At 66.4% G+C, this 54,123-nt stretch carries 51 protein-coding genes, 1 tRNA gene and 7 pseudogenes (1 of these 59 cut by a window edge); 12 read left to right on the top strand and 47 right to left on the bottom strand.

The features are described 5' to 3' along the window. Positions 1 to 7: 7 nt before the first annotated feature. The 23 genes and pseudogenes from AAG689_RS04350 to surE all read right to left on the bottom strand — a co-directional run bounded on the left by AAG689_RS04350 (position 8) and on the right by surE (position 22,313). Positions 8 to 532, bottom strand: coding sequence for a phosphoribosyltransferase (locus AAG689_RS04350; protein ID WP_406624894.1), 525 nt, complete (start codon positions 530 to 532; stop codon positions 8 to 10). A 62-nt stretch (positions 533 to 594) separates the two neighbouring features. After that, positions 595 to 1,971: an adenylosuccinate synthase gene (locus AAG689_RS04345; RefSeq protein WP_406624893.1), complete on the bottom strand. Its 1,377-nt coding sequence runs from the start codon at positions 1,969 to 1,971 to the stop codon at positions 595 to 597. A 30-nt stretch (positions 1,972 to 2,001) separates the two neighbouring features. Next, positions 2,002 to 3,152 (bottom strand): annotated as a pseudogene (locus tag AAG689_RS04340) (ATP phosphoribosyltransferase regulatory subunit). A 71-nt stretch (positions 3,153 to 3,223) separates the two neighbouring features. Then, positions 3,224 to 3,412: a DUF2065 domain-containing protein gene (locus tag AAG689_RS04335; protein ID WP_406624892.1), complete on the bottom strand. Its 189-nt coding sequence runs from the start codon at positions 3,410 to 3,412 to the stop codon at positions 3,224 to 3,226. A gap of 29 nt (positions 3,413 to 3,441) precedes the next feature. Continuing rightward, the gene (gene hflC, locus AAG689_RS04330; protein WP_406624891.1) at positions 3,442 to 4,341 is read right to left on the bottom strand and encodes a protease modulator HflC; all 900 of its coding nucleotides are present in this window, start codon (positions 4,339 to 4,341) and stop codon (positions 3,442 to 3,444) included. Positions 4,342 to 4,350: 9 nt separating this feature from the next. After that, positions 4,351 to 5,717, bottom strand: a pseudogene (gene hflK, locus AAG689_RS04325) (FtsH protease activity modulator HflK). A gap of 53 nt (positions 5,718 to 5,770) precedes the next feature. After that, positions 5,771 to 6,949 carry a GTPase HflX gene (gene hflX, locus AAG689_RS04320; RefSeq protein WP_406624890.1) on the bottom strand — a complete coding sequence of 393 codons (1,179 nt, stop codon included), beginning with the start codon at positions 6,947 to 6,949 and terminating at the stop codon, positions 5,771 to 5,773. A 68-nt stretch (positions 6,950 to 7,017) separates the two neighbouring features. Continuing rightward, the gene (gene hfq, locus AAG689_RS04315) at positions 7,018 to 7,266 is read right to left on the bottom strand and encodes an RNA chaperone Hfq (protein WP_024001903.1); all 249 of its coding nucleotides are present in this window, start codon (positions 7,264 to 7,266) and stop codon (positions 7,018 to 7,020) included. A 98-nt stretch (positions 7,267 to 7,364) separates the two neighbouring features. Continuing rightward, positions 7,365 to 8,705: a ribosome biogenesis GTPase Der gene (gene der, locus AAG689_RS04310; RefSeq protein ID WP_406624889.1), complete on the bottom strand. Its 1,341-nt coding sequence runs from the start codon at positions 8,703 to 8,705 to the stop codon at positions 7,365 to 7,367. Positions 8,706 to 8,716: 11 nt separating this feature from the next. Continuing rightward, a complete protein-coding gene (bamB, locus tag AAG689_RS04305) occupies positions 8,717 to 9,829 on the bottom strand; it encodes an outer membrane protein assembly factor BamB (RefSeq protein WP_406626288.1) in 1,113 nt (370 codons plus the stop codon). A gap of 32 nt (positions 9,830 to 9,861) precedes the next feature. Then, positions 9,862 to 10,539, bottom strand: a complete 678-nt coding sequence (locus tag AAG689_RS04300) for a YfgM family protein (RefSeq protein WP_406624888.1) — start codon at positions 10,537 to 10,539, stop codon at positions 9,862 to 9,864. Between the two features lie 13 nt (positions 10,540 to 10,552). Continuing rightward, positions 10,553 to 11,842, bottom strand: coding sequence for a histidine--tRNA ligase (hisS, locus tag AAG689_RS04295; protein WP_406624887.1), 1,290 nt, complete (start codon positions 11,840 to 11,842; stop codon positions 10,553 to 10,555). Positions 11,843 to 11,914: 72 nt separating this feature from the next. Continuing rightward, positions 11,915 to 13,207 (bottom strand): flavodoxin-dependent (E)-4-hydroxy-3-methylbut-2-enyl-diphosphate synthase, encoded by a 1,293-nt coding sequence (gene ispG / locus AAG689_RS04290; protein ID WP_406624886.1) that lies wholly within the window; start codon positions 13,205 to 13,207, stop codon positions 11,915 to 11,917. Next, positions 13,208 to 14,095, bottom strand: coding sequence for a helix-turn-helix domain-containing protein (locus AAG689_RS04285; protein WP_406624885.1), 888 nt, complete (start codon positions 14,093 to 14,095; stop codon positions 13,208 to 13,210). It abuts the gene before it with no gap. Next, positions 14,088 to 14,899 (bottom strand): annotated as a pseudogene (pilW, locus tag AAG689_RS04280) (type IV pilus biogenesis/stability protein PilW). The gene AAG689_RS04285 and the pseudogene pilW overlap by 8 nt, the downstream one beginning before the upstream one ends. A gap of 46 nt (positions 14,900 to 14,945) precedes the next feature. After that, a complete protein-coding gene (gene rlmN / locus AAG689_RS04275) occupies positions 14,946 to 16,067 on the bottom strand; it encodes a 23S rRNA (adenine(2503)-C(2))-methyltransferase RlmN (protein ID WP_406624884.1) in 1,122 nt (373 codons plus the stop codon). Between the two features lie 75 nt (positions 16,068 to 16,142). Then, a complete protein-coding gene (gene ndk, locus AAG689_RS04270; protein ID WP_020229735.1) occupies positions 16,143 to 16,568 on the bottom strand; it encodes a nucleoside-diphosphate kinase in 426 nt (141 codons plus the stop codon). Between the two features lie 92 nt (positions 16,569 to 16,660). After that, positions 16,661 to 17,986, bottom strand: coding sequence for a pseudouridine synthase (locus tag AAG689_RS04265; RefSeq protein WP_406624883.1), 1,326 nt, complete (start codon positions 17,984 to 17,986; stop codon positions 16,661 to 16,663). Next, on the bottom strand, positions 17,983 to 18,678 hold the full coding sequence (scpB, locus tag AAG689_RS04260; protein ID WP_406624882.1) for an SMC-Scp complex subunit ScpB: 696 nt from the start codon (positions 18,676 to 18,678) through the stop codon (positions 17,983 to 17,985). The genes AAG689_RS04265 and scpB overlap by 4 nt, the downstream gene beginning before the upstream one ends. Positions 18,679 to 18,831: 153 nt before the next feature. Beyond that, positions 18,832 to 19,829 (bottom strand): annotated as a pseudogene (locus tag AAG689_RS04255) (RluA family pseudouridine synthase). A gap of 9 nt (positions 19,830 to 19,838) precedes the next feature. After that, the gene (locus tag AAG689_RS04250) at positions 19,839 to 20,744 is read right to left on the bottom strand and encodes a peptidoglycan DD-metalloendopeptidase family protein (RefSeq protein ID WP_406624881.1); all 906 of its coding nucleotides are present in this window, start codon (positions 20,742 to 20,744) and stop codon (positions 19,839 to 19,841) included. A gap of 11 nt (positions 20,745 to 20,755) precedes the next feature. Then, positions 20,756 to 21,537, bottom strand: a pseudogene (locus AAG689_RS04245) (protein-L-isoaspartate(D-aspartate) O-methyltransferase). Then, positions 21,537 to 22,313 carry a 5'/3'-nucleotidase SurE gene (surE, locus tag AAG689_RS04240; RefSeq protein ID WP_406624880.1) on the bottom strand — a complete coding sequence of 259 codons (777 nt, stop codon included), beginning with the start codon at positions 22,311 to 22,313 and terminating at the stop codon, positions 21,537 to 21,539. Before surE ends, AAG689_RS04245 begins: the two are co-directional and overlap by 1 nt. A 138-nt stretch (positions 22,314 to 22,451) precedes the next feature. Here surE and AAG689_RS04235 point away from each other — a divergent pair, with 138 nt between their 5' ends. Together AAG689_RS04235 and AAG689_RS04230 are read left to right on the top strand one after the other, a co-directional pair. After that, a complete protein-coding gene (locus AAG689_RS04235) occupies positions 22,452 to 23,426 on the top strand; it encodes an NADPH:quinone oxidoreductase family protein (protein WP_406624879.1) in 975 nt (324 codons plus the stop codon). Between the two features lie 104 nt (positions 23,427 to 23,530). Beyond that, positions 23,531 to 25,051 carry a diguanylate cyclase gene (locus tag AAG689_RS04230; protein WP_406626287.1) on the top strand — a complete coding sequence of 507 codons (1,521 nt, stop codon included), beginning with the start codon at positions 23,531 to 23,533 and terminating at the stop codon, positions 25,049 to 25,051. Between the two features lie 82 nt (positions 25,052 to 25,133). Here AAG689_RS04230 and AAG689_RS04225 read toward each other — a convergent pair whose 3' ends face one another. After that, positions 25,134 to 25,616: an RrF2 family transcriptional regulator gene (locus AAG689_RS04225; RefSeq protein WP_406624878.1), complete on the bottom strand. Its 483-nt coding sequence runs from the start codon at positions 25,614 to 25,616 to the stop codon at positions 25,134 to 25,136. 92 nt (positions 25,617 to 25,708) lie between these two features. Here AAG689_RS04225 and ytfE point away from each other — a divergent pair, with 92 nt between their 5' ends. Continuing rightward, positions 25,709 to 26,437, top strand: a complete 729-nt coding sequence (ytfE, locus tag AAG689_RS04220) for an iron-sulfur cluster repair protein YtfE (protein WP_406624877.1) — start codon at positions 25,709 to 25,711, stop codon at positions 26,435 to 26,437. Here the strand turns inward: ytfE and AAG689_RS04215 are convergent, their stop codons facing one another. The 9 genes and pseudogenes from AAG689_RS04215 to AAG689_RS04175 all read right to left on the bottom strand — a co-directional run bounded on the left by AAG689_RS04215 (position 26,438) and on the right by AAG689_RS04175 (position 33,447). Continuing rightward, positions 26,438 to 26,896, bottom strand: coding sequence for a DUF2721 domain-containing protein (locus AAG689_RS04215; protein ID WP_020229746.1), 459 nt, complete (start codon positions 26,894 to 26,896; stop codon positions 26,438 to 26,440). It lies immediately after the preceding gene. Positions 26,897 to 26,940: 44 nt separating this feature from the next. Further along, on the bottom strand, positions 26,941 to 27,387 hold the full coding sequence (locus AAG689_RS04210) for a CopD family protein (RefSeq protein WP_406624876.1): 447 nt from the start codon (positions 27,385 to 27,387) through the stop codon (positions 26,941 to 26,943). Next, the gene (locus AAG689_RS04205; protein ID WP_406624875.1) at positions 27,387 to 28,385 is read right to left on the bottom strand and encodes an aldo/keto reductase; all 999 of its coding nucleotides are present in this window, start codon (positions 28,383 to 28,385) and stop codon (positions 27,387 to 27,389) included. The genes AAG689_RS04210 and AAG689_RS04205 overlap by 1 nt, the downstream gene beginning before the upstream one ends. A gap of 64 nt (positions 28,386 to 28,449) precedes the next feature. Continuing rightward, positions 28,450 to 28,713: a DUF1653 domain-containing protein gene (locus tag AAG689_RS04200; RefSeq protein WP_406624874.1), complete on the bottom strand. Its 264-nt coding sequence runs from the start codon at positions 28,711 to 28,713 to the stop codon at positions 28,450 to 28,452. Positions 28,714 to 28,716: 3 nt separating this feature from the next. After that, positions 28,717 to 28,938, bottom strand: coding sequence for a SlyX family protein (locus AAG689_RS04195; protein ID WP_020229750.1), 222 nt, complete (start codon positions 28,936 to 28,938; stop codon positions 28,717 to 28,719). A 5-nt stretch (positions 28,939 to 28,943) separates the two neighbouring features. After that, on the bottom strand, positions 28,944 to 29,711 hold the full coding sequence (locus AAG689_RS04190; RefSeq protein WP_406624873.1) for a lysozyme inhibitor LprI family protein: 768 nt from the start codon (positions 29,709 to 29,711) through the stop codon (positions 28,944 to 28,946). Positions 29,712 to 29,727: 16 nt separating this feature from the next. Then, positions 29,728 to 30,914 (bottom strand): annotated as a pseudogene (locus tag AAG689_RS04185) (PLP-dependent aminotransferase family protein). Positions 30,915 to 30,972: 58 nt separating this feature from the next. Next, positions 30,973 to 31,956: a Bug family tripartite tricarboxylate transporter substrate binding protein gene (locus tag AAG689_RS04180; RefSeq protein ID WP_406624872.1), complete on the bottom strand. Its 984-nt coding sequence runs from the start codon at positions 31,954 to 31,956 to the stop codon at positions 30,973 to 30,975. Between the two features lie 36 nt (positions 31,957 to 31,992). Further along, positions 31,993 to 33,447: an amidase gene (locus AAG689_RS04175; protein WP_406626286.1), complete on the bottom strand. Its 1,455-nt coding sequence runs from the start codon at positions 33,445 to 33,447 to the stop codon at positions 31,993 to 31,995. A gap of 126 nt (positions 33,448 to 33,573) precedes the next feature. On the opposite strand from AAG689_RS04175, the gene AAG689_RS04170 reads away from it, so the two are divergent. Both AAG689_RS04170 and nth read left to right on the top strand, forming a co-directional pair. Further along, a complete protein-coding gene (locus tag AAG689_RS04170) occupies positions 33,574 to 34,509 on the top strand; it encodes a LysR family transcriptional regulator (protein WP_406624871.1) in 936 nt (311 codons plus the stop codon). Then, positions 34,506 to 35,162, top strand: coding sequence for an endonuclease III (nth, locus tag AAG689_RS04165; protein WP_406624870.1), 657 nt, complete (start codon positions 34,506 to 34,508; stop codon positions 35,160 to 35,162). The genes AAG689_RS04170 and nth overlap by 4 nt, the downstream gene beginning before the upstream one ends. A gap of 35 nt (positions 35,163 to 35,197) precedes the next feature. On the opposite strand, the gene AAG689_RS04160 is transcribed toward nth, so the two are convergent. After that, positions 35,198 to 36,214 carry an isopenicillin N synthase family oxygenase gene (locus tag AAG689_RS04160; RefSeq protein ID WP_020229756.1) on the bottom strand — a complete coding sequence of 339 codons (1,017 nt, stop codon included), beginning with the start codon at positions 36,212 to 36,214 and terminating at the stop codon, positions 35,198 to 35,200. 255 nt (positions 36,215 to 36,469) lie between these two features. Between AAG689_RS04160 and AAG689_RS04155 the strand changes: the two genes are divergently transcribed. Both AAG689_RS04155 and AAG689_RS04150 read left to right on the top strand, forming a co-directional pair. Continuing rightward, a complete protein-coding gene (locus AAG689_RS04155; protein WP_406624869.1) occupies positions 36,470 to 37,474 on the top strand; it encodes an ABC transporter substrate-binding protein in 1,005 nt (334 codons plus the stop codon). Next, on the top strand, positions 37,471 to 37,986 hold the full coding sequence (locus AAG689_RS04150; protein WP_406624868.1) for a nucleoside deaminase: 516 nt from the start codon (positions 37,471 to 37,473) through the stop codon (positions 37,984 to 37,986). The genes AAG689_RS04155 and AAG689_RS04150 overlap by 4 nt, the downstream gene beginning before the upstream one ends. Before the next feature lie 69 nt (positions 37,987 to 38,055). Here AAG689_RS04150 and AAG689_RS04145 read toward each other — a convergent pair. Beyond that, positions 38,056 to 39,263 (bottom strand): annotated as a pseudogene (locus tag AAG689_RS04145) (MFS transporter). A 126-nt stretch (positions 39,264 to 39,389) separates the two neighbouring features. Between AAG689_RS04145 and AAG689_RS04140 the strand changes: the two are divergent. Beyond that, positions 39,390 to 40,115 carry a haloacid dehalogenase type II gene (locus AAG689_RS04140; RefSeq protein ID WP_406624867.1) on the top strand — a complete coding sequence of 242 codons (726 nt, stop codon included), beginning with the start codon at positions 39,390 to 39,392 and terminating at the stop codon, positions 40,113 to 40,115. Here the strand turns inward: AAG689_RS04140 and AAG689_RS04135 are convergent. The 4 genes from AAG689_RS04135 to AAG689_RS04120 form a co-directional block, all read right to left on the bottom strand. Then, positions 40,101 to 41,042: a DMT family transporter gene (locus tag AAG689_RS04135; protein WP_406624866.1), complete on the bottom strand. Its 942-nt coding sequence runs from the start codon at positions 41,040 to 41,042 to the stop codon at positions 40,101 to 40,103. The two genes, AAG689_RS04140 and AAG689_RS04135, sit on opposite strands and share 15 nt — an antisense overlap. A gap of 67 nt (positions 41,043 to 41,109) precedes the next feature. Beyond that, positions 41,110 to 41,688: a YceI family protein gene (locus tag AAG689_RS04130; protein ID WP_020229762.1), complete on the bottom strand. Its 579-nt coding sequence runs from the start codon at positions 41,686 to 41,688 to the stop codon at positions 41,110 to 41,112. A gap of 40 nt (positions 41,689 to 41,728) precedes the next feature. After that, entirely contained in the window at positions 41,729 to 42,304 is a 576-nt protein-coding gene (locus AAG689_RS04125) for a YceI family protein (RefSeq protein WP_020229763.1), read from the bottom strand. Between the two features lie 32 nt (positions 42,305 to 42,336). Further along, positions 42,337 to 42,891, bottom strand: coding sequence for a cytochrome b (locus AAG689_RS04120; protein WP_020229764.1), 555 nt, complete (start codon positions 42,889 to 42,891; stop codon positions 42,337 to 42,339). A 203-nt stretch (positions 42,892 to 43,094) separates the two neighbouring features. On the opposite strand from AAG689_RS04120, the gene AAG689_RS04115 reads away from it, so the two are divergent. The 3 genes from AAG689_RS04115 to AAG689_RS04105 all read left to right on the top strand — a co-directional run bounded on the left by AAG689_RS04115 (position 43,095) and on the right by AAG689_RS04105 (position 44,421). Next, positions 43,095 to 43,778 carry a DUF3334 family protein gene (locus tag AAG689_RS04115; protein ID WP_406624865.1) on the top strand — a complete coding sequence of 228 codons (684 nt, stop codon included), beginning with the start codon at positions 43,095 to 43,097 and terminating at the stop codon, positions 43,776 to 43,778. A gap of 175 nt (positions 43,779 to 43,953) precedes the next feature. Further along, entirely contained in the window at positions 43,954 to 44,280 is a 327-nt protein-coding gene (locus AAG689_RS04110) for a plasmid stabilization protein (protein ID WP_406624864.1), read from the top strand. 53 nt (positions 44,281 to 44,333) lie between these two features. Continuing rightward, positions 44,334 to 44,421 (top strand) — tRNA-Ser (locus tag AAG689_RS04105). A gap of 52 nt (positions 44,422 to 44,473) precedes the next feature. On the opposite strand, the gene AAG689_RS04100 is transcribed toward AAG689_RS04105, so the two are convergent. From AAG689_RS04100 to AAG689_RS04065, 8 genes are all read right to left on the bottom strand, one after another. Further along, the gene (locus AAG689_RS04100) at positions 44,474 to 44,767 is read right to left on the bottom strand and encodes a hypothetical protein (protein WP_406624863.1); all 294 of its coding nucleotides are present in this window, start codon (positions 44,765 to 44,767) and stop codon (positions 44,474 to 44,476) included. Between the two features lie 269 nt (positions 44,768 to 45,036). Continuing rightward, positions 45,037 to 45,504 carry a type IV pilin protein gene (locus tag AAG689_RS04095; protein WP_406624862.1) on the bottom strand — a complete coding sequence of 156 codons (468 nt, stop codon included), beginning with the start codon at positions 45,502 to 45,504 and terminating at the stop codon, positions 45,037 to 45,039. A gap of 12 nt (positions 45,505 to 45,516) precedes the next feature. Then, positions 45,517 to 49,839, bottom strand: coding sequence for a pilus assembly protein (locus tag AAG689_RS04090; protein WP_406626285.1), 4,323 nt, complete (start codon positions 49,837 to 49,839; stop codon positions 45,517 to 45,519). 2 nt (positions 49,840 to 49,841) lie between these two features. Beyond that, complete coding sequence (locus tag AAG689_RS04085; RefSeq protein ID WP_406624861.1) at positions 49,842 to 50,387, bottom strand: hypothetical protein; 546 nt, start codon at positions 50,385 to 50,387, stop codon at positions 49,842 to 49,844. A gap of 34 nt (positions 50,388 to 50,421) precedes the next feature. Then, positions 50,422 to 51,144, bottom strand: a complete 723-nt coding sequence (locus AAG689_RS04080; protein ID WP_406624860.1) for a PilX N-terminal domain-containing pilus assembly protein — start codon at positions 51,142 to 51,144, stop codon at positions 50,422 to 50,424. An 11-nt stretch (positions 51,145 to 51,155) separates the two neighbouring features. Then, entirely contained in the window at positions 51,156 to 52,247 is a 1,092-nt protein-coding gene (locus tag AAG689_RS04075) for a PilW family protein (protein ID WP_406624859.1), read from the bottom strand. Positions 52,248 to 52,252: 5 nt separating this feature from the next. Continuing rightward, complete coding sequence (gene pilV / locus AAG689_RS04070; protein WP_406626284.1) at positions 52,253 to 52,915, bottom strand: type IV pilus modification protein PilV; 663 nt, start codon at positions 52,913 to 52,915, stop codon at positions 52,253 to 52,255. Continuing rightward, on the bottom strand, positions 52,915 to 53,733 hold the full coding sequence (locus tag AAG689_RS04065) for a GspH/FimT family pseudopilin (protein ID WP_406624858.1): 819 nt from the start codon (positions 53,731 to 53,733) through the stop codon (positions 52,915 to 52,917). Before AAG689_RS04065 ends, pilV begins: the two co-directional genes overlap by 1 nt. On the opposite strand from AAG689_RS04065, the gene ribD reads away from it, so the two are divergent. Then, positions 53,629 to 54,123 carry the 5' portion of a bifunctional diaminohydroxyphosphoribosylaminopyrimidine deaminase/5-amino-6-(5-phosphoribosylamino)uracil reductase RibD gene (gene ribD / locus AAG689_RS04060; protein ID WP_406626283.1) on the top strand. The gene runs 600 nt beyond the window's last position, so 495 of the gene's 1,095 nt are visible here — the first part of the coding sequence; the start codon lies at positions 53,629 to 53,631; its stop codon lies off the right edge, out of view. The genes AAG689_RS04065 and ribD overlap by 105 nt on opposite strands.

Raw genomic sequence — 54,123 nt, 5'->3', positions numbered from 1 at the left:
CACCCGATCAAAGACGCCACTTTTCGAGCAATTTGTCAGGCGTCAGGCTGTCGTAGCCTTCGAAAGGCTGGTGGATCCAGGGGTTTGTGGGCAGGAATTCGACCGAGTAGTCTGGAGTGAAGGTGGACAAGCCCTTGGTCCAGATCACGGCGCTGCGCAGCTCCGTGATGGGCTGGTAGTTGGTCTTGAGCATCGCGATCACGGCATTCAGAGTGTGTCCAGAGTCCGCCAAGTCATCCACGAGCAGCACCCGCCCCGCGATTTCCCCATTCGGCGTGGTGATGAAGCGCGCAATGTCCAGATGGCCCTGCACCGTGCCCGCCTCGGCCCGGTAGGAACTGGTGGACATGATGGCCAGAGGCTTGTCGAAGATGCGGCTCAGGATGTCGCCCGGTCGCAGCCCCCCACGTGCCAGGCACAGGATCGTGTCGAACTCCCAGCCGGACTGGTGCACCTTCAGTGCCAGTTTCTCGATAAGGTTGTGGTACTCGTCGTAGCTTACGTAGAGGTGCTTGCCATCTTCTGTCAGCATTGGATACTCCTATTTTTATAGCTTCCAGCGCTTGACACACAAGCGCTCAATGCCAAAATCGTTCAATTTCCGGCGTAAGGGTGCCGCATCAGGATGGTGTGATCGCGATCCGGACTGGTGGAGATCATGGCGATGGGCACGCCCGTCACTTCCTCGATGCGCTCCAAGTACTTGCGGGCGTTCGCCGGCAAGGCGTCATACTGCGTCACCCCCACTGTGGACTGGGTCCAACCCGGCAGTTTTTCATAGACGGGCTTGCAGCGGGCGATTTCTTCCGCCCCCATGGGCAGCAAATCGATGCGCTCGCCATCCAGTTCGTAGGCGGTGCACAGCGACAACTCTTCCAGCCCATCCAGGACATCCAGCTTGGTGATACACAGGCCCGACAAGCCGTTGACCTGGGCGCTGCGCTTGAGGAGCGCCGCATCGAACCAGCCGCAACGGCGGCTCCGCCCGGTCGTCACACCCTTCTCAGCCCCGACGGTGCTCATGTGATAGCCCGGCGTTCCGGGCTTCTCCCATTCCAGTTCCGTCGGGAAAGGGCCACCGCCGACACGCGTGCAATACGCCTTGGTGATACCCAGGATGTAGTGCAGCATGCCCGGCCCCACGCCAGAACCTGCCGCCGCATTGCCGGCAACGCAGTTGCTGGAGGTCACATAGGGATAGGTGCCGTGGTCCACATCCAGCAGCGTGCCCTGGGCCCCTTCGAAGAGCAGGTTAGCACCTGCCCCATGCGCCTCATTCAGCTCACGCGACACGTCGGCCATCATGGGCCTGAGCATCTCGGCATGGCGCATGGCTTCTTCGAACACCGCCTCGAACTGCACCAGGCCATCCTGGATATAGGGCTTGAGGGCATCGCCGAATTGAAAACCGGCCGAACCCAGGAAGGTGGTCAGCACATGGTTGTGCAGCGCCAGCAGTTCGCGCAGCTTGGCAGCGAAACGCTCCGGATTCTTGAGGTCCTGCACGCGCAAAGCGCGGCGGGCGATCTTGTCCTCGTATGCGGGGCCAATACCGCGGCCGGTGGTGCCGATCTTCTCGGTGCCACCTTGCTCGCGTGCCGCTTCGCGCGCAACATCCAAAGCCGCGTGGAATGGCAGGATCAGGGGACAGGCCTCGCTGATGCGCAGGCGCGAGCGGACTTCTACGCCAGCTTTTTCCAGCCCCTCGATTTCTTCGAACAATTTGCCAGCCGACAGAACGACGCCATTGCCGATGTAGCACTTCACGCCGGGACGCATGATGCCGCTGGGGATCAGGTGCAGCGCCGTCTTGACGCCATTGATGACCAGCGTATGCCCCGCGTTGTGGCCACCCTGGAAGCGCACGACACCTTGCGCGCTCTCGGTCAGCCAGTCCACCAGCTTGCCCTTGCCCTCGTCACCCCATTGGGTACCGACCACGACGACGTTACGCCCCTTGCTTGCTTTCATGTCAAACCCGATTCAAATGCTGAAGAAATCTCAAATGGCCCGGACGACCCAGCGGCCGCCCATGTGAACCAGTTCACGGTCGCAGTGGAACTCATCCACCTCGCTGCCATGTCCCGGCAGCATGCACACCACGGTCTCGCCTTGCTGACGCAGGGCGGCGATTGCGGCGTGGACATCATCGGTCTCCCCCAGGGAGCACGGATAGCGGCCCTCAAGGGACGCGGAGACACCACGCTCACCAGTTGCTTGACGTCCAGCAGGCTGAAGCCGACGGCGGGACGGTTGCGCCCGAACACGGCACCGACTTCGTCATAGCGCCCCCCACGCACCAGTGCATCGCTGGCCCCTTGAGCGTAGACGGCGAAACGTGCACCGCTGTAGTAGGAATACCCGCGCAGGTCGGCCAGGTCGAAAGTGACCCTGGCACCCTGGATACGTGCCGCGATGGTTCTCAAATCCGATAGCGCCTGCCGCATGCCTGCATTGGGCTGGAGTCGCTTTTCGGCCTCATCCAACACCGCGGCATCGCCATACAGCTGGAGCAGCGCCATCAGGCCGTCGCGCGATGCAGCCGGGAAATCCTTGGTCAGGCACGCCAATTCGCTCGCGTCTTTGGCAGCCAGTGCCGCATGCACGCGGCTGAGCGCCTGCAGTCCCACCGGCAGCCCTGCGAGCAGGCTGCTAACGATACGCACATCGGCCAAGTCCACGCTGATGTCCTGCACATTCGCGCTGCGCAGGCATTCCAGGGAGAGCTGCACCGCCTCGATGTCGGCCTCGATGCCGGCATGGCCATAGATCTCCGCACCGAATTGCAGCGGTTCGCGCGTGGCATGGGGGCGGTCGGGCCGGGTGTGCATGACGGGGCCGCAATAGCACAGCCGCGTCACACCACGGCGGTTCAGCAGGTGCGCATCGATGCGCGCTACCTGCTGCGTGGTATCGGCCCGCAGGCCCAGGGAACGCCCGGAGAGCTGGTCGACCAGCTTGAAGGTCTGCAAGTCCAGGGCTTCTCCCGTGCCGGTCAGCAGCGAGTCGAGATGCTCCAGGAGCGGCGGCATGACCAACTCGTATCCATAGCTGCGCGCCGTATCGAGCAGCCCTCGGCGAAGTTCTTCGATGTGCCGGGCCTCGGAGGGCAAGACATCGGCAATGTGATCCGGCAGGACCCAGGCAGACATGGGAGGGGTAGGCTGTTAAAAACGTGATTCTACCGGCAGGGGTGTCCATGCATTCCAGGAGCACCCAGACGCTAGAGCATCGCCAGGGCAATGGCTCCGATCGCTATGCTCAGCAGGCCGCAGAAACGGATCTGCCCATCGCGCAGTTGCAGCATCTGCATGAACATGCGCCGCCAGCCGGCCGGTGATACGAAGGGCAATGCCCCTTCGATCACCAGCACCAGGGCCAACGCGGGCCAGAGGCTATCCATCCACTCCATGGCTAGGCGCCAGCGGCCGACCGGACAGGCTATTGGCGTGCGCCCGCACCCGGGGCCGCGCCCCGAAAGGCCTTGAAGAAATCGGACGAGGACGGGTCCACGACCATCACGTCGCTCCTGCGGTTGAAGCTCGACTTGTAAGCCTCGAGACTGCGGTAGAACTGGGCGAACTGGGGATCGCGCCCAAAGGCTTCCGCATAGACTCGCGCCGCTTCCGCATCGCCGTCACCCTTGAGCTTCTGGGCATCGCGGTAGGCGTTGGCGATGGTGATCTCGCGCTGGCGGTCCGCGTCAGCACGGATCTTTTCACCTTCTGCCGCGCCCGTGGAGCGCAATTCGTTCGCCACGCGCTTGCGCTCGGCTTCCATGCGCCGGTAGACCGACTCCGTGATCGCCTCCACATAGTCGACACGGGTGATGCGCACATCCACGACGTCCACGCCCCAGGGCTTGGCACCGCGCACGGCCTCCAGCACTTCGCGCTTCACATCCGACATGAGCGCATCGCGCTTGAGCGACAGCAATTCCTTGACCGTGCGGCGGTTGACCTCCTCCTGGAACGCATTGCGCACCACGCGGTTCAACTGCAGCGCGCCTGCGCTCTCGTCGAGGCCCACGTTCCGGATGTACTCGGACGGATCGCTGATACGCCAGCGCACGTACCAGTCGATGACCACGCGCTGCTTTTCCGCCGTCAGCATCGACTCCGTATCGGAGCTGTCGAGGGTCAGCAGGCGCTTGTCGATGTAGCGGACGTTCTGGAACGGCGGCGGCAGCTTGAAATTCAACCCCGGCTCCGTGATCACTTCCTTGATCTGACCCAGCGCGTACACCACGCCGAATTGCCTTTGGTCCACCACGAACACCATGGAGCTCAGCAGCGCCAAAACCACCAGAAGGGTCGATGCAATAAATCCGATTCTGTTCACATCGCTCTCCTATCGAGACTCGCGGTCACGCGTGCGGCTGGTATCGCGGGCACGCGAATCCCCTGGAAAAGTCGAGGCAGCAGGCGGCAGGCTCGAACTGGTGGCCGGCGGCGATTCAAGCGCTGCTCCAGGCACCGGTGTCTGCGAAACGCTTTGCATGATCTTGTCCAGAGGCAGGTAGAGCAGGTTCGACCCCTGACGCGACTCCACCAATACCTTGGTGACGTTGCTGTAGATCTGCTGCATGGACTCCAGGTACATGCGGTCGCGCGTGACCTGAGGTGCCTTCTGGTATTCCGCCAGGACCGCGCTGAATCGCTGCGTGTCACCTTGCGCCTGCGCCACGATCCGCGCCTTGTAGGCGGCTGCTTCCTCAATGAGGCGAGACGCCGAACCCACGGCGCGCGGAACGACGTCGTTGGCATAGGCCTGCGCCTCGTTCTTCGTGCGCTCGCGCTCCTGGCCGGCTTTCAGCACATCGTCGAATGCAGCCTGCACCTGTTCCGGAGGTCGCACGCCGCCTTGCTGCAGGTTGATGCCCACCACTTCGACTCCGACCTTGTAGCGGTCCAGGATGGTCTGCATGAGGGTGCGCACGCGCGGAGCGATCTGGTCGCGCTCCTCGGCCAGCGCTGTATCCATCCGCATCTTGCCAACGACTTCCCGTACCGACGTTTCTGCGGCCTGGACCACGGCATCGGCCGGGTTGCGGCTTTCGAACAGCCAGGCACGGGCATCGTTCAGCCGGTATTGCACGGCGAACTTGATCTCGACGATGTTCTCGTCCTCGGTCAGCATCGCGGATTCGCGCAGCCCCGTACTCTTGATGATGCTGTCGCGGCCCACATCCGCCGAGCGGATCTGGGTGACGAACACGAGCTCATGGCGCTGGATGGGATACGGAAGCCGCCAGTTGAAGCCGGCGTTCACCGTGCTCTTGTACTTGCCGAATTGCGTGATGACGGCCTGCTGGCCTTCCTGGACGATGAAGAAGCCCGTGCCCAGCCATATGAGCACCGCCACCGCAGCGATGAGTCCGACGCCGACGCCCGCATTCTTCATGTCGGGCTGAAAGCCGCCACCACCGCCGCCCGAGGCGCCCCCCAGCCGCCGCTACCGCGGCCACCGAACAGGCTGCCGAGCTTGCGGTTGAGGTCTCGCCACAGTTCGTCCAGGTCCGGCGGCTGCCCGCCAGGCCCCGGATCCCGGTTCCTTCCTCCTTGCGGAGGCTCCGTGGGCGGGCGCTCAGGGTCCGGCTTCTGGCCACTCTCCCCCTTGCTGTCGCCCCGCCCCCAGCGCGGATCGTTGAGATTGAACATCCCCCGGATGCGCGCAGGCAGCAGGGCCCAGCGGGAGGTACGATGGTGAAGATTCATGCGCAAGGTCTTTGCTATTCTGAAGACGTAGGAACAGCTGGCATTGTGCCCAATCAGTCGGAAGGGGCCGGTAATTCAGCAGTCCCATTTGGGGTCATCACATCTTGCGATGCAGCCTGGACCATGGACGCCAGTTGCTCCCGCAAGGCGGCCAAGCCATCACCTTGTCGCGCACTGACGAAAATGCGGGGCACTTGCCGCCCATCCAATTCATACACATCCTGCACAGCGACAGGCCGCACATCTGCAGGCATGGCATCCAGCTTGTTGAACACCAGGATCTGCGGAATGTCCGAAGCGCCGATCTCTGCCAGCACATGCTGCACCTGCGCTATCTGCTCGGGATACCCGGGATTCGCCGCATCCACCACATGCAAAAGCAGGTCCGCGTCCACGGCCTCCTGCAACGTGGCCTGGAAGGCATCCACCAGACCGTGCGGGAGGTCGCGGATGAAGCCCACGGTGTCGGACAGAGACACGGAGCCGGCCAGTTCTCCCAGGTAGAGCTGGCGCGTCGTCGTATCCAGGGTGGCGAACAGCTGGTCGGCGGCATAGGCGCGCGCCTTCACCAGAGCGTTGAACAAGGTGGATTTGCCCGCGTTGGTGTAACCCACCAGGGAGATGTTGAAGATATCGCGCCGCTCACGCTGCTTGCGCTGGGTGGCGCGCTGCCGCTTCACCTTCACGAGCCGCTCCCTCGTGCGCTTGATGGCTTCGCCGATCATGCGCCGGTCCAGTTCGATCTGGGTTTCACCGGGGCCTCCCCGTGTGCCGATGCCCCCGCGCTGGCGCTCCAGGTGGGACCAGCGCCGGACGAGGCGGGTGCTGAGATACTGCAGGCGCGCAAGCTCCACCTGCAGCTTGCCTTCGTGGCTGCGGGCGCGCTGCGCGAAGATTTCGAGGATCAGCAATGTCCTGTCGTTGACAGGCAGTTGCAGATACCGCTCCAGGTTGCGCTGCTGCGCCGGGCTCAGCGCCTGGTCGAAAAGCACCTCCTTCGCGCCATGCATCTGCGCCAGGGTGCGGATCTCGTCCGCCTTGCCACTTCCGACGAAAAGAGCGGCATCGGGCGCCTTGCGTTTGCAAGTCAAGCGCGCAACAGGCGCCAAGCCGGCGGTTTGCGCCAACAAACCCAGCTCTTCCAGTTCGGCATCGAAGTGAGGAGCACCAAAATCCACGCCGACCAGCAAGACCGGCGCGGATGGTGTGTCAGGGGTGTCGTGGAAACCCAAGGCTGCATGTCCTTGAATACGAAGCGCGCAGGCGCTCCCGGCGCAGCCTCAGGCAAAAAGGCAAGGGCTTACTGGCCGTCGCCGTCACTCGGTTCGGCGGTGGAGAAATTGACGGCCCTGCCCGGCACGATGGTGGAGATGGCGTGCTTGTAGACCATCTGCGTCACGGTATTGCGCAGCAGCACGACATACTGGTCGAAAGATTCGATCTGGCCTTGGAGCTTGATGCCGTTCACCAGGTAGATGGACACCGGGACATGCTCGCGGCGCAGCGCGTTCAGGAACGGATCTTGAAGAAGTTGGCCTTTATTGCTCACGATATTCTCCGTGTTCAAGAATGTTGTTGTAAACCAGCACCTTACCACAGCCCAAGTGCCCTGCGCCGTTCAGGGACTAGAAACCGCCCTGCTGAGGATCAGGAATCGTTCTTGTCCGCGTAAGGGTTCTTCGACGTCTTCATTTCGATGCGCAACGGCGTTCCCACCAGATCGAATTCCTTGCGGAAACGCCCTTCCAGGAAGCGCTTGTAGGCATCGGTGACGTGCTCCAGCGAGTTGCCATGGATCACGATGACCGGCGGGTTCATGCCGCCCTGGTGGGCATAGCGCAGCTTGGGGCGGAACATGCCCGAGCGCTGGGGGCTCTGGAACTGGACCGACTCCAGCAGCAGCCGCGTCAGCACTGGCGTGGGCATCTTGCAGATAGCGGCCTTGTAGGCCTGCACGATGGACGCCCACAGCGGCCCGATGCCCTGGCGCTTCTTGGCCGAGATGAAATGCAGGGAAGCGAACTTGAGGAACGACAGCCGCGACTCGATCGAGCGCTCCAACTGCTGGCGCCCATATTCGTCCACGGCATCCCACTTGTTGACGGCGATCACCACGGCGCGGCCGCTCTCCAGGATGTAGCCCGCGATGTGGGCGTCCTGGTCCGTCACACCTTGCGTGGCATCCAGCAGCAGCAGCACCACGTTGGCGGATTCGATCGCCTGCAGGGTCTTGACGACGGAGAACTTCTCGATCGCCTCGAACACCTTGCCTTTGCGGCGCAAGCCGGCCGTGTCGATCAGCTCGAACTTCTGCCCGTGCCGCTCGAAGGGCACCGAGATCGCATCGCGCGTGGTGCCCGGCATGTCGAACGCGACCAGACGCTCCTCGCCCAGCCAGGTGTTGATCAGCGTGGATTTGCCCACGTTGGGCCGCCCCGCCACGGCCAGGCGGATCACATTCTTCTCGGCCTCGTCCGCTGCGTCCTCTTCCGGAAGCGCCAGTGGTTCCAGCGCCATTTCCACGAGGCTGCGGATGCCCTGCCCGTGCGCCGCAGAGACAGGATGCACCTCTCCCAGCCCCAGTTCATAGAACTCGGCCAGCAACGCACTGTCCTGCATGCCCTCCGCCTTGTTGCCCACCAGCACGCAGGGCTTGCCCAGGCGGCGCAGGTAGTTGGCGATGTCGTGGTCCTGCGCGGAAACGCCCGCGCGTACGTCCACCACGAAGACCACCACGTCCGCCTCGGCCACGGCCTGCTGCGTCTGCTTGGCCATCTCGCGGTAGATGCCGCTGGAGGCATCGGGCTCGAAGCCTCCGGTGTCGATGACGATGTATTCGTGCTTGCCCAGCCTGCCGTTGCCGTAGTGGCGATCACGGGTGAGGCCGGCGAAGTCGGCCACGATGGCATCGCGCGACTTGGTCAGGCGGTTGAACAGGGTGGATTTGCCCACATTGGGCCGCCCCACCAGAGCGATGACTGGCTTCATTCCCGTTCCAATCAGTCAGGACGGAAGCCGTAGACGCCGCCATTGCGCGTCACGACCACGAGGGTATCCCCCGCCACCACGGGCGTGGCCGCGATGGCAGAGCCATCCGTCGTCAGGCGGTTCAAGGGCGCTGCATCCTCGCGGGACAGCAGGTGGACCAGCCCGGTGCTGTCGCCGATCACGACAGAACGCCCCAGCAGCAAGGGTGCGGTCAGATCACGGTACTGCAGCCGCTCCGACGACCAGGCGCGCGAGCCATCGGCCCGGCGCCACGCGATGACGGTGCCGTTGCTTTCCGTGCCGAACAGCAGGGTGTCGTCGCCATGGATGCCCTCGCTGCCGTTGGCCGGCTGCGTCCAGGCCACCGCGCCGCGCGCCGCGTTGACGCAGCCCACCGTGGCCTGGAAGGCCCGCGCACAGATGCTGTCGCCGACACGGCTGGTCGGGCCCACGATTTCCACGAGCCGCTCGACATCGTTGGTGCCCCGCGGACTGGCCAGCGGTGCTTCCCACCGCACGACACCGTTGTCCGGATTGAAGCCCACCAGGCGGCCCGACAGCCCGGCGACCAGCGTGTCGCCCACCGCCATCAGGACGCCGCCCTGGCGCAGGATCAGGGGCTCGCCGGGGCGCTGCTGGGTCCAGAGCCGGTACCCCGTGGCCGCATCGAAGGCGGAAAGCGACCGGTCGGCCGCCAGCACGAACACGCGGTTGCCGGCCACCAGGGGAGCAGTGTAGGCCTGCGCAGGCAGCGGCTTGCGCCAGATTTCCCGCCCGCCGTCGAGCACGACGACCTGGCCGCTTTGGGTCGTCACCGCAGTCCACCGGCCATCGCTGCCCACGCCCGATGCCAGGGGAGTGTTCAGGCGCGCCCGCCAGATGTCGCCACCGGTGCGGGCATCCAGCGCCGCCACCTCGCCGCCGGCGGATGCCAGGGTGATGGTGCTGCCCAGGACGTGCACGTCCACCTGCACACCCGACAGCGAGCCGACTTTGGCCGTCCAGGCCTGCCGCACAGGCAGCACGGGCACGTTGGGGCCCAGTTCCTTGGGCTTGGGCTTGGAAGAGCCGCCCCACAGCGAGCAGCCACCGATGCCCACCAGCGCCGTCAATGCGACGGCCATGGCCAGCGGCCGCGCGGTTTGAAAAACGTGTCTCACGCAGCGCTCCCAGGCTGTGCCGCGGCCGCGGCATCCACGCGCGCGCCCAGGGCGTTCAATTTGGCTTCCACCAGGAGGCGGTACTCCGCCCGCTCATCCAGCGCCTGGTAGGCGCGGCGGTATTCCACGACGGCTTCCGGCTTCTTGTCCTGAAGGGCGAACACATCGCCCTTGCGGTCCGCCACCATGGCGGCGAACTCGACCGGGAAGCTGCCCGACAGCTGGGCCAGCGCATCGTCATAGGCCTTTTCCTCTACCAGGACTCCGGCCAGGCGCAGCTTGCCCAGCGCCCTGTAGCCCTCGTCGGCGGCCTTCTCGGCCACCCAGGCCAGCACGGGCTTCGCGGCATCCCACTTGCCTGCGTCGGCCAGGGCCTTCGCGGCCACCAGACCCGCCTGCCCCGCCTGGGCCGTGCCGGCATAGCCCGACTTCAGGTCGCCGAAGGCCTGCTCCACACGCACCAGGTCACCAGACTGGGCCGCCGCTTCCACGGCTTCCGCTAGCGCCGCGGCCTGCTGCGCCTGGCGTCCCTGCCAGAACTGGTAACCGTTCCAGGCGGCCAAGCCGCCCATGATGACGATCAGCACCCAAGTGATGAGCGTGCCCCAGGTGTTCCAGAAATGCTTGATCTGGTCGAGTTGTTCTTGTTCCTGGAGGTCGAAGTGATTTGCCATGTTGCGGTTCCGTTCAGCGCAGGGATTGTAGGGTGCCCGCCCAGGCGGGAATATCGGCCAGCAGGCGTTCCAACTGCTCGCCCTCCTGGCGTAGCGGCTTGACGGTCACGCTGCCGCGCGCCAGTTCGTCGGGACCGAAGATCAGCGCATGCCGGCTGCCGCTGGCATCGGCTTTCTTGAACTGCGACTTCATGCTGCCCATGCCTTCAGTGCCTGCCGCCGGACTGTGCATCTGCACGGACACGCCCTGGGCGCGCAGGCGCTGCAGCGCGGCCATCACCGCCGGCAGGGATGCAGCGTCGGGAACGATGGCATAGGCGTCGGGCGCCACCGCGGGCGAAGGCACTTCCTGCTCCTTGAGCAGCTCCAGCACCCGCTCCACGCCCAGCGCCCAGCCCACCGCCGGCGCCGGTTTGCCGCCCACCTGCTCGATCAGGTAGTCGTAGCGACCGCCGCCGCAGATCGTGCCCTGCGAGCCCAGCTGGTCCGTCACGAACTCGAAGACCGTGAGGTTGTAGTAGTCCATGCCGCGCACCAGCCTGGGGTTGAGGCTCCAGGCCACGCCGTTGGCATCCAGGATGGCCTTGACGGTGTCGAAGTGCCGCAGCGACTCGGCGCCGAGGAAGTCGATCAGCTTGGGCGCCGCCTCGACGATGTCCTGCATCGCCGGGTTCTTGGTGTCCAGGATGCGCAGGGGGTTGCTGTGCAGACGCCTGCGCGCGTCCTCGTCCAGCGCGTCCTGGTGGCGCTCGAAATGCGCGATCAGCGCGGCGCGGTGCGCCTTGCGCTCGTCGGGCTGGCCCAGGCTGTTGAGCTCCAGGCGCACGTTCTGCAAGCCGAGTTCGGCCCACAGCGCCTGCGCCAGCAGGATGATTTCCGCATCCGCCTCGGCACCGGGAAAGCCCAGGGCCTCCGCGCCGATCTGGTGGAACTGCCGGTAGCGCCCGCGCTGCGGCCGCTCGTGGCGGAACATGGGGCCCATGTAGTAGAGGCGCTTGCCGCCGTCGTAGAGCATGGAATGCTCGACCACGGCCCGCACGACACCCGCCGTGGCCTCGGGGCGCAGCGTCAGCTGCTCGCCGTTGAGGCGGTCCTCGAAGGAATACATCTCCTTCTCGACGATGTCGGTCACCTCGCCCAGCCCGCGCACGAACAGGGGCGTGGGCTCCACGATGGGGGTACGGATGTTGCGGTACGCATAGCGCGCCATGAGCGAGCGCACCGTGCCCTCCAGCCACTCCCAGCGCGCGGAGTCCGGCGGGAGGATGTCGTTCATGCCCTTGATGGCAACCAGCTTCTGCATCTTATCCTGTGGAACTTGGAAAATATGAGTCGAATTGGCTTCTAGCGCTTATCCAGCAAGCGCGAGCAGCTATTATTTTTGAATCGCATCGGCCACGGGCGCCGCGCCGCCGAAGCGCCGGGCGATGTAGCCGTCGACGATGTCCTGGAACTCCCGGGCGATGTTGTCGCCGCGCAGGGTCAGGGCCTTCTCGCCGTCGATGAACACGGGGGCCGCGGGCGCCTCGCCCGTGCCCGGCAGGCTGATGCCGATGTCGGCATGCTTGCTCTCGCCCGGGCCGTTGACGATGCAGCCCATGACGGCCACCTTGATCTTCTCGACACCCGGATAGCGCACGCGCCACACGGGCATCTGCGCGCGCAGGTAGTCGTCGATCTGCTTGGCGAGTTCCTGGAACGTGGTGCTGGTGGTGCGCCCGCAGCCGGGGCAGGCCGTCACGCTGGGCACGAACACGCGCAGGCCCAGGGCCTGCAGGATCTCGGAGGCGACCACCACCTCCTGCGTGCGCGCCTCCCCGGGCTGGGGCGTGAGCGATACGCGGATGGTGTCGCCGATGCCCTCCTGCAGCAGGATGGACAGGGCCGTCGTGGAGGCCACGACCCCCTTGGTGCCCATGCCCGCCTCCGTCAGCCCCAGGTGCAGCGCGTAGTCGCAACGGCGCGCGAGTTCGCGGTAGACCGCGATGAGGTCCTGCACGCCGCTCACCTTGCACGACAAGATGATCTGGTCGCCCTTGAGCCCCATCTGCTCCGCGCGCCGCGCGGATTCGATGGCGGAGGTGATGAGCGCCTCGTACATGACCTGGCGCGCATCCCAGGGCTGGGCGCGCTTGCTGTTGGCGTCCATCAGCCCGGCGAGCAGTTCCTGGTCCAGGCTGCCCCAGTTGACGCCGATGCGCACGGCCTTGTCCCAGCGCATGGCAGCATCGATCATCTGGCCGAACTGCTTGTCGCGCTTGTCGCCTTTGCCGACGTTGCCGGGGTTGATGCGGTACTTGGACAGCGCCTGCGCGCAGTCGGGGAATTCCGTCAGCAGGCGGTGGCCGTTGTAGTGGAAGTCACCCACCAGGGGCACCGTCTCGCCCATGCGGTCGAGTTGCTCGCGGATGTAGGGCACGGCCGCGGCCGCCTCGGGCGTGTTCACCGTGATGCGCACCAGCTCGGAGCCGGCCTGCGCCAGCTCCTTGATCTGGATGGCCGTGCCGATGGCATCCACCGTATCCGTGTTGGTCATGGACTGCACGCGCACCGGCGCGTCGCCGCCCACGGTAACGACGCGCTCGCCCCAGGCGATCTTCGCCTGCCGGGAGCGGCGCGGCAGCGGAGCCGCCATGGCGATGGGCATGGCCGTACTGGAGCCAGTCATTTACTTCACCTCGAAACGCGCCACGTTCTCACGCGCGACGGTACTGAGATCCATGGGCTTGCCACGCACGATCACGTCCGTGGCATCCGCCCTGCCGATCACCACCGACCAGGGGGGCGTCCCCGTCGCGGCAATACTCTCCCCTGCCTCCAGCGTCTTCTGGGCCAGCACGGCCCCGGAAGCGCTGCGGATCTGTATCCACGAGGACTCGCGGGCACGGATGACCAGCGCCCCGTCGGTCTGCGGCGCAGCCGCGCTGGCAGCCGCAGCGGGAGCTGCCGCCGGCTCCGATGCTGCCACCTGCGGCTCTGCGGCGGGAGCGCCGACCTGCGGCGCAGCCGGAGGCTCCATGGGTTGAACGGCAGCAGAGGCAGCCAATGCCAGGGGCTGCGCCTCGGCGACGGCAGGCTCTGCCTGCGCCTGCTGCGGCGCGGCGCTCGCCGCCGGGGCATCGTCTGCGCCCCGCGGCAGGAGCGCGATGGCCATGGCCGCCGCCAGCAGCAGCACCACGGCAATGCTCATCAAGCGCGGCTTGGGCGCTTCCATGCTGCCGCGCCCGAGCCGCACGCCTTCGTCCTTGAAGGATGCGTTGATTCCCTTGTCCGCCTTCAGCCGCGTGGGCTCGCTCTGCGGCAACAGCGCCAGCACGGGCGCCGCATCGACCTTCAGCGTGCGGCACACGCTGGATGCAAGGGCCCGCATGAAGACCGCGTCGGAAAACACGTCATGGCGGTCCGCCTCCAAGGCTTCCAGCTTGCTCACCGGCACCTTCAGCGTGACCGCCAAGGCAGCGATATGGACGCCTGCCGCCTCCCGCATCTGTGTCAGCAATTGGCCCGCAGACAGGTGTGCGGCGGCCTCTGCCTGCGCCCCGACCGGCTCATTCATCGAATGCCCCTCTCTCGAATGCAAGAGCCTCTTTGGACTGCGGGAAGCGCTTGCGCAGTTGGTCACCCAGCTGGCGCATCGCTACGAACTCCCGCAATGCCCGCTCCACTTTGATGCCGAGCCACAAGGACCCGGCATTGGAAAACTCGCCGTTGTTGACGCGGCGGATGTAGAACTGCGCGCGCTTGGCGTCGCCGCGCGCGAAGATGACCGAAGCGAGGTGGTAGCCTGCCACGGGGTTGCCCGGATCGATCTCGTAGGCATGGAGCAGCGCCTGCTCCGCCTCGGCGGCCCGTCCGAGCGCTGGTAGCACAGCCCCTGCGACAGGTAGGTCTTGCCGCGGGCCGCGTAGCCCGGCGTGGCCAGGGCGCGCTCGAACCACTGGTTGGCCTGCTCGTACTGCTGTTTCTGGCACTGCAGCCAGCCATAGTTGTGCAGGATGTCCGGATCGGCCGGCTTCATGGCGTGGGCGCGCTTCAGATTGTCCTCGGCCTGGGAGAGGTCGCCCATTCCCAGGTACGCCAGGCCGCGCAGATGGTAGGCATCGCCATACGAAGGATCGGCGGTCAGGGCCTGGCGGATTTCTTCCAGAGCCACGCTGGTCTGCCCCATCTGCAGGTAGTTGGCCGCCAGTTCCAGCCGGATCCGCGCACGCCTGCGCGCGTCGGTCTCGTCCGAAGCGCCCGTGCTGCTTGCCGACGATGCGCCTGCATCGAGGCCACCGGCCTGGTGGGCGCAGCCCAGCAGCAGCATGCCGGCCATGAACGCACTCGCGGCCCACAGGCATCGGCCGCCCCGTCTCATTCCCCACGCCGTCATGAATAGTCTCCCCTCGATGAAAAGCACACCGTCAGGTGATGGGCTTGAGCTCGATGGTCCGGAGCTTGGCCATGCGCTCCGACACCTTCGTCCGGTCCTTCACGTCCCCGGCCAACTGGCCGCACGCCGCATCGATGTCGTCGCCGCGCGTCTTGCGCACCGTAGTCACGATACCCGCGTCGCTCAGTATCTTGGCGAAAGCCGACACGCGCGCCACGGAAGAGCGGCGCAGGCCCGACGCGGGAAACGGGTTGAAGGGAATCAGGTTGAACTTGCAGGAAACCCCGTGCGCCGTCTTCGGGTCCACGAGGGCGATCAACTGGGCCGCATGCTCGGGCTGGTCGTTGACTCCGTCCAGCATGCAGTATTCGAACGTGATGAAGTCGCGCGGCGCATGGTCGAGGTAGCGCCGGCACGCCGCCAGCAGTTCCTCCAGGGGATATTTGCGGTTCAGCGGCACCAGCGAATCACGCAGGGCGTCGTTGGACGCATGCAGGGAGACAGCCAGCGCCACGGGGCAATCCTGCGCCAGGCGGTCCATCATGGGCACCACGCCGGAGGTGGACACCGTCACGCGGCGCCGCGAAAGGCCATAGCCATGGTCGTCGAGCATGATGCGCAACGCAGGCACCAGGGCCGAGTAGTTCTGCAGCGGCTCGCCCATGCCCATCATCACGACATTGGAGATCACGCGCTCGCCATGGCCCTGGCGCTGGCGCAGCGCGTGCTCGGCATACCAGAGCTGGGCGATGATTTCGCCGGTGGTGAGATTGCGGCTGAAGCCCTGGTGCCCCGTCGAGCAGAAGCGACATCCCACGGCGCACCCTGCCTGCGAAGAAATGCACAGGGTACCCCGGTCGTCCTCGGGGATGAAGACGGTCTCCACCGCGTTGCCGCCTCCCACGTCGAACAGCCACTTGATGGTGCCGTCGGCAGACACATGCTCGCTGATCACGGGCAGGCCCGTCACATGGGCGCAGCCCTTGAGCTTCTCGCGCAAGGACTTGGCCAGGTCGCTCATCTGGTCGAAGCTGCTCGCTCCGCGCTGATGGACCCAGCGGAACAACTGGGTGGCCCGAAAGCGCTTTTCCCCCAGCCGCTCGCAAAAAGCGGCCATCCCATCCAGGTCGAAGTCCAGAAGGTTCGTGGTCATGGCGCTATCGGTCATTCACCCCCATCCGTGCGTTCCAGGTGCCGGGCCGCCGGCCTTGCGCCTGGAACCACTGCATCAGCGTGCGTAGACGTTCAGGGCGGGGAAGAAGAAGGCCACTTCGACCTGTGCGGTCTCTGCGGCGTCGGAGCCGTGCACGGCGTTGGCATCGATGCTGTCCGCGAAGTCGGCGCGGATGGTACCGGGAGCGGCCTTCTTGGGGTCGGTAGCGCCCATGAGTTCGCGGTTCTTCAGGATGGCGTTCTCGCCTTCCAGCACCTGGATCATCACCGGGCCGGAGATCATGAAGTCCACCAGGTCCTTGAAGAAGGGACGCTCCTTGTGCACGGCGTAGAACTGCTCGGCTTCGGCGCGCGAGAGATGGGCCATGCGGGCGGCGGCGATCTTCAGGCCGGCGGCCTCGAAACGGGCGTAGATCTGGCCGATCACGTTCTTGGCGACGGCGTCGGGCTTGATGATGGAAAGGGTGCGTTCGATAGCCATGTTGATTTTCCTCTGTAGGTATTGCGGTGTTTTTTCACCCGGCAGGCAGGCCCGGCAGGCAAAACATGGGATTTTAGCTTTTCGCCAATCCCCTACCGGCCGCCGCGGCGTGGTCCGCCATTGCGCTGGCGCTGCTGCGTGCGCTGCCGGGAAAAGCTGTCTGCGCCGATATAGCCGACCGAGGTCCTCATGGGGTCCGGCTGCGACGGCCCCGACGAACGGCCCCCGCGCTGGGCGGCGGGCTTGCCGCGGCCGCCCCCGGCCGCAGGGCCCGTATCCATGCGGTTGCGGGCGCCGCCGCCCCGGCGGTCATTCTTCGGCCCGGGACCACGGCCTGGCGCCCCGCCCTTGCCAGGGCCGGCGGGTGCGATGCCCACGGCCTGCATCAAGGCGCGGATGTCGCGCTCGTCCAGTTCCAGCCAGGCCCCGCGCTTGAGGCCGCGCGGCAGCATCATGGCGCCGTAGCGGATGCGGATCAGGCGGCTCACGGCATGCCCCACCGATTCGAACATGCGCCGCACCTCACGGTTGCGCCCCTCGGAAATCGTAACCCGGTACCAGCAGTTGACGCCTTCGCCACCGCCCTCCTCGATGGAGCCAAAGGAGGCTACGCCATCCTCCAGCGCCACGCCGTCGAGCAGCCGCTGTTTCTCTTCACTGCTCAGGGCGCCCAGCACCCGCACGGCATATTCGCGTTCCAGGCCGAAGCGCGGATGCATCAGCTTGTTGGCCAGCTCGCCGGAGCTGGTGAACAGCAACAGCCCTTCGGTGTTCAGGTCCAGACGCCCCACGGACTGCCATTTGCCCTGCGTCAGCCGCGGCAGCTTGCGGAACACCGTGGGACGGTTCTGCGGATCGTCGTGCGTGACGACTTCGCCCACCGGCTTGTGGTAGGCCAGCACCCGCACCGGAGGCGGCGCGATACGGAAGCGGATGGGCTTGCCGTTGACCTTGATCTGGTCGCCATACTGCACGCGCTGTCCGATATGGGCCGGCTCGTTGTTCACGGAGATGCGCCCCTCCAGGATGAGCTGCTCCATCTCCAGGCGCGAGCCCATGCCGGCCTGCGCCAGCACCTTGTGCAGCTTGGGTGTTTCGACCTGCGGCTGCAGCACGCGCTTGGGCGGCGCCAGCTTGGCGTCGGCGTCGTCTTCATCCAGCCGGCCGGACACCACGTCGTCGAAACGGTAGCCATCGTCGCGCGAAGCGTCTCCCGTACGCTGGGCTGGCTTGGCCTCGGCTTCCAGGGCATGGCCCTCCTGGGACGCAGGCTCTCCCATGGGAGCACCCTCAGCGGCAGTGTCCACAGCCTGCGGTGCCGCGTCCTGTGTCTTGGCGGGCTTGCGCGTGCGCGGCCTGCGCGCCTTCGGCGCATCGCTCCCCGGCCCGGCGGCCGGAACGTCGTTGGAATCGTTCATGGTTCATTTCCTGCGGCACCCACCTGGGTGCCGTCGTCATCATGCGCGCCTGCCTCATCAGGCGGCGCGCCCTCGTCATTCGTGGAGCCGCCTTCTTCCGCTGTTTCCAACGGCGGCTCCTGCTGTTGCGCCCCCTCCTCGGGCGGCGCGCCCAAAGCCTCGAACATGCTGGCCTGCACACCAGGGTCTTCCAGCGTGGGCAACTGGTCCAGCGATTGCAGCCCCAGGTCGTCCAGGAACTGCCGCGTCGTGGCAAACAGCGCCGGGCGGCCCACCGTCTCGCGGTGTCCGATCACTTCGACCCAGCCGCGGTCCTCCAGTTGCTTGATGATCAGGCTGTTGACCGTGACACCCCGTATGTCTTCGATGTCCCCGCGCGTCACGGGCTGGCGGTAGGCGATGATGGCAAGGGTCTCCAGCGCTGCGCGGGTATAGCGCGGCGGCTTTTCCGGATGCAGCCGGTCCAGGTACTCCCGCATCTCGGGCCGGCTCTGAAAACGCCAGCCCGTGGCCACCTGCACCAGTTCCACCCCGCGCAATGCCCAGTCCTGCTGAAGCTCGAGCAGCAGCGTCTTGACCGTATCCGATCCCAGCGCGTCATCGAACAGGGTTCGCAGTTCGCGGATCGAGACGGGCTGCGGGGCACAGATCAACGCGGTTTCTAGAACCCGTTTGGCATCCACCGTATTCATGGTCCAGCAGTTCCGGGTAAGGTGCCGCGCGCCGAGACGGGCACATGCCAGGGATTGGAGAGCATCTTGCGGCGCGGAATGCAGCGAACGGCATCGCACCTTGTCATCAGCGCCGGCATGAAGTGCCGCCAGGCGCCCACGGCAGAACAGCCGTCACTGCGGATTGTAGCGCAGCCCCCAGGAACCGAGCGCCTGCTGCATGTCGCCGGGCAAGGGTGCGCGGAACTCCATCGCCCGGCCCGTCACCGGATGCGTGAACGCCAGGCGGAAGGCATGCAGCGCCTGGCGGTGCAGTCCGCCCCCCTCGTTGCCGCCATACAAGGCATCCGCCACCAGCGGATGACGGATCAAGGCCATGTGCACCCGGATCTGGTGCGTGCGGCCGGTGTGCAGCGTGCATCGGACCAGGCACACCTCCTGCGAGTCATCCAGCAGGTCGATATCTGTGCGCGCCTCCTTGCCCGGGTGGGTATGCAGGTCCACCACCGCCATGCGCAAGCGGTTGCGCGGGTCGCGGCCTATCGGCGCCTGCACGCTGCGGTGCGCCGGCCCCGACCATCCCCCCAGCCGAGCGCGAGGTACTGGCGGCTGACCTCGCGCGCCGCGATCATGCGCACCAGGGCATCCATGGCTGCGCGGCTGCGCGCCACCACCATGAGGCCGCTGGTGTCCTTGTCCAGGCGGTGCACGATGCCCGCGCGCGGGACATGCATTGCCTGCGGGTCCCAGCCGAGCAGGCCGTTGAGCAGCGTGCCGCTCCAATTGCCTGGCGCCGGGTGCACCACCAGCCCCGCCGGCTTGTTGACCACGAGCAGGTGTTCGTCTTCGTGCACCACGTCCAGCGGCAGCGTCTCGGGCTTGAACGCCTGGCTTTGCTGCGTGGGGCGCATCTCCACGGCGATGCCATCCCCCGCCTTCGCCTTGAGCGCAGGCTTGGCCGCAACCTGGCCGTTGAGCCGCACCAGCCCCTGTGCAAGCAATTGCTGCAGATAGCTGCGCGAGAACTCGGGAACGAGGTCGGCCAGCGCCTTGTCCAGGCGAACGCCGTGCTGCTCCGCAGGCACGACCAGCGCGCGCAGCTCCGTCTCTGCCGCACCCGGTAAATCGCGTTCCTCTTCGTCCTCGGACCAGGTCTGCCCGCCTTCGGCCACGGGCGCGCCTTAGCGGGAAGGCAGGTAGCGCGCGGGGTCCACCGGCTTGCCCTGGCGGCGGATCTCGAAGTGCAGCTTCACGCGGTCGGCATCGGTGCTGCCCATCTCCGCGATCTTCTGGCCCCGGCGCACGTTCTGGTCTTCCTTGACCAGCAGGGTCTGGTTGTGGGCGTAGGCCGTTAGGTAGGTGTTGTTGTGCTTGAGGATGACCAGGTTGCCATAGCCTCGCAGCCCCGCGCCCGCATACACGACACGGCCGTCGGCAGCGGCCAGCACGGGGTCCCCCGCCTTGCCGCCAATGTCGAACCCCTTGTTGCGCGCCTCGTCGAAGCCGGCGATCAGGCTACCCGACGAGGGCCAGATGAAGCCGATGTCGTCCGCGCCAGAAGCCGCCACGGCCGGGGCCGGCGTGGCGGGTGCCGCGACAGGTGCGGGAGCAGCAACCGGCGCGGAGGCGGCAGGCTTGGGCGTGCTGGCCGCCGATGCCGGGGCCACGGTAACCGACGCCACCGGGCGGGTGACCACGCCCGTATCGGAAGCGACGGCCGTAGCGGTCGTCGCAGCGACGGGCGGCACCACCCTCAGCACCTGTCCCACCTCGATCAGGTTGGCGTTTTCCAGGTTGTTCCAGCGGGCGATGTCTTTCCAGCTCTGCCCACTCTCCAGGCCGATGCGAATCAGTGTATCCCCCGGCTTGACGGTGTAGTAGCCGGGCTTGCCGGCGTTTTCCGCACCCGGCAGGAGTTTGACTTCAGGGGCCGGGGTCGCCGCCACAGGCTGGCTGCCCGAGCTGCCCGCGGCATAGGTGCCGCGGTCCTCGACCGGCGCCCTGTTCACCGGAGTGCCGCAGCCCGCCAGCAAGCCGCCGACCAGCACTGCACAACCCCAAGCCACAAGACCACGCGATACGAACATAAGCAATTCCTTCAGGCAATCCCTGATTTTAGAGGGACGAAATGCACGGCCTCGAGCACGCTTTGCTTCAAACCCTGCGGGGTTTTGTCAACAACGAGCAACACCTGCCGCCCGCCCCCCCTGCCAGGGGCGCCACCAGGCGGCCGCCCATGGCCAATTGGTCGCACCACTGCTGCGGCAGGTTCTCGCCGCCGGCGGCTGAGATGATGCCCGCATAGGGTGCCCCGGCGGCGTACCCCAGCATGCCGTCGCCCAGGATCAGGTGCACATTCGCCAGGCGCAACGGCCGCAGGTAGTCCCGTGCCTTTTCATGCAACCCACGCAGCCGCTCGATGGTATACACCTCGCGCGCCAGACGGGCCAGCACGGCGGCCTGGTAGCCGCAGCCGGTGCCGATTTCCAGCACGCGCCCCAGCCCGCCGCCCGCCCGCGAGCACTCGGCGCCCAGCAGCAGTTCGGTCATGCGCGCCACCACGCTGGGCTTGGAAATGGTCTGCCCCAGGCCGATCGGCAGGCTCGTGTCTTCGTAGGCCTGGTTCACCAGCGCGGTATCGACGAAACGATGGCGCTCCACGGTGCCCATGGCCTGCAGCACCGGTGCCGCCGTGATGCCCGACGCCGCCAGCCGCTGCACCATGCGCGCACGCACCGCGGCCGAATCGAGGCCCAGGCCCTGCGGCACGGGAGCCGGCGCAGCGGCGCCTCGCCCGGCACGCGTCGGAGACGCCGCCGCAGGCGCCGACGGCCCTTGCCGGCCATCGAGGCGCGCCGGGAATCCGGGCCTGCGCTGCATCACGGCACCCTGTCCGCCTGGGGCACCAGCCGCGCGGCCGTTTGTGCCCAATAGCCCAGGCTGTCGTGGTCGGTCAGGTCCACCTTCAGGGGCGTCATGGACACGTGGCCCATCGCCGTGGCATGGAAATCGGTGCCCTCGGCGGCATCCTTGGCCTCGCCCGCGCCGCCGATCCAGTACATCACCTCGCCGCGCGGGCTCTGCTGCTCGATCACCCGCTGCGCGGCATGGCGCCGCCCCAGGCGGCACAGCCGCAGCGGGCGCAGCGCCTCGCAGGGCATGTTGGGGATGTTCACGTTGAGCAGCCATGGCGCTTCGCCCACCAGCTTGTGCGCCTGCATCTGCTCGACGATCTCGCGCGCCTTGCGCGCGGCGGACTCGATCTCGCCCCAGCCCTTATCCACCTGCGAGAACGCGATGGCGGGAATGCCGAAGAGATAGCCCTCCATGGCGGCGCCCACCGTGCCGGAATAGATGGTGTCGTCGCCCATGTTGGCGCCGTTGTTGATGCCCGAGACCACGAGGTCGGGCCGGTAGCCCAGCAGGCCCGTGAGCGCGATGTGCACGCAGTCGGCCGGGGTACCGTTCACGTAGCGGAAGCCGTTGGGCGCCTGGTGCACGTACAGCGGGGAATGCAGGGTCAGCGCGTTGGACTTGGCACTGTTGTTGTGTTCGGGAGCGACCACCTCCACGTCGGCGACGGTCTTGAGGGCATCATGCAGCGCCACGATACCGGGCGCCTGGTAGCCATCATCGTTGGAAATGAGGATCTTCATGGTCACGGTGCTGCGATGGGGCGCATTGTAGGTGCGCCGCCCGCGCAGGCGGGCCGTCGCTCAAGGGACAAAGCGCCCCGCGGCGCGCGCCCTATCATGCGCCCCAGCCATTTCCATGACACGACAGGAGACCCTTCCATGCACGCCTGGCTTTGCACCCACCCCACCGGAGCCGAGGCCCTGACCTGGACCGAGATGCCCACGCCCACGCCCAAGGCTGGCGAGGTGCTGATCGAGATCCACGCCGCCAGCCTCAATTTCCCCGACCTGCTGATCGTGCAGAACAAGTACCAGATCAAGCCGCCGCTGCCCTTCGTGCCCGGCTCGGAATACGCGGGCGTGGTGCAGGCCGTCGGCGAGGGCGTGAGCCACCTGCGCCCCGGCCAGGGCGTGGCCTGTCTGACGGGCACGGGCGGTTTCGCCACCCACGCCATCGCCCCTGCAAAGCTGTGCATCCCGCTGCCCGAAGACTTCTCGCACGTGGATGCAGCGGCCTTCATCATGACCTACGCCACGTCGTACCACGCGCTGATCGACCGCGCCCGGCTGCAGGCGGGCGAGACGGTGCTGGTGCTGGGTGCGGCCGGCGGCGTGGGCACGGCTGCTATCCAGATCGCCAAGGCGGCCGGCGCACGCGTGATCGCCGCCGCCTCGACCGACGAGAAGTGCGACCTGTGCCTGCAGGTCGGCGCGGACGCAGTCATCAACTATGCCAGCGAGAACCTGCGCGAGGCCGTCAAGGCCCTTTCGGACGGCAAAGGCCCCGACGTGGTCTACGACCCCGTGGGCGGCGACCTGGCCGAACCCGCCTTCCGCTCCATCGCCTGGCGCGGGCGCTACCTGGTGATCGGCTTCGCCTCGGGGCCCATCCCCGCGCTGCCGCTGAACCTGCCCCTGCTCAAGGGCGCCTCCATCGTCGGCGTGTTCTGGGGCGAATTCGCCAAGCGCGAGCCGCAGGCCAACGCCGCGATGATGGGCGAGTTGGTGCGCTGGTATGCCCAGGGCAAGATCAAGCCCGTGATCGACCGCACCATGCCCATGTCGCAATTGCACGGCGCCTATGCGCACATGGCGTCCCGTGCTGTCAAGGGCAAGCTGGTGCTGGTGAACTGACGCGCTGTGGCGTTGCAACGCGGCGCCCATGCGGCGCGGCGCGCGCTACCCAAGGCCGCAACGCTCTGTCACACTTGGCCGTATCTCCTCGCCAGCCGCCGCAGATGGCCGTCAAATCCCCTTCCGAAATCGCGCGTGAAACCCTCAAGCTGTTGGCCACGCGCCGGCTGGCCCCCACGCCCGACAACTACCACACGCTGTACAGCGAAGTGTCCGGCCATCCCGGCGCTGCACTCTTTCCCGAAGTGCCGCTGCGCCAGATCATGCGCGTGCTGCCAGGGCAGACCCCGGCGCAAAAGCGCCTGCTGGACCATTTCGAATCCGCCGTGGCGGCCCAGGACTGGGCCGCGCTGCAGAACGTGCTGGTGGGCTACGCCAACCTGGGACTCGCACCGGTGGCCGCAGCCGCGGCACCCGAGGCCGCAAGCACCCACCTGCCGGCCCAGTTCGCGGAGCACTTGGCGCGCCTCGTGGACAACACCCTGCCCGCCCTGGGCGAAGACGACGCCCGCGTGCACGAGATGGCCGCGCAGCTCACGCAGTTCCTGCGCCAGCCGGCGCCGCCCGTGTCCACCGCGGAGCTGCTGCTGAACAACTTCGGCTACCGCCTATCCTTCGCCGCCGAGGACCAGGCGGCCATCCGTGCCGGCCTGCTGCGGCTGCTGCACATGGTGTTCGAGAACATCGCCGCACTGAGCGAAGACGACCGCTGGCTGCAGGGCCAGGCCGAGGCGCTGCAGGCCGCCGCCACCCCGCCGCTCACGCTGCGGCGGCTCGACGACGTGCAGCGGCGCCTGAAGGACGTGATCTTCCGGCAGACCGAGGCGCGCGAGCGCACGGTGCAGGCCCAAGGCCAGATGAAGGAGCTGCTGGCCACCTTCATCGACCGGCTGGCGCAGATGGACGAATCCAGCACCGCCTACCACGAGCAGCTGGAAAACTGCGCCGAGCGCATCGGCCAGGCCACCCAGCTGCACGAACTCACGCCGCTGCTCGAGGAGGTGATGGCCGCCACGCGGGCCATGGCCCTCAACAGCCGCATGGTGCGCAGCGAACTGCACGACCTGCGCGAACGCACCGACGCCAAGCGTGCCGAGATCGACCAGCTGCGCGAGGAGCTCGAGCACGCCAGCGCCCAGGCGCGGCACGACCCGCTGACGGGCTCGCTCAACCGCAAGGGGCTGGACGAAGCCATCGACCGCGAGGTGGCGCGCGCCCGGCGCAACGGCTCGCCGCTGTGCGTTGCCCTGCTGGACCTGGACGACTTCAAGGCCATCAACGACCGGCTGGGCCACACGGGTGGCGACGCGGCCCTCAAGCACCTGGCCGACGTCACCCGCCAGGTCATGCGCCCGCAGGACCAGCTGGCGCGCTACGGCGGGGAGGAATTCGTGCTGCTGCTGCCCGACACCGGCGTGGCCCAGGCCGTGGAAGCCATGAAGCGCCTGCAGCGCGAGCTCACGACGCGCTACTTCCTGCAAGACCAGGAGCGCGTGCTCATCACCTTCAGCGCCGGCGTGGCCCAGGTCGACGACGAGGAGCGCAGCACGGACGCCCTGCGCCGCGCCGACCAGGCCATGTACCTGGCCAAGCGCGCCGGCAAGAACCGCGTGGTGGCGGCCTAGGGCTTCTGGCGTTTACTATCGAATAGAGAGCTTCTCGCGCTTGCTGGATAAGCGCTGGAGCCCTTTTTCATATGTATTTTCTTCAGCCCGCCACGGGCAGGCCCGGCACCCACGACAGGGGCTGCGCGGCAGCCTTGGCGGCCCGGCCGCCCGCGAAGGACGGGTCCACGAGGTCCGCCACCGTCAGGCCGTCGAGCACGGCCAGATAGGCCTGCGTGGCCTGCCCCAGCACGCTCTGCAGGCGGCAGCGCCCGCTCATGCGGCACTGGTTCATGTCCGCGTTGAAGCATTCGACCATGTCGAAATCGGTTTCGGTCATGCGCACCACCGTGCCCAGGTTGATCTCGGACGCGGACTTCATGAGCCGCATGCCACCGCCCCGCCCGCGGGTGGTGTCCAGCAGTCCCTCGGCCGCGAGCTGCTGCACGATCTTCGTCAAATGGCTGCGCGAGATGGCATGCGCCTCGGCCACCTCGCTGATGGTCACGGGTTGCTCCCGCTCCTGGCAGGCGGCGCAGTACATGAGCACGCGCAAGGTGTAGTCGGTCCACTGGGTCAGTCGCATGGTATTGCCCCGCCAACGCAAAGATTCACACGCAATGGATTTTATCGAATTAAAATATTCACACTAAATGAACCTTTAAAAGGACACCCCACATGAACGCCGTCGTCTCCGCCGCACCCGCCATCGATCCCGGCCAAGCCATCGGCCAGATCGCCGTGCAACTGCCCGGCGCCACCGCCGTGTTCCGCCGCCTCAAGCTCGATTTCTGCTGCGGCGGCCAAGTGAGTCTGCGCCAGGCCGCCGGCGAGAAGGGACTGGACCTGCCGGCACTGGTGGAAGAGCTTTCCGCCCTGCAGCGCCCCACCGCGCTGCCCGACTCCGGCACGCCCGCCGAGCTGATCGACCACATCCTGGCGCGCTACCACGAGGTGCACCGCGCCCAGTTGCCCGAGCTGATCCGCATGGCCCGCCGCGTGGAGGCCGTGCACCGCGGCAACCCGAACACCCCGCACGGCCTGGCCGACACGCTGGAGGCCATGCACGGCGAACTGCTGTCGCACATGCACAAGGAAGAAGCCGTGCTGTTTCCCATGCTGCGCACGGGCGGCAACGCCTTCGTGGTGCAGCCCATCGGCATGATGCGCAGCGAGCACACCGACCACGGCGAGGCGCTGGCCGAAGTGGCGCGGCTGACCAACGACATCACGCCGCCGCCCGAAGCGTGCAACACCTGGCGCGCGCTGTACGCCGGGCTGGCCCAGCTCAGCGACGACCTGATCAACCACATCCACCTCGAGAACAACGTGCTGTTCCCGCAATTCGAAGCCGCCTCGCAAAGCTGCGGCGGCGCCAGTGGCTGCGGCTGCAGCGGGGGGCAGTGATCAGCGCGGCGGCTGCTGCAGCAGGTGGAAGTCCAGCAGCCGCGTGGCCATCACGGTCTCGGACAGGAAGAGCACCAGCGCCAGCAGGAACGAGAGCACCCCGGCCAGGAATCCCACCACTGCCAGGCGCACGGCCTGCAGTCCCATGATCTCGCCGAGGAACAGCAGGATGATGGTCAGCCCGATCAGGAAGGCGCAGAGCGTGAGCAGCCCGATGCACACGTTGGTCATGCGCCCACGCGTGCGCAGCGTGGCCAGCTCGGCATAGGAGCGCGCGAGCAGTTCGGGGTCGGTGCTGGCCCGCGCCTGGTCCTCCACGATGCGCGCACGGTCGATGATGCGCGCAAGGCGCCCGGCCACCGCCGCGATCATGCCGGTGACGGCCGTGAGCAGGAACACGGGCGCGACGGCGAGTTGGATGCCATGGGTGATGGCGTTGGCGTCAAGGACGGCTGGCATGGAAAGCACGTACGGTGGGAACGGAGCGCGTGATTATCCCGCCGTCACGCCCCCAGCCCGCCGTAGCGGAACACCACGCCCGCCAGCACGAACCCCACCGACAGCAGCGTGACCGCAGCCACATGCCACGCCATGAGCGGCAGCGTCGCCGCACTCAGCCGGGGGATCACGCGCAGCTGCGCATGCAGCGCGACGAGCGCCGTGGCCGCGAGCAGCATGAGCTTGAGCGCCACGGCCCGCGCCAGCGGCGCGTTGGGGGCGAACCACTGCGTCCAGTCCGGCACGAGCTGCAGCGCCATCCACAGGCCCGTGGCGACCTGGACGGCCAGTGCCGACATGCCCAGCCGCTCGTAGCTGCGTTCGAAATCGAGCAGCACCTGCGGCGCGCGCAGGCGCAGCGCGCGCGGCAGCACAGTGAGCGCGAGCACGAGGTGGCCGCCCGTCCACACGGTGGCGGCCAGCACGTGCAGGGCGAAGATGGCGTGGTACATCAGCGGCGCCCCGCCAGCGGGTAGGCCGGGTCGGTATAGCCGGGCGTGGAGGGGTGGCCGGGCGCGACCAGGCTGTCGATGAGCGCCTCATCCTCCGCCGTGACGGTGTAATCCAGCGCGGGCAGGTAGTCCTGCCACTGTGCCAGCGTGCGCGGGCCGGCGATCACGGCGCTGACGGCGCGATGCGCCAGCACCCACGCGGTGGCGAACTGCGCAAGCGTCACTCCGCGCGCCTCGGCATGGCCCTTGAGGCGCTGGGCGATGGCGAGCGATTCCTCGCGGAACTCGGTCTCCGTGATGCGCTTATCGCCACGCGCGGCGCGCGAGCCCTCGGCGGGCGCCTGCCCCGGCAGGTACTTGCCGGTGAGCACGCCGCGCGCCACGGGGCTGTAGGGCGTCACGCCCAGGCCGTAATGCATGCAGGCGGGCAGGATCTCGACCTCGGGCATGCGGTTGAGCAGGTTGTAGTACGGCTGGCAGACCACCGGGCCGGGCATGCCGATGCGGCGCGCGCCATGCACCATCTCGGCGATGCGCCAGCCGCGGAAGTTGGACAGGCCCCAGTAGCGGATCTTGCCCGCGCGCAGCAGCGCGTCGATGGCGAAGAGCGGCTCCTCCAGATCCATGCCCTCGTAGTCGCGGTGCAGGTAGAGGATGTCCACGTGGTCGGTGCGCAGGCGCGCCAGGCTCGCCTCCACCTCGCGCAGCATCCAGGCGCGCGAATAGCGGCTCTCGTTCACGCGGTCGGACATCTTGTTGCCCAGCTTGGTCGCCAGCACCCAGTCGTGGCGCTGGTCCGCGAGCAGCGTGCCCAGCATCGTTTCGGACGCGCCCTTGGTGTACACGTCGGCCGTGTCGATGTAGTTCACGCCGTGCGCGCGCGCATGCGCGACGATGGAGGCGGCCTCCGCCTCGCCGGTCTGGTCGCCGAACATCATCGTGCCCAGGCACAGGTTGGAGACTTGCAGGTTGCTCTTGCCGAGGCGGCGGTATTGCATGGGAAACCTTTCGCTATCAAATAATGAGCTGCTTGCGCTTGACCAGTAAGCGCTGAAGGCCGATTTAGCTTGAATCCTTCACTGGGGATTCACCCGGGCATTTCTCGAAACGCGAGCGCAGCGCCCCGTCCACCAGCACCTGTTCCTCGAACATCGCGGCGGGCCGCACCCACAGGCCGCGCTCGCCGTAGAGCGCGCGGTACAGCGTCATGGGCTCCAGCGTCTCGCTGTGGCGCACGGTGTCGATCACCTCGTAGAGCATGCCCTTGTGGTGGCGGTACAGGCCAGGGGGCGTGCGCGGCAGCGCAGGCAGGTCGTCGTCGTTCATGGATCAGTAGTGGGGAGGCAACTCGTCGCGCAGGTTGCGCACGGTCGCGCCGCCGCCTTCGGGCACCTGCTGGCGCAGTTGCGCCACCTCGCGCGCGAGCTGGTCGATCTGCTGTTGCTGCCGGTAGATGGTGAGGTTGAGTTGGTCCAGCAGATCTTCCGTGAAGCTGGCCTTGATCTCCAGCGCTTCGATGCGCTGGGCTGGGTTTTGCGTGTCGTCGTGCATGGCGGTCAGTATGTGGATTCGACCAGATGAAGCTGGCTGGGCTGATCCAGCAGCCACTCGGTCAGCGCCACAGTGCAAAGGATGTCTTCGTTCAGCGGCAAGTCCTTGCCCAGCACGAATCGCAGCAGGATGAAGCCCTGGCGTCCGCCGCGCTCGACAGGACGGAATGCATCGCCCCATGAGCGGGCCTCGTAGTGGAAGCGTGACGCATAGCCCTCACGCCGGTCTGGCGGCCAGCACGCGATGCGCGCACCCGGGCCGCCCTCTCGCCAGGGCCGGGCATCTTGCGGGTCGATGAACAGCTCCACCTGGATAGCCGTGGGCTGCGCGCGCCGCAGCGGAATGCCGTGCACGGCCCGCGTATCGTTGACCTGCGCCAGCGTGCGCGAGAACACCGGCACGAATGCCTTGCCGTCCAGCGCCAGCACGCGGCGGTTGGATGCCTGCAGCTCGGCGGTGCGCCGTGCATAGGCTTCGGCCACGCAGCCTTGGCTTTCGCAGCGGTTGCGCACGCGTAGCCAGCGCAATTGGCCGGCCCGCAGGGCGGCCAGTGCGGCGTCGCCGTCGGGCTTGGCCTGCGCGGTTCTGTAGGCCTCCGTCAAGCGCTGGTCGGCCTGCATCAGCCCGGCGTTGGCGCAGACCCAATGCTCCACCACCTTCTCGGCCCGCTGGCAGTCGAATCCGGGGGCAGGCACGGCCGGCTCCTCGGCTCGGGCCACCATGCCGCACAGCAGCCCCAGCCACAGCAGCACAGAAGGCGCCAGCGTCTTCATCTTCAGGCAGGCGACTTCAAACGGCCTGGCCCAGGCGCGCCACGCCTTCGCGGATCTTGTCCACGCCGGCCGTGGCGAAGGACAGGCGCAGCGTGGCGTGGTCGGGGTTGGCGCAGAAGAACGGCGTGCCCGGAACGAAGGCCACGCCCTTGTCGATGGCGCGCTTGGCGAGCACGTTGCCATCGGCCACCGCGCCGGTCGCACCCGTGAGGCGCGCCCACACGAAAAGCCCCCCTGCGGCTGGACGAACTCGACGGCCGCGCCGAGTTCGCTCCGCAGCGCGTCGCCCATGGCCTGGGCGCGCTCGGCGTACACGGCGCGCACATGGGCCAGCGTGCCGGGCATGCGGCCGGCCTTGAGGTACTGCGCGGCCGTGGCCTGGGCGAAGGTGCTGGTGTGCGCGTCGCTGAACTGCTTGCACATCGTGGCCTTGGCCAGCAATTCGGACGGCGCGATGAGCCAGCCCACGCGCAGGCCGGGCGAGAGCACCTTGCTCAAGCTGCCGCAGTGCGCCACCAGTTCGCGGCTGCCCGGCACCTCGGGCGTAAGCGCGAGCAGGCTGGGCGGGGGGCGTCGCCGAAGTACAGGTCGCCGTAGGGATCGTCCTCGACGATCAGCGTCTGGTACTTCACGGCCAGCTCCAGTACCTTCCTGCGGCGCTCCAGACTCAGCATGGCGCCGCTGGGGTTGCCGAAGGTGGGGATCAGATAGACGAACTTGGGCTGGTGTTCAGCGATGAGCTTTTCCAGCGCGTCCGTCTTCACGCCGTCGCCGTCGATGGGCGCGCTGATGAGCTCCGCGCCGTACAGGCGGAAGCACTGGATGGTGGCCAGGAACGTGGGCCCCTCGACGATCACCTTGTCGCCGGGGCTGATCAGGGTCTTGCCCAGCAGGTCCAGCGCCTGCTGGCTGCCCGTGGTGACGATGAGCTGCTCGGGCGCCACGTCTTTGGCCCCCTTGGCGGCCATGAAGGCCGAGCTGCTCGCGCAGCGGCTGGTAGCCCTCGGTGGCGCCATATTGCAGGGCGGAGCCAGGCTCCTCGGCCAGGGCCCGCTGGCTGGCCTCGCGGATGCCGTCCACGTCGAACATGGCGCTGTCGGGAAAGCCGCCCGCGAAGCTGATGATGCCGGGCTTGCCCAGCAGCTTGAACAGCTCGCGGATGGCGGAGGTTTCTACCTTGTTCAGACGGTCGGCGAATTGCATGGGACGATGGCGGAGGGTGGCAAAGCCGCCATTGTCGCCAATGCGCCGCGCGCCGGGGTCAATCGACCCGGATGTCCGAGCGCGCCGCCACCGCGCGCATCAGCGGCAGTTCGCGCTCGATGCGCTCCTGTAGCGCGCTGCCCGGGCCCCAGGCGGGCGAGAGGCCGATGTCCACCAGCTTCTGGCGCAGCGCGGCATCGGCCATCACGTCGGCCAGGGCCTTCTCCACCTTCTGCCGGATGGGCGCGGGCAGCCCGGCGGGCGCGAGGAAGGCGAACCACGTGTCCATGTGGAAACCAGGATAGCCGCTCTCCGCCACCGTGGGCACCTGGGGCAGCAGCGGCAGGCGCTGGCCGCCCAGCGTAGCGATGGGGCGGATCTTGCCGGCCTTGATGAGCGGAGTGGTGGCCACCACCGTGTCCACCGCCAGTTGCACCTGGCCACCCATGAGCGCGGTCAGGCTCGGCGAGCTGCCGTTGAACGGCACGTGCATGGCCTTGAGCCCCGTGGCAGTCTTGAGCATCTCGCCGCCGAAGTGCACCGACGAGCCCGTGCCGTACGAGCCGTACGAGAACTTGTCGGGCGCGGCCTTCGTCAGCGCCACCAGCTCCTGCAGCGTGCGGCCCGGCGTGTCGTTGTGCGCCACGAGCACCAGGCCCATGTCGGCCACCAGGCCCAGCGGCGTGAAGCTGCGCAGCGGGTCGTAGGGCAGCGACGTGCGGATGGCTGGGTTGTGCGTGAGCGTAGTGCTGGCGCCGAGGAACAGCGTGTAGCCGTCGGGCGGCGCCTTGGCCACGATGCCGCCCGCAACCACCGTGCCCGCGCCCGGGCGGTTCTCGACGATCACGGGCTGGCCGAGCTTGTCCGAAAGGCCCGTGGCCAGCAGCCGCCCCAGGATGTCGGTGGCGCCGCCGGGCGCGAAGGGCACGATCAGCTTGATCGGCCGGTCCGGGTAGTGCTGCGCGAAGGCCGCTGGCGCGGCCAGGACGGCAGCGCCGGCGGCGAGGCAGGCGAGAAAGCGGGAACGGGAAAGCAAGGCCATGGCAGATGTCTCCTTTTGGATGGTTCGTGGGTCGGTTCAGCCGAGCAACGGGCTGCGCTGGCGCGCATAGCCGCTGGCCTGGTCATAAGCGTGGCCGATCTGCAGCACCGCCAGGTCGGCTTGCGCGGGGCCGATGATCTGCAGGCCCGCGGGCAGCCCTTGCGGCCCGAAGCCCGCGGGGGCTGCGAGCGCGGGCAGGCCGGCCATGGTGGCGGGCACCACGCATTGCATCCAGCGGTGGTAGGTGTCCATGGCGCGGCCGCCCACGGCGTGGGGCCAGTCGAGCGTGGCGTCGAACGGGAACACCTGGGCAGCAGGCAGGACCAGGAAGTCGTAGGTGTCGAACAGGCGGCGCAGCGTCTCGTACCAGGCCGAGCGCACGCGGGCCGCGTCGTACACCTGCATGGCGGAGAGCGCACGGCCGCGCTTGATCTCCCACACGGCCTCGGCCTTGAGCAGCGCGCGCTTGGCCGGGTCGTCGCAGAGCGGCCCGTTGGCACCCGCCACGGCGAAGCTGCGCAGGTCGATCCAGGCGTTCCACAGCCGCTCGAAGTCGAAAGCAGGCACCACCTCCTCCACCGCGCAGCCGATGTCGGCAAAATGCCGCAGCGCGGCGCGGCAGGTGTCCAGCAGGCCTGGCTCGGTGGGCAGGTGGCCGTTCAAATCGCCCAGCCAGCCGATGCGCGCGCCGCGCCAGCCGCGCTCCAATGCGGCAGACCAGTCCTGCCGCCCTTCGCTGCGGCGCGTGAGCGGCAGGCGCGCGTCGAACCCGGCCTGCACCGACAGCAGCAGCGCCAGATCGGGGATGTTGCGCGCCATGGGGCCCGCCACGCTGAACTGCTGGAAAAACACCTCTTCCGTGGGCCCGTGCGGCACGCAGCCGACGGACGTGCGCAGGCCATAGACGTTGTTGAACGCCGCCGGCGTGCGCAGCGAGCCCATCATGTCCGACCCGTCGGCCACCGGCAGCATGCGCAGCGCCACGGCCACCCCGGCCCCGCCGCTGCTGCCGCCGGCCGAGCGCGCCGGATCGAACGCGTTGCGCGTGGTGCCGTAGACCGGGTTGTAGGTGTGGCCGCCCAGGCCGAACTCCGGCGAATTGGTGCGCGCCACGAACAGGCTGCCGCCGGCGCGCATGCGCTCGAAGACGACGGCGTCGGCCTGCGGCACCTGGCCCGCGAAGATGGGCGAGCCCTTGGTCGTCACCATGCCCGCCACGGGCATGATGTCCTTGGGCGCCTGCGGAAAGCCGTGCAGAGGCCCCAAACTCTCGCCCCGCGCCAGGCGCTCGTCCAGGCCGCGCGCCTGGGCGCGCAGCACATCGCAGTCCGCGAACGCCACGAGGGCGTTGACCACGGGGTTGAGCCGGTCGATCTGCGCGCAGTAGGCATCGAGCACCTCCACGCACGACAGCGCACGTGCGTGGATGGCCTGCGACAGTGCGGTCGCCGTCCATTCGACGATCTCGTCCGCGCGGGCCAGGGGGGGGATGAATCCATGAAACTCCTCATGTGGGCAAGCCGATGCCAGGGCAGGATACGCAGCCTCCCGCGTTTCGACAATCGCCGTTTTATTGATGCCGCTTTGCGTTTTTCGCAAAGCATGAAAGACCCCGCCATGCTTGCCCATCGCCTGCAGGACACCGCGCTGCGCTACTTCCTCGAGGTGGTGCGCACCGGCTCGGTCAGCGAGGCCGCCGCGCGACTCAGCGTCTCTCCCTCGGCCGTGAGCCGCCAGGTGGCGGGCCTGGAAGACCTGCTGGGCGTGCCGCTGTTCGAGCGCCGCCCGCGCGGCATGGTGCCCAGCCCCGCGGGCGAGCTGCTGGCGGCCCACGCGCGGCGCGGCGCGCTGGAGGCCGACCGCGTGGTCTCCGACATCCAGGCGCTGCAGGGGCTGCGGCGCGGGCTGGTGCGGCTGTACAGCTCCGCCGGCTTCGCCATCGAATTCCTGCCGCGCGCGATCGCCCTGTTCCGCGCTCGCCATCCCGGCATGCAGTTCCATCTGCGCACCGCCGCGCCCACGGCCGTGACCCAGGCCGTGCTCGACGGCGACGCCGACATCGGCCTGACCTACAGCCGCGCCGCGCAGCGCGACATCGAGGTGCAGCATCGCCAGGTGGCCCCCGTGATCGTCACCATGCTGCCCAGCCACCCGCTGGCGCGCCACGCCGGCGTGACCCTCGCGCAGATGCGCCCCTACCCCATCGCCGTGCCCGAGGGCGACAACACCGCCCGCCAGCTCTTCGACATCGCCTGCAGCCAGCGCCGCTTGGTCTTCGAACCCGCCCTGGTCACCAGCCAGTTCGAAGCGCTCACGCACTTCGTGCTGCACGGCGGCGGGATCGCGCTCGGCGGAGAAGTCACGGTGCGCGAGCGCGTGCGCCGCGGCGAGCTGCACGCGGCGCTGATCCGCGAGCGCGCCCTGAGCGGGCGCGCAATCGAGCTGCAAACGCTGGCGGGCCGCACGCTGCCCGAGGGCGTGCGCGCCTTCGTGGACCATGTCCGCGCCCTGCTGCCCGCGCCCGGCTCGACGACAATGCCCGACACCCCATGAAAACCACGGACATCGAACCCTTCTTCGCCGCGCTCAAGGCCGCCAACCCGCAGCCCAACACCGAGCTGGAATACACCACTCCCTTCGAGTTGCTCGCCGCCGTGCTGCTGTCGGCCCAGGCCACCGACGTGGGCGTGAACAAGGCCACGCGCAAACTGTTCCCGGTCGCGGGCACGCCCCAGGCCGTGCTGGACCTGGGGCTGGAACGGCTGGAGGGCTACATCAAGACCATCGGCCTGTACCGTACCAAGGCCCGCAACCTCCTGGAGACCTGCCGCATCCTCGTGGAGCGACACGGCGGCCAGGTGCCGCGCACGCGCGAGGAACTGGAGGCGCTGCCGGGCGTGGGCCGCAAGACGGCCAACGTGGTGCTGAACGTGGCCTTCGGCCAGCCCACCATGGCCGTGGACACGCACATCTTCCGGGTGGGCAACCGCACGGGCCTGGCGCCGGGCAAGAACCCGCTGGCGGTGGAGATGCAACTGCTCAAGCGCGTGCCACCCGCCTATGCGGTGGACTCGCACCACTGGCTGATCCTGCTGGGCCGCTACGTGTGCCAGGCGCGCAAGCCGCGCTGCTGGGAATGCATTGTGGCTCCCTGGTGCGACTATCAGCCCAAGACGCCACCGCCCGGCGTCAATCAAAAACCGTAGCTGCTTGCGCATACGGCACCGCTCCAGGACTTGCTTCAATACCGGTTGGAAAAGTTCGCACTGATGCGCTGGCGCAGGTACTCCGCGCCCGTGACGGGCGGGTACTTCCTGCGCGGCCCTTCGATGACCGCGTCCTCGTTGGCCTGCGCGAAGAATGCCAGGCTGTAGCGCGCCCCTTGGTATTCATGCGGCAGCGGGTTGCGCACGCGGTGGAAATTGCTCGGAAGCAGGTCGTCGCTCCAGCGCATGAGCATGTCGCCGATGTTGCAGGTGATGACGCCCTCCACCGGCTGCACGCTCGTCCACGCGCGGTCGGCCATCTCCTTGCCGGGCAGCACCTGCAGGCCGCCTTCGCCGGGGCGCTGGAACAGCAGCGTCAGGCAATCGAAATCGGTGTGCGCGCCCGCGCGCCACAGGCCCAGTTCGTCCTTGAGCGCGGGATCGACGGCGAAGTAGTGCAGCATGCGCAGCGTGCTCTGGTAGCCGGGGCTTTCGGGGTCGTGCGCCTGGGTGAAGAAGTCGTCCGCAAAGCCGAGCTTGTAGGCGAAGCACGAAAGCAGCTGCATCGCGACTTCCCAGCACTGGCGCTCGAAGGCCAGCGTGGCCTCCTTGAAGCCAGGCAGCTCGGCCTCGCCGGGCCACAGGCCTTCCATGCGCGGGCGCGTGAGCTGGTACGACTCCTTCTGGTCGGGCGTGCGCGTGGAGGGGCGGATCTGCGCCTTGTGCTCCCAGCCCGCGTTGCGCGCCAGCGGCCATTGCGCCTTGGTCTCTGCCGGCAGCGCGAAGAATGCGGCGGCGCGCTCGAACGCGGCGCGGATGTCTTCCAGCGGAATGCCGTGGTGGCTGACCTGGAAGAAGCCGATGTCGACCGACGCGCTCCAGATCTGCTCGGCGATCTCGTGCTTGCGCGCCTCGAAATGGGACAGGTCGATCACGCGCACCTCGCGCGCCGATTCGGTGCCCATGCCGCCCATGCCGGCCTCCTTGGCCAGCTCGCTGCGTACGTCGGGGGCGACTTCAGGGTTGTAGGGCGTGGTGGTGGTCTGGGTCATGTGTGTCCTCGTTCAGTGGATTGCGGGAAACAAGAGCAATGACCCGCGCGGGCGGCCTGCGGCCCGGCTGAACGCTTCTACTCTCGCGCCCGGTGCATGCAAACGGCGGGCCAGCACAAATCACCGAAGTGGTGCGCCGCGATGGGCACGCTTCATGCAACGCAGGCCGGCGAGTAGAAGCGTTCAGCACGGCGGGACCCGCCGTCGCCCGGAAATTGCTCAGTTCCCCACCGCCCTCTTTTCGGAGCCACCGCCATGCAACGCCGCCACTTCCTCGCCTCCACCCTCGCCAGTTCCGTCGCCCTGCCCGCCGCGCGGGCGCAGGGCCTCACGCCGATCAAGTTCACGCTGGACTTCCGCGTGACCAGCCAGACGGCGCCGTTCTTCCTGGCGCTCTCCAAGGGCTACTACAAGGATGAAGGGCTGGCCGTCAGCATCGACGTGGGCGCGGGCTCCGTCGCCTCGATCACGCGCGTGGCCAGCGGCGCCTACGACCTGGGCCTGGGCGACATCAGCTCGCTCGTCGAATTCCATGCGGCCAACCCCGACACGCCGGCGCAGGCCATCTACCAGTACTACAACCGCGCGCCCTTCGTCATCATCGGCCGCAAAGACCGCGGCATCACCGGCGACTTCCAGTCGCTCAAGGGCAAGAAGGTCGCCGCTGCCGCGGTGGAGGCCACGCGCCGCTGCTGGCCCATGGCGGCACGCGCGCTCGGTACCTCGCCCGACCTGTTCGCATGGGTGACCACCGATTTCAGCGCGCGCGACAACGTCATGGTGCGCGGCGACGTGGACGCGGCCACCTACTTCCACGACTCCGCCGTGTCGCTGTTCGCGCGCATGCCCGAGAAGGACCTGTCGGTGCTCGGCTTCGGCCAGACCGGCCTGCAGCTCTACGGCAACGCGCTGCTCGCCGGCAAGCTGCTGCAGGAGCGCCCCGAAGCCGCGCGCGCCTTCGTACGCGCCACGCACCGCGCGCTGCGCGAGACGCTGGCCCGGCCCGATGCGGCGCTGGACGCGGTGAAGGCCCGCGAGGTCATCCTCCACGCCGAGACCGAGCGCGCCCGCTGGGCCATCACGCGCCAGTACCTGCTCACCCCCGAGGTGCAGGCCCACGGCCTCGGCGGCGTGCAGGCAGCAGTGCTCGCCCGGCAGGTGGACGAGGTCGCCACCGTCTTCGCGCTGCCGCGCAAGCCCGCGCCCGAGCGCATCTTCAATCCCGCCTTCCTGCCGGCAGACCGCAAGGTGGCCGCATGACAGGGCGCGATGCACTGCCGCAGGAAGCGCCCCTGTCCGAACGCGACGGCCGCTACCTGCGCCACGCCATCGGGCTCGCCACCCGCTCGCGCGAGCGCGGCAGCCCCCGGCCCTTCGGCGCCGTCATCGTCGGCCCGCAGGGCGAGGTGCTGGCCGAGGCCAGCAACGCCAACTGGGAGACGGGCGACTGCACCGCGCATGCCGAGGTCTCGGCAATCCGCATCGCCAGCCCGAAGCACCCGCGCGAGGAATTGGCGCAGGCCACGCTGTACTCGTCGGCAGAACCCTGCGTGATGTGCGCGGGCGCGATCTTCTGGGCCAACATCGGCCGCGTGGTCTTCGGCATCGACGCCGAGCGGCTGCGCGCGTTCCGCGGCGAGCGGCAGGACCAGCGTGACGCGGAGCTGTCGTGCCGCGACGTGTTCCGCGCCTCGCCCCACGCCATCGAGTGCATCGGCCCGGCGCTGGTCGAGGAGGCCTCGGCCTCGCACGCGGGCGCGTGGAAGACCTGACGAAAATATCAGTGAAATAGGCCTCCAGCGCTTGTCCATCAAGCGCTGGCAGCTATCGAAAGAGAAGCATCAACCCCGCGCGCGGCGCTCGCTCGCCAGCGCCCAGGCGAACATGCCCAGCCCGCCCAGGCCCAGCAGCGCGCCCACCCACGCGGTGGATGTCCAGCCCAGCCCGGCGGCGATCGCCAGCCCGCCGAGCCACGCGCCCAGCGCATTGGCCGCATTGAAGGCCGAGTGGTTGAGCGCGGCGGCCAGCGTCTGCGCATCGCCCGCCACGTCCATCAGCCGGATCTGCAAGGCCGGGCCGATGGCCACCAGCGTGCCCAGCGCGAAGGTGGCGATCGCGGCTGCCAGCGGGTGGTGTGCGGCGGGCACGAACAGCACCATCACCACGATCGACCACGCGAGCAGCTTGCCGACCGTAGGCATGAGCGCCTTGTCCGCCATGCGCGAGCCCACGAGGTTGCCCGCCACCATGCCAAGCCCGAACAGCGAGAGCGCCAGCGGCACCACGGCCTGCGGCATGCCCGCCACCTCGATCAGCGTGGGCTTGATGTAGCTGAATACCGAGAACATGCCGCCGAAGCCGATGGCGCCGATGCCCAGCGTGAACCACACCTGCCTGCGCGCCAGCGCTCCCAGCTCGCGCAGCGGCTCGCGCCGCGCGGCGCGGGCATGGCCGGCACCCAGCGGTGCACCATCACCACGGCCGCCACGGCGATGGCGCCCACGAAGGCGAATGCCGCGCGCCAGCCGAAATGCTCGCCCAGCGTGGCCGCGATGGGCACGCCCACCAGCGTGGCGCTGGTCAGCCCCAGCATCACCCAGCCCACGGCCCGCGCGCGCTGGTTGGGCCGCGCCAGCGCCGCCGCCACCAGCGCCGCCACGCCGAAATACGTGCCGTGCGGCAGCCCGCTCATCAGCCGCAGCGCGGCCAGCGCGCCGAGGCCCGGCGCCAGCGCCGAGGCGAAGTTGCCCAGCGCATAGACGGCCATCAGCGCCATCAGCAGCGCCCGCCGTCCCCAGTGCGCCGCGAGCACCGCCAGCACCGGCGCGCCCACCACCACGCCCAGCGCATAGGCGCTGATGAGGTGGCCGGCCTGCGGAATGCTCACGCCCATGTCGCGCGCCACCTCGGGCAGCAGGCCCATGATGACGAACTCGCCCGTGCCGATGGAAAAGCCGCCCAGGCCCATGGCGAGCACGGCGCGCACGAGCGTGCGCTCGTCGGTCGCGGCAGCATCGGCGGTAGACAAGGGGGGAGAGGAAACGGACATTGGAACGGCGGGAGAAAATCAAGGGTTAACCCTTGGATGCGCGCGACCTTAGCACGCACCACCCACCCGCGCAGGCGCACGGGAATCCGCTACGCTGGCGGCCCCTTCCCTTGAAGAACGAGAGACATGACCACCTCCCCCACGCACGGCATCGCCGCCACCGTGCAGGTGCTGGCCTTCGACGTCTTCGGCACCGTCGTGGACTGGCACGGCAGCATCGTGCGCGAGATGCAGGCGCTGCATCCGGAAGTGGATGCCGACGCCTTCGCCCTCGCCTGGCGCGCGGGCTACCAGCCCGCCATGCAACGCGTGCGCAGCGGCGAGCTGGGCTGGACGCGCATCGACGAACTGCACCGGCTGATCCTCGCCGGGATCCTGCCGCGCTTCGGCCTCGCGCATCTGGACGAGGCCGCGCGCCGGCACCTCAACCGCGTGTGGCACCGGCTGGATGCATGGCCCGACAGCGTGGAGGGACTGACGCTGCTCAAGCGCCGCTTCACCATCACGCCGCTGTCCAACGGCAACATCGGCCTGCTGACGAACATGGCCAAGCGCGCCGGCCTGCCCTGGGACTGCGTGTTGAGCGCCGAGGTCTTCCGCGCCTACAAGCCCGATCCGGCCACCTACCTGGGTGTGGCGCAGGTGTTCGACCTGCGGCCCGAGCAGGTGATGCTGGTGGCCGCGCACCACGACGACCTGGAGGCCGCCCGCGCCTGCGGGCTGCGCACGGCGTACATCGAGCGGCCGCTGGAGTTCGGCGCGGGGCACGTCAAGGACGTGACGCCCCGTGCCGGCAACGACCTGCATGCCGCCAGCCTGGTGGCGCTGGCGCAGCAGCTATCGGCCGGCTGACGCCAGCGCGCGGCCGCGCCGCCACTCCAGGCAGCCGATGCCCATGCCGCTGGCGCAGATGATGGCGATGCCCAGCCACGTCAGCGCGTCCGGGAAGTGCCCCCACACCAGCCAGCCCACGGCGGACGCGCTGATGATCTGCAGGTATACGAACGGTGCCAGCGTGGACGCGCCCGCATTGCGGTAGGCGCCGATCTGCAGCAGGTGGCCCAGCGCGCCCGAGACGCCCGTAGAGACCAGCAGCGCCCATTGCGCCGGTCCCAGCGCCTTGAGCACCGGCAGCGCCTGCGGCAGATACCAGGGCAGCGCCAGCGTCAGGCACACGGTGCCGACTGCGCCGCTCCAGACGATGGAGGTGAACGGGTCGTCCGCCGCCACGCGGCGCGTGGCGATGTACTGCGCCGCCATGCAGCAGGCCGTGAACAGGCCCAGCGCCACGCCCAGCGGATGCAGCCCGCCGCCCGGCCGCACGATGACCAGCACTCCGGCAAAGGCCACGCCGCATGCCACCCAGCGCGACAGGCGCGGCGGCTCGCGCAGCAGCCAGGGGGCCAGGGCCAGCACGATCATCGGCGCGAGGAAGTTGATGGCCGTGGCCTCCGCCTGCGGCAGGTAGCGCAGCGCGCTGAAGAACATCAGCGTGGCCATCAGCATGGCCACGCCGCGCAGCACCTGCTCGCGCGGGCGCTTGCTGCGCAGCACACCCGGCCCGCGCAGGGGCAGCACCAGAGCCAGCACCAGCAGCAGGTGGACCGCGTAGCGCACCCAGGACAGCACCAGCAGCGGCAGCCCTGCCGCCATCAGCCACTTGCCGGTGGCGTCCAGGCAGGACAGGGTCCACATGGCCAGGATCAGCAGGACGATGCCGGCCCATGGGTGAGAGGGAGGAGAAGAAGCGACCGGCACGGGACTGCGCGAAAGAAGCAAAGGAAAAGGGCTGGCGCCTTGATGGCGCCAGCCCTTGGCAGGCACTGAGTATGCGCGAGGCGCGCGTTTACTGCTTGACGGCCTCGATCTGCGCCACGATGCGCACGTTCTTCGGGAAGCCGTATTGCACGCCGTAGTCCAGGCCGAACAGGGTGCGGTCGATGGTGGTTTCGAAGTCGCCGCCGCAGACTTCGCGCTTGAGCATGGGGCTGTCGTAGCAGGCGAACTGGTTGGCCTTGAAGGTGACGGGGTGGGTCTGGCCCTTGAGCGTCAGGCTGCCGGCCACGGAGGCCAGCTTGTCGCCGTCGAACGTGAACTTGTCGCCCACGAAGCGGGCCGTGGGGTGCTTGGCAGCGTCGAAGATGTCGGCGCTCTGCAGGTGCTTGTCGAAGGGCGGCGTGCCGGTGTTGATGGAGTTGATCTGGAAGGTGATGTCCACCTTGCCGGTCTTGGCGGCCTTGTCGAGCTGGACGGTGCCTTCCTTCTTGTCGAAGCGGCCACGGTTCACGCTGGCGCCGAAGTGGCTGATCTCGAACGTGGCGAAGGTGTGGGTCGGGTCCACGGCATAGGTGGCGGTTTCAGCCCGCGCGGCGCCCATGGCCATGGTGGCGGCCACGGCGGCCAGTGCGATGAAGGAAGTGCGCATGTCGGAATCTCCTAATGAAAAGGATGGAGGAAGGAAAACGTCACAGCTTGCCCACGCCCGTGAGCGCGAGCTTGAACTTGACCTGCACCTCGTCAGCGACCATGGACGTGTCCGCCCACTCGTTCTCGCCGATCTTGAAGGCCAGGCGCTTGATGGCGAAGGCGCCGGTGGCCGTGGTCAGCGCGCCGCTCTGCGTGAGGGTGACCGGCACCACCACGTCCTGCGCCGCGCCCTTGATGCTGAGCTTGCCGGCCACTTCGTACTTGCCGGCCCCCACGGCCTTGATGGCGGTGGATCGGAAGGTCGCCTGCGGGAACTTGGGCACGTTGAACCAGGTGGGCTTGGGCAGTTCGGCATCGGTTTCCTTGACGCCCAGCGTGGCGCTGCCGGTATCCACCGTGAACGCCACCGAGCTCGACGCCGGCTTGGCGGGGTCGAAAGCCAGTTGCGCATCGAACTTCGTGAACTTGCCCTCCACCGGCACGCCCATCTGCTTGCTCACGAAGGCGATCTCGCTCTGCCCGGGCACGAGCTTCTGCTGCGCCCAGGCGGGCGCACCCGCCAGTACGGCGGCACAGCCCAGCGCCAGGCAAGTCAGGGGGGTCGAAAACTTCATGGAACGCTCCATCGAAAAGAAAAGGAAAAGGCTCAACCGCGCCCGGGCCACATGCGCCCGATCAGGCCATCGCGGTCGATGAACTGGTGCTTGAGCGCCGCCGCCACGTGGAGCAGCACCAGCACCGCCAGGGCATAGGCGAAAACGGCATGCCAGGGCTTGATGGCCTCGGCCAGCTCCTTGTTCACCGGCACGAAATCGGGCAGCTGCACCAGCCCCAGGAAGACGATCGGAAAGCCCGCCGCCGAGCTATAGGCCCAGCCCACCAGCGGCACGATCAGGAACAGCGCGTACAGCGCATGATGCGTGCCGTGGTGCGCCACCTGCTGCCAGCGCGGCATGGCGGCCTGCACCGCGGCGGGCAGCGCCGGCGGGCGGTGCGTCAGGCGCCACAGCAGGCGCACGGCCGACAGCGCCAGGATCGCCACGCCCGCCCACTTGTGCCAGTTGTAGAGCTTGAGCCGCTGCGGGGAGAACGGCAGCCCCGTCATGTACCAGCCCACGCACAGCGCCGCCACGATGGCGGCGCCCAGCACCCAGTGCAAGGCCATGGCGGTGGCGCCGTAGCGGGACGTTGAAGCGGTCATGGAGCGTGCGGTAAGAGACATGGAGGTTTGCTGCGCCGCAACATGCGACGCGATCTGAGCAGTCTAGAGCCGCATTCATGCGCGAAGTTTCAATGGAATTGACGCGAAGGTTCAAATTTTTTGACCCTCCACCGTTTCTGCCGCACGCCACCACTGCGCGGAATCTGCTACAAACCGTGACATACCCTCCCACCGCCTACGCCATGACATCCCCCCACAACGCCGTCGTGTACGGCACCGAAGACGTGCTGATCAGCCTGTGCAATTCCGTGACCCGCGTGCTGTCGGTCGCGACGCAGGGCGCGGTGCACTACTCCGGCATGGTGCAGCGCATCACCAAGACCTGCCTGAAGCCGGACATCGGCTGCTTCGTTCTCTTCGACGGGGGCTTCTCGGGCCTGGTCATCATCAACTTCTCGGCCCAGGCCGCGATGGAGATCTACCAGAGCTACCTGCTGAGCATGGGCATGGCGCAGCAGGACCTGGCCACCTCGTTCACCTCCGACGAAGTGGCCAACGTGATGGGTGAACTCATGAACCAGGTGGTCGGCGACTTCACCGGCAAGGTGCGCCGCGAGCTGCAGACCCACATCACGCAGAACCAGCCCAAGATGCTGGTGCTGAACCAGGAAGTCGTGCTGAGCGTGGACGCCAACCTCGACCAACCCGAGGCACGCCGCGTGACCTTCTACACCGGCAACCACAACATCTTCTACCTGGAGATGGCGATCGACCACACCGAGTTCATCAAGCTCTACGACTTCGAGCCCCAGGAAGTGCCCGACCCCGACGCGCTGATGGCCCAGGCCGCCCCGGCGCCCGCCGCGCCGCCTGCATCCGCAGCCGATGCGGATACCGAAGCGCTGCTCAAGTCCCTGGGCATGTAACGCTCTCAGCTCCTGTATTGATAGCTGCTTGCGCTTTTCTATCAAGCTCCTGCGGCTCTTTTCACTAAAAAATCTCCCCCTGCGTCCTACGGCATGAGAGCGTGCAGACCGACGACGGTACCCAGCACGGCGCCTAGGCTGAACGCATGTCCACCCACACCCAGGAGGTCCCGACATGCCCCGCAACGCCTGGAGCGCCAAGCGCGAGCGCCAATACGAGCACATCAAGAGCAGCCTGCAGCAACGCGGCACCAGGAAAGACACCGCAGAGGAAATCGCCGCGCGCACCGTAAACAAGGAGCGTGCCCAGCACGGCGAGGCTGCAAAGGCCAATCCCAAGACCCTGCGCGACACGCCCGCCCCCGTGCGCGGAGGCCAGCGGTCCCACCAGGGCGCGCAGGGCCGCACGCGCGAACAGCTTTACGAAGACGCGCGCCGCAAGGGGATTGCCGGGCGCTCCAAGATGAACAAGGCCCAGTTGGCGGAGGCCCTGAAGCGCTGACTTCTGGGGGTAGAAAAGTATTGCAGGGACGGCACTAGAATACGGCCCTCCCTGGAGAGTTGGGTGAGTGGTTTAAACCAGCAGTCTTGAAAACTGCCGACGGGCGACCGTCCGTGAGTTCGAATCTCACACTCTCCGCCACTTGCTGAAGCTCCTTTAGCGGTTTCACGTTTTGGCAGGCAGCGGCCCAAGATCAGTCCAAAGACAGCTCGATATCCATCATGCTGGCCACGGGCAGGCCGTTCTTCTTAGCCGGGTTCAGGATGGAGCGGCCTATCCATTCCAGCGAAGCGCGCACTTTTTCGCTGGACGAAGGCTCCAGGACCTTCCAGCGGTCTATGTTCCCTTCGGCGGATATCCACAACCGCACTTGGATTTTCCTTACATCGCCCGGCCAGAGATCCGAAAGCACGTACCACTCGCCGACCAGCTGCGCTGGCAAGTCGATTCCGCTAGACGGATGGTAAAAAGCCGGCGGCTCCGGCATTTGCCTGGCTCCTTGCACACCAGGTGGGGCAGTGCCAGTGTGTGAATTTTTTGACGCTATCTCGGAGAGCGCATCGGGGACTATGACCGTCGCGCCCTTTCTGTTTTCCAGAAGATGGACCTCCATTACATGGGATGCCGGCGCAGAGCCTACTTTAGAAGGGCTCTCCTGGCAGAAAAGAAAAAAGCGACGATGCCATGGAGCAAAGCGCTTGCTGCCCCCGCGATCCACCATCGCCCTTGGCTACAGGCGCAGTTCACCGGAGCACGCTATTTCCAGCAGTAGTCCATTGCTGCGGACTTGGATGCAAATCCGCTATAGGAAGACAAATCCTTGCGGCCATACTGATCGACGGAATAAGTGCCGCACTTATCGCCACTCATGGCTCCTGCCGGAGTAGCTTTCAGGACAAAAGTATCTCGGGTGGTCTTGTCTCCCCCCGTCCCCAGGGCAATGTCGTACATCTTGCCTCCTGACTGGGGGGGAGATACCTTCAAATGGTCCGGCAAAGCGACGTTCGCATCGGCGCTGTCCTTGTCATAACGGTAATTTTCTGTATAGAACCGCTCCATCCATTGCTGGGCAGACAACAGCACCGTCTTCATTTCGGCTCTGCGTCCCTTGGCAATGTATTCCTTGTATGACGGGTATGCCACTGCACTCAGAATCGCAACGATCGCCACGACGATCATCAACTCAATCAGTGTGAAGCCCGCTTCCCGGGAATGTGTCTTCATCGTCTCTCCTGGCTACGGGGTGAACGTACGAATGCCGGGGATTTCCCGCCAATGCATGCGCGGCGAAGAGCTGTAGCAAATCACGGCATCGGAAGTACCACCCAACGCAATGAACGACCGCTGGCCAGGGCCACAGATCGTCTCCTGCTTCGTGCAGTTCTGACCATCTTCATCGCATTTGCAGCCATCTTCGCCGCTCTGACAGGGGAGAGTTTTCTTGCCGCGCCCCTTCGCCGGGTTGTTCTGTGCATACGAAATCTTCTGATCGGTAAAGTCCCGCCCAGAGATCAGCGTCTTCGTCCCGCTTACGTCCTTGGTACCCTGCACATTGCGCTCAGCTTTGCCGGCAATCGGGTCGATGGCGTATAGCGATGCATTCGGCGAAGCATTGCAGGCAACAGCCTGCTGCTCTGCAGTGATGGGTCTGACCGACACGAAGGACATCACGCCCGCCAGCAGCGAAGGGTTGGACAGCACGGCTTCCGACTGGGCCGGCAGGCTCCAGTACCAGCCGGCATTCTTGCTCCAGTCGAGCGTGTCGCCCGCCAGGGTGACTTGGCCGTTGGTATCGCGGGTGGCCGTCCGTTCAGCCAGTTGCGAACCAGCAATCGTGTCCACTCGGCCGGGCCGGTCCCATACCCCATACACGCGGTAGGAGACACCCGTACCGAAGTCCGTGCGCTCAAACGCATTACCGGTAGCAAAGTTCACCATCAACCCGCCCTGGCCCATATACAGCAGGATGGGTGCGGTGGTGATGGGCAGCCCATGCACCGTCGTCTGCCCATTCACAATAGTGTTGTAAGTCGCGCGGAACAGCGGCTTGCCCTCGGTGGCCACGGCCCAGCGGTTGGCCTCGGCGCTGGATATGTCGAACTTCCACATGTTCCCTTGGAGGTCGCCCGCATAAATCACGTCGGCCGTTCCATTGCCGTCATAGTCCTCCCAGCGGGGTGTGGACAGCCCATTGTTCGGACCGGCACTGGCGACCAACTTGATATAGTTCGTGCCCGCAACCCAGCCACCCGACGCACTGCCCTGCACGAACAGGATGTACAGCACCGCCTTGCCGTTCTTCGATTTCTGACCATTGCCGAAAACCACTGCAAATCGGCCATTGTTCAGTTTGACCACAGGCAGGGCCTGATTCGAGAGCGAATGCACGTCCGGGTCGCTGATGATGTAGCCTAGATCCTCATCGTCGTCGGAGGTGAACTGCCACTTGAACACATCGCCGGCATTGGACTCCGACAGTGCGTCCACGCTAGTCACGTCCAGCGCATAGATGGCCTTGCCGCCACGGCCCAACGTTCCGAAGAGGTAGGTGCGCCAGCTTTCCTTGTTGGCATCGGGGTCCGTACCGGTGCCGATGTTCACGTCAGCCGTGAACGGGCTGCCGTCCACATAGGCCCACACGCTGCCGTCCGGCTTGGACTCGACTGCATTGGTGGTGTAGTCAACGCCGCCGATCTTGGTACGCGCAGTGGTGCCGCGCTGCAAAGGAATCTCGGCCAGCCGTTTGGCCAACGCGCCTGGCACATAGGCGAACTTCTCCGCCCCGGTCTTGGAATCGAAAGCATGCAGCATGCCGTCGTTGGACGGCACCCACAGCAGCGGGTTGCGATCCTTGTGGTCGCGCGCGAATTTGGCATATCCCGCATAGCTGGCGCCGTAATAGGCGGCGCTGGGCTCCGACTGCAGCCAGGGGGTGCCGTTGATGATAGGGCCCAGCAGGTTGCTCTCACGCGGCCGCAAACCATTGACGCCCTCCTCGGACTGGTCGCCTCGGATGTAGTTCACCAGTTTCTGCGCATGGGTATCGGTAAGCACGTTGCCGCCGGTGGTGGTCAACTGGGTCTTGTAGCTCGCAGGAAGCGATGCCCACCGGAAGGCGACGCCCCCGCTATCGGCATTGCTGATGATGTCCCGCCCATTACCTTGGCTTCCTGAATAGGTATCGTGCAGCAGCTTGCCAGCCTCCCAGGTATAGAGGGGCTCGAAATAACCTTCGCTGTCGATCTTGTAAGCCTCCAACGTGCCGGAAACGGAGGTCGAATCGAACTTGGCGACATACTTGAATTCGTCGGTTATGAATTGAGAAGACGAGATGGCCGGCGCCGCGTTCGACGACTTCACCAGCGCATCGAGCGCCTTACGCAACTGCTGTTCCAGGATATCGGGGCGACGCGCGAGAAAGTACCCGTCAGGGATGCCGTCGCTACCGGATGTGCCATCAACCTTCAGCCGGTCCCACGATTCCTGGTTGGGGGGCATGGCCAGATCGGTAAAGGTCCCGTTCGAATTGCGCGTGCTCGACGAGAAGTAGCCGTACTTGGCGGCATACCACAACGGATCTTGCACCAGCACGTTGTCGACACCCACCATGCTGAAGGTCATGGTGTGCGGGTAGTCTGCATCACGAATCTTGTTCCAGTCGGAGCCCACATTGCAGCGGCTGCCATCGTTGCTGTTGTTTCCCAGGCATTGCAGATCGCCATCTGCACCGGCCATGATGGCGTCATTCTTGTTGTGCCGGTGGGTCAGATAACGGCCGTCCTTGTCCGTTCCCATCACACTGAAGCCGTGCGTTCCGGTATCGCCCGCCCCCACGTTCAAAATATCGGTGGTGATCTTGATGTTGTAGCCGCTGCCACTTTGAACGACGTCGTAGCGAATGAAGCCCGCTATGTCCATGTCGTAGTCGCCGCCCATCTGGGCGTCGTTCCAGGTAACGACGAAAGAACCCCAGGGCAGGCCTGCATCTTCGGGCTTCTTGGCGGCAATGGCATTGAACGTCAGCAGCGCACCTGGCATCTGCTTGTTGCCGCCCCCATTCCAGAGGCTTTCAGGCGTGATGTAGACGTACTTGCGCGGATCGGTGTTGGGGATAGGCACCTCGATACGGGCCGCGCCGCCGGAGAGCGACGCTGCCAGGGTCTTCACCTTGAGCACGTCCTGAACCGTATCGAGGTCTGGCGGCGGACTGGTGATGTTCCTTATGCGGGAGGTATTGGAATACAACGCCGCGCCCGCCACCTGATAGGTACCGCCCATCCCCGGTGCATCAGGGCAAATGCCAGAGACTTTCGACAGCGTGGAAACGGTCTTACCCGAGCATGACTGACCGAAGGTTCCATCCACAGCCCCCACGGACCGCGTAGTGCCATTCAGCCCCTCCGCGTTGCCGATCTTATCGGTATAAGATGCAAGGCTGCCCTGCGTATTGAACAAGGTGCCAAACGCCGTCGATGCCTGGTTGTCGGCATTTGCGCCCTTGGCCCCATCGAAACTGAGCGCACTGCTGGACAGCGCCATGGTGTACATCGGACGGCAGACGGCATTGCCATACAGACCCCGGCGCACGGCGTTGTCGTTGGACAGCGGGTCCAGCCAGTCTTTCCAGGGTTTAGACACCAGACTCTTAGAAGAATCCTTGGTGGAGCCAGCCAAATTGGTGGGGGATACGTGTGCGTAATACTGCAACGCCTGCACCACCATTTCGCCGATCGGGTTGCCCCAGGCTGGAAGGTTGCCATCGGTCAGATCCTTTGGCAGGGGCTTGTCGCCTGCATATCCGCCCGACTCCCGGCCGTAGAGCACAAAGTTGTCGATGGACTGGATGGCCCCGCCGCCCCTCGTGCGACCATCCGCCGTAGTGCCGGAGCAGGCATTGTTGGCACTGTGGCAGAACACGCCGGACTCCAGGTTGATCTCGTCCGCGAAGTCACCCATGTTCTTGCGCAGGGCACCGGCATTGGTGTTCTTGTCGTAGCTGCCGGTGATGACGCCAAACTCAGCACGCGCTGCCAGCGACGCACTGCGGGCCAGCCCGAATTCCTGGAAGATGCCATAGGGTTTGTAGTTGCTGGTGAGGTTCTCGGGCATCGCCATGCAGCGTTCGTCGCCCAGCATACCCGCCTTGCAGACCTGTACGCGCACGTTCAATTCAGAGGCCGCCGCAGTGCCATAGGCGCTGTCGTCCGTAGCGCTGGGAGGACTTTCTTCGTGCGCAATGCCGCCATTGCCCTTGTTTGCATCCTTGTAATAACGCGCCAGCTTTTTACCAAGGGCGCCAGTGCCCCATTCGCACACCGTACCTTCCACCGTGGCCCACATGAGGTAGTTGCCCTTGGCCAGGCGAATGACCGGGGTGCCGCCTTCACCCATATCGGTGGAGCGGTTGCAGATGCTCAGGCCGGCATATACTTTTTTGTTGCTCCCCGTTTCTTTCGTCAGATTGGCGGGCGTGAACGGCGTGTAGTCCCGGATGTCATTGCCTCGGTAATACTTGACGAACGAGTGCGAATCCTTGGACAGATTGGCTCGCTCCAGCACCGTCAATGAATTGGAGACGCTGGTGATTTCCCCCCCCCATTCTTGGCGACGGTGGCCGTGTCGGTGCTGCGCTTGCCACCGTAGAGCATCTTGCGGATCACATCAAGCCGGGTCATGGTGGCCCAGTTCATGAAGTTGCCGCTCCACTGGTTCGATCCGCCGCACGAATATTTCTTGGACTTCTTGGTACCGTTGGTGATTTCCGTGACCGAGGCCGTGGCGGTGGGCTCGAAGCGGTTGTTCTGATAGACGTAGCACTTGGCCGCGTCGAAGTAGCCGTAGTACGTGAAGTCGGGCTTGAACGTGGTGTCGATATTGCCGTCGCCGTCGAGATCCTCGAAGTCGGTATAGATGGGGCCGAACAAGGTATGGTCCTTCGAGGTGGCCAGCATCAGCATCGGCTTGTTGGAGGTGGTGACGATGTTGGGCGGTATGGCCTCCCGGGGCGTGGACACTTCCAAGGGATCCAACGGTGTGGCGTGCACGAGTTCGCAGGCGGCCAGCACGGCCATGCCCAGCAACAGCGTTTTCTTCTTCAATGCATTCATTTCAAGCCCTCGCTTCTCATGCAATCGATATGCCTCACGGCATGAATATGGTTTGCAGCACGACCTGCGTTCGCTCGGAATAGCCGAAGCCGCGGGCCGTGATGCGGTACATCTCGGCCCATTCGTTCGGGCGCTCCCCCTGGCCGCTGACCTGCGTTTCGACTTGGTTGATGCGCACGTTCTTGCGCCGGAAGTACTCGATCAGGTATTCGGGTTGCCTGGAAACGCCGTTGACGGGCGCCACCCCGGTAAAGGTGCCCAAGGGCACGCCGCCCACGAAGGTGTCGCAGTTGGTAGCGGTCACGGGCTGTCTGCCCGGTTTCGCGTCTTTGTCGTCATTCCACTGCCCGCCCTTACCCTCCGGCCACCAAGTCTCGGACACGGAGGGGCCGTCGGTCCAGGCCATGAGCGCATAGTCGGCGTCAGGTTTGGCGCACAGGCCGCGCAGGCAGTTGGCAGTGAAGTCCGAGGGAATGAGCTTCACCTTGCCCCGGCTGCACGATGCGTTGTCCGCTTTTTCCTTGAAGGCGGAGATGAAGTCGCGCTCAGCATCGCGTAACGCGGCCTCCGCGGCCTGCCAGGCGGCGGCCTGATCGTTCTCGTTGCGCGCGATGCCTTCGGACAGCATCGACTGGCGCGCGGTCCACAGGCTAATGCCCGTGATGGCGATGATGATCATCATGACAACGACCAGCGCAACGCCACGCTCACGGGGTTCAACACGTTGATTAGGGATGGAAGCAATCAGAAGACTCATGGCAGCCGCTCTCAATAACTCAGACGCAGCGCGTTTCTCACGCCGAAGACTTGTTCGTAACGTGCCATCTGGTAGCCCGCGGGTTGGTTCTTTTCCGTGCCCGCGCAGTCCTTGTAGGTGCTGGTGCTGCCTGACGAATCCGCAATGCGGGTGCTGCCACCCAAAGTGCGCGTCAGCAGGCATACGCGCACAGCGGTCACGCGCTGCCAGCCTGCCAGGGAATGCCCCCTGACGTTCAATGCAGTCAACCCGTTCACTTCGGTCGCGGTATAGAAACGGGTCGGCGCAAGGGAGTTGTAGGCGGCCGTAGGGTCGTAGGCGGTATAGACGCCATAGGTAAACTGGAGGTCTTCCACGCCCGCCACAAGGGGCTGATACACGCCAATCACGCCTTTGTAGCTCTGACCATTGCCGCTGCAGGCGAGGCTCTTGGTAATTAGGTCGTTGTTGTCGACGAACATCTTCGTGTCCCTCAACGTGTAGCGGTTAGAGACGAAAAGTGGCAGTTGCGGCGGCAAAGCAGAGTCCACTGCAGCAGGGGGCGTGCCCTTGTTCAGTTTGCGCTGGGCGTTGCTGGGGTCGTTGCCCACGAACGAGCCGGTGCAGTCCTTGCTGGTTCCAGGTGCGACGCTAGCATCGCTGGTGAAGTAGTTGACGACGAGCGTGTCGGGCTTGGTGTCCTCAGCACTCGGGCAGGTGCCATCGTTCGAATTGAATTGCCCTCCATCGCAGCCATAGACGCCCGTCTGGTAGGCCGTGGGCGGCCAGCCCGCAGCTGTGTTCTCCCAGTCGGTAGCGACGCGGGTCGCACCTTGTAAAGGGTAGTAGGAGTCGTACATGCCCTGCTGAGTGGCATCTGGAGGAATGGGAAGCACGTTAGCCGGGTAGTAGCCGGCATTCATCAGTTCCCTTCCAATGGTCTGCAAGACGAAGGAGCCCGTCTCGCGGCTGGCACTCAAGCGCTCGATAGAACGCTGGCCTTCACGGGAAGCCAAGTAGGCATAGATGGCCGCGGCCACGACCACCAGGCTGATCGCCAGGGCCACCATCAGTTCGACGAGGGACAGGCCAGACTGCTTCTTCATGGGATGCGGCGTGGTCATAGGGCTCAGGGCGTGAGGAAGAACCGAGCGCAGCGCACGCCCTCAGGAGCACTGGCTGCAGATGGACAACATGACTGCTGAGCCATGCCGACGGGCGTGTCCGCAGAACAGACCGGGGCTTTCTTCAAAGCGCGCACACCAGACTCTTCTTTGGTCTGCTCCTTATCCATCCACATCAGCGTCAGGTCGATGCCATTGCCCTTGTCGCCCGAGACCATCGCCGCTCCCTGCGGCAAAAGCGTGCGCACCCGCTGACGCCAAGTGACCATGTCGTAGTCTGAGCGCTCCTGTTCGGTGCAACTGCTCGTTTCGCAGTTCTTGCTCACCGTCAACGCTGCACTTTGCTGGGTGGCCCAGTTGTCGGCTATCCGGTACTTGGACGGCAGCACGATCGAAGCGCCTTCGGAATCCACGAGTATCTTGTCGATGAAGCCTGGCCCTGCAGCGCCAGGATTGACGCGGACTTTTTCGACGAATTCCGAGAGCAGTGTCGCTGAGGCGGAACGTGCCCAGGTGTTGATTTTGTATTTGGCGGTAGCGGCCTGCAAGCCAGCAATGCCCAGCAAGCCAATGGAGAGCAGCAACACGGCCACCATGATCTCGATCAGAGTAAAACCCCGTGTGCGCCTACGCGAATGCCCCGCCGGTGTACGCGGGCGCCGGGTCATTAGTAGTTGGTGCATGTTTTGTTTCCCGGAATCACGCGTGAGCGTCCCATCATGTCGACGCAAATGTTGGTGCCGAACTTGTCCGTCATGGGGTCGTTCACTTCGCCATAGACAAGGTCAAACCGGCCCTTCGCAGATGGAATCCCGCGGGCGCTGAACTGCATGGATTTGACGGAGTCCTGGGTATTCAGAAGAATGATCGAATCGCTGGCGACGCGTGCCAAGATGACATCCTTGGCGTCGGGCTTCTTGACCGAGCTGTCGCAACTGGGGTTGAGGAACACGATCCAGCCTTTCTGCCAATCCTCACCCGCTGTGGTGCACTCCGGTGCAGCATCGCCGGCCTTGCTGCTCATGCACATCACCGTGCAGATGTTGTGGCTAACCGCCGCATTGCGCGCGCGCATCACGCTGGACGTGAAGTCACCGGTAACGGAGGTCATCTTGCCGCGCACGATGAAGTCGCGAAACGATGGCGCAGCCAAGGTTGCCAACACGGCGACCACGGCAAGTATCACCAGCAGTTCGATCAGGGTGATGCCCCGATTGCTTCGAAGAGGCGAACGGCGGGGGCGGGGGAAACAATCCATGGTTGGAATTCTGGTAACAAACCTCTTGAACATCGTTACCGCTGATACCTCCAGATTGACCATTGGTCCATTTCCTTGCGGAGCGCTACCATCCCGGGCGCCATGACAACCGCATCGCCCGTCATCCACCAAGCGCTTGGGCTCGCCGCCCATGCGCTTTTTCTTTCCAACCCCAATCCCCGCGTAGGCTGCGTCATCACAGATGGCAGCGGCGCCGTGCTGGGTCAAGGCTTCACCCAGCAGGCCGGTGGCCCCCATGCCGAGGTGATGGCGCTGCGCGACGCCCTGGCGCAGGGCAACGACGTGCGCGGCGGGACGGCCTATGTGACGCTGGAGCCCTGCGCGCACCAGGGCCGCACGGGGCCGTGCTGCGATGCGCTGGCGCAGGCGGGCATCGCGCGCGTGGTGGCCTCCCTTGCCGACCCGAATCCCCTGGTGGCCGGCCAGGGGTTTGCGCGTTTGCGCGCGGCCGGGGTGGATGTCGAAGTGGGTCCGGGCGCTGCCGAGGCGCGCGAGCTGAACATCGGCTTCTTCAGCCGCATGGTGCGCGGCACGCCGTGGGTGCGCATGAAGTCGGCAGCCTCGCTCGATGGCGTGACGGCGCTGGCCAATGGCGCC

The sequence above is a fragment of the Acidovorax sp. SDU_ACID1 genome (genome assembly GCF_045291395.1).
Taxonomy (GTDB): domain Bacteria; phylum Pseudomonadota; class Gammaproteobacteria; order Burkholderiales; family Burkholderiaceae_C; genus MR-S7.
This window is presented reverse-complemented; position numbering and strand designations above follow the sequence as displayed.

What these genes read in the sequence shown, in the direction of transcription:
- AAG689_RS04350 (WP_406624894.1), bottom strand. Translation starts at nt 532, where the DNA reads ATGCTGACAGAAGATGGCAAGCACCTCTACGTAAGCTACGACGAGTAC.
- AAG689_RS04345 (WP_406624893.1), bottom strand. Translation starts at nt 1,971, where the DNA reads ATGAAAGCAAGCAAGGGGCGTAACGTCGTCGTGGTCGGTACCCAATGG.
- AAG689_RS04335 (WP_406624892.1), bottom strand. Translation starts at nt 3,412, where the DNA reads ATGGAGTGGATGGATAGCCTCTGGCCCGCGTTGGCCCTGGTGCTGGTG.
- der (WP_406624889.1), bottom strand. Translation starts at nt 8,705, where the DNA reads ATGAAGCCAGTCATCGCTCTGGTGGGGCGGCCCAATGTGGGCAAATCC.
- bamB (WP_406626288.1), bottom strand. Translation starts at nt 9,829, where the DNA reads ATGGCCGTCGCATTGACGGCGCTGGTGGGCATCGGTGGCTGCTCGCTG.
- AAG689_RS04300 (WP_406624888.1), bottom strand. Translation starts at nt 10,539, where the DNA reads ATGGCAAATCACTTCGACCTCCAGGAACAAGAACAACTCGACCAGATC.
- hisS (WP_406624887.1), bottom strand. Translation starts at nt 11,842, where the DNA reads ATGCAGAAGCTGGTTGCCATCAAGGGCATGAACGACATCCTCCCGCCG.
- ispG (WP_406624886.1), bottom strand. Translation starts at nt 13,207, where the DNA reads ATGACTGGCTCCAGTACGGCCATGCCCATCGCCATGGCGGCTCCGCTG.
- AAG689_RS04285 (WP_406624885.1), bottom strand. Translation starts at nt 14,095, where the DNA reads ATGAATGAGCCGGTCGGGGCGCAGGCAGAGGCCGCCGCACACCTGTCT.
- rlmN (WP_406624884.1), bottom strand. Translation starts at nt 16,067, where the DNA reads ATGACCACGAACCTTCTGGACTTCGACCTGGATGGGATGGCCGCTTTT.
- ndk (WP_020229735.1), bottom strand. Translation starts at nt 16,568, where the DNA reads ATGGCTATCGAACGCACCCTTTCCATCATCAAGCCCGACGCCGTCGCC.
- AAG689_RS04265 (WP_406624883.1), bottom strand. Translation starts at nt 17,986, where the DNA reads ATGAACGATTCCAACGACGTTCCGGCCGCCGGGCCGGGGAGCGATGCG.
- scpB (WP_406624882.1), bottom strand. Translation starts at nt 18,678, where the DNA reads ATGAATACGGTGGATGCCAAACGGGTTCTAGAAACCGCGTTGATCTGT.
- AAG689_RS04250 (WP_406624881.1), bottom strand. Translation starts at nt 20,744, where the DNA reads ATGTTCGTATCGCGTGGTCTTGTGGCTTGGGGTTGTGCAGTGCTGGTC.
- surE (WP_406624880.1), bottom strand. Translation starts at nt 22,313, where the DNA reads ATGAAGATCCTCATTTCCAACGATGATGGCTACCAGGCGCCCGGTATC.
- AAG689_RS04235 (WP_406624879.1), top strand. Translation starts at nt 22,452, where the DNA reads ATGCACGCCTGGCTTTGCACCCACCCCACCGGAGCCGAGGCCCTGACC.
- AAG689_RS04230 (WP_406626287.1), top strand. Translation starts at nt 23,531, where the DNA reads ATGGCCGTCAAATCCCCTTCCGAAATCGCGCGTGAAACCCTCAAGCTG.
- AAG689_RS04225 (WP_406624878.1), bottom strand. Translation starts at nt 25,616, where the DNA reads ATGCGACTGACCCAGTGGACCGACTACACCTTGCGCGTGCTCATGTAC.
- ytfE (WP_406624877.1), top strand. Translation starts at nt 25,709, where the DNA reads ATGAACGCCGTCGTCTCCGCCGCACCCGCCATCGATCCCGGCCAAGCC.
- AAG689_RS04215 (WP_020229746.1), bottom strand. Translation starts at nt 26,896, where the DNA reads ATGCCAGCCGTCCTTGACGCCAACGCCATCACCCATGGCATCCAACTC.
- AAG689_RS04210 (WP_406624876.1), bottom strand. Translation starts at nt 27,387, where the DNA reads ATGTACCACGCCATCTTCGCCCTGCACGTGCTGGCCGCCACCGTGTGG.
- AAG689_RS04205 (WP_406624875.1), bottom strand. Translation starts at nt 28,385, where the DNA reads ATGCAATACCGCCGCCTCGGCAAGAGCAACCTGCAAGTCTCCAACCTG.
- AAG689_RS04200 (WP_406624874.1), bottom strand. Translation starts at nt 28,713, where the DNA reads ATGAACGACGACGACCTGCCTGCGCTGCCGCGCACGCCCCCTGGCCTG.
- AAG689_RS04195 (WP_020229750.1), bottom strand. Translation starts at nt 28,938, where the DNA reads ATGCACGACGACACGCAAAACCCAGCCCAGCGCATCGAAGCGCTGGAG.
- AAG689_RS04190 (WP_406624873.1), bottom strand. Translation starts at nt 29,711, where the DNA reads ATGAAGACGCTGGCGCCTTCTGTGCTGCTGTGGCTGGGGCTGCTGTGC.
- AAG689_RS04180 (WP_406624872.1), bottom strand. Translation starts at nt 31,956, where the DNA reads ATGGCCTTGCTTTCCCGTTCCCGCTTTCTCGCCTGCCTCGCCGCCGGC.
- AAG689_RS04170 (WP_406624871.1), top strand. Translation starts at nt 33,574, where the DNA reads ATGCTTGCCCATCGCCTGCAGGACACCGCGCTGCGCTACTTCCTCGAG.
- nth (WP_406624870.1), top strand. Translation starts at nt 34,506, where the DNA reads ATGAAAACCACGGACATCGAACCCTTCTTCGCCGCGCTCAAGGCCGCC.
- AAG689_RS04160 (WP_020229756.1), bottom strand. Translation starts at nt 36,214, where the DNA reads ATGACCCAGACCACCACCACGCCCTACAACCCTGAAGTCGCCCCCGAC.
- AAG689_RS04155 (WP_406624869.1), top strand. Translation starts at nt 36,470, where the DNA reads ATGCAACGCCGCCACTTCCTCGCCTCCACCCTCGCCAGTTCCGTCGCC.
- AAG689_RS04150 (WP_406624868.1), top strand. Translation starts at nt 37,471, where the DNA reads ATGACAGGGCGCGATGCACTGCCGCAGGAAGCGCCCCTGTCCGAACGC.
- AAG689_RS04140 (WP_406624867.1), top strand. Translation starts at nt 39,390, where the DNA reads ATGACCACCTCCCCCACGCACGGCATCGCCGCCACCGTGCAGGTGCTG.
- AAG689_RS04130 (WP_020229762.1), bottom strand. Translation starts at nt 41,688, where the DNA reads ATGCGCACTTCCTTCATCGCACTGGCCGCCGTGGCCGCCACCATGGCC.
- AAG689_RS04125 (WP_020229763.1), bottom strand. Translation starts at nt 42,304, where the DNA reads ATGAAGTTTTCGACCCCCCTGACTTGCCTGGCGCTGGGCTGTGCCGCC.
- AAG689_RS04120 (WP_020229764.1), bottom strand. Translation starts at nt 42,891, where the DNA reads ATGACCGCTTCAACGTCCCGCTACGGCGCCACCGCCATGGCCTTGCAC.
- AAG689_RS04115 (WP_406624865.1), top strand. Translation starts at nt 43,095, where the DNA reads ATGACATCCCCCCACAACGCCGTCGTGTACGGCACCGAAGACGTGCTG.
- AAG689_RS04110 (WP_406624864.1), top strand. Translation starts at nt 43,954, where the DNA reads ATGCCCCGCAACGCCTGGAGCGCCAAGCGCGAGCGCCAATACGAGCAC.
- AAG689_RS04100 (WP_406624863.1), bottom strand. Translation starts at nt 44,767, where the DNA reads ATGCCGGAGCCGCCGGCTTTTTACCATCCGTCTAGCGGAATCGACTTG.
- AAG689_RS04095 (WP_406624862.1), bottom strand. Translation starts at nt 45,504, where the DNA reads ATGAAGACACATTCCCGGGAAGCGGGCTTCACACTGATTGAGTTGATG.
- AAG689_RS04085 (WP_406624861.1), bottom strand. Translation starts at nt 50,387, where the DNA reads ATGAATGCATTGAAGAAGAAAACGCTGTTGCTGGGCATGGCCGTGCTG.
- AAG689_RS04080 (WP_406624860.1), bottom strand. Translation starts at nt 51,144, where the DNA reads ATGAGTCTTCTGATTGCTTCCATCCCTAATCAACGTGTTGAACCCCGT.
- AAG689_RS04075 (WP_406624859.1), bottom strand. Translation starts at nt 52,247, where the DNA reads ATGACCACGCCGCATCCCATGAAGAAGCAGTCTGGCCTGTCCCTCGTC.
- pilV (WP_406626284.1), bottom strand. Translation starts at nt 52,915, where the DNA reads ATGACCCGGCGCCCGCGTACACCGGCGGGGCATTCGCGTAGGCGCACA.